The organism is Vibrio sp. Vb0888 (genome assembly GCF_033338835.1).
GTDB classification, from domain to species: Bacteria; Pseudomonadota; Gammaproteobacteria; order Enterobacterales; family Vibrionaceae; genus Vibrio; species Vibrio alginolyticus.
The window spans coordinates 1-54,109 of record NZ_JAWOTL010000023.1 but is presented as its reverse complement, the minus strand read 5'-3'; the positions used below and the strand labels follow the sequence as shown (position 1 = coordinate 54,109).

The following is a 54,109-nucleotide window of genomic DNA, read 5'->3' as shown; positions in this document are numbered from 1 at the left end:
GGTTGAAAGCACCGGTCTTGAAAACCGGCATACGTTAATAGCGTATCTAGGGTTCAAATCCCTATCTCTCCGCCACTATTAAGAAGCCTTGCTAGAAATAGCGAGGCTTTTTTCATTTCCGTACATCTTTATTACTCTATCTGTGCTTGCCAAAAATCAATTCCATATGCGATCTACTTTTCGACAAAGTAATATTGGTATCGGTATTGGTTGTGACATTTTGATTTTTGCTAAGAAGTGCAGTTGCTTCTAAAGCTGTTCATCCTCATCACTGCATGCTGTCCCGATAAGGTTGTTGGAGATGCTTTGTTAAGGTGTTGAACCATCTATTGTCTTATCGTTCTCTTAAAGCACTACCATTGCTTCTCTAGCCCCTTTTACCGGATAGACCGAACAAATAAGCATACTCAAATAGCCACTGTTTCACTGATGTATCTTTTTGTTTTACTCAGTCTAGCGACGCGTGTGCTCTATTGCCTAAATCTAGCTACGTCTTAAAACCATACATCAACAGGCTAAAGTTACGTATTCCTGCATCTTTTAAAATTGTTTTGGATTCTGCTGGAATGACAGGATCAGAGTAGTCAAAAGAGAAGAGGAAAGTGAAACGATAGTGAGTTGCTAGGAAGTTGAGAACTACTTGGGAGCCAATGAATTGGATAAACATATTGATGACTAAGGACTGAAGGGTTAATAGCAGGCAATAAAAAAGCCGACAGGTAAGCTGTCGGCTTGGTTAGGTCATCTTAAGTTAGTCATTCTGTACGAGCGTGAGAGCTTTACGAGAGACTTCGTGAGCAGCTTTGGTTAGATTTTGCTTCTCTAGTGTGTCTGCTAGGAATGCATAGTCAGAGACGTCAGAGCGAAGCTTTAAGGCGATCTCAAAGTGATCCTGGGCTTCTTGCCACCTCTCTTGACGGAAATAGAAGTGCGCTAATGCGCTATGGGCAGCGGCGTTATCCGGTTCTTTCTTCACTACTCCCTCTAAGAAGACCACGACAGGGTGGGTATCTGGCAGGTTTAGATCTGGCAGAAGTTGATAAAGCTCTGGGGCAGGTTGTTTTTTTAATGCTTCTTTTAGCACGGTAAAGGCTTCTGCATCAGCTTTTCGTGTGATGAGTTCTCGAGCAAAACAGGCAACGAGGTTTGTGTCTTGTTTCACTTTACGTGAGAGACTATTCCAATGGGAGATTAGCCCTTCGCTACCTTGTTGTTGCGCTACTTCATGGAGTAAGCCGCACTGCGCCTTTTGAATCAGCTCTGCATGTTCTTCTTCCGTGATGAGTTTTGCTTTGGTTAGTTGTGGCAAGAGGTCAATAAGAGGTTGCCACAACTTTAGCTGCATGTACGTTGTTTTCAGCAAGTTCAATACAATAGAGTTACTCGCATACTGACTTTTTAACGATTGCAAGGTATCGAAAGCGGACTCGAACTCGTTGTCGCGGATAAATTGTTTCGCTCGAGTCAGTTCTACTGCGAGATGGGCGTTCTCTTGTTGGCTCGCTAGCTCTAGATAGTGATCTCGTTTTGCTTTATCACCTTGGCCTTGTGCGGCTTCAGACGCAACCAAGTAGCAAAGCAGCGGCATATCGTGATGATTTGCCCAGCGAGTTACTTTCTTCTCAGCACCTTTCCAGTCACCTTCTAGAAGTTTAATAATGCCTTCATTGGTGTATCGGCGGGAATGGCGCATTTTGCGAACACTGAAGTAGTTCCATGTTGTAGAACTAGCATAAACTAACTTCTTAATCAGGTACTCAAGCAGAAAAAGACCTGCGAGTGCAGCGATAACGAAAACCACTAATGTCGTTACGCTCATCTCGATCGTTTTCTCGGCAATGGAGATGAGTACATAGCCTTGCTGACCAGAAAACTGGGTGCCAACAAATAGTCCTGCGCCTAGTACAACAAATAGGAAAATAAGACGAAACATTACTTATCCTCCATGCCTGTCATCGTTGTGACTTCACGACGTAGGCGTTCACGGATGACATCTGATAGTTGAGACTGACTTTGCAGTTTTGTTGGGTATTCCACTTGAATATTTTGCTGACTTAGTAGGTTAACCGTTTTGTTGAACTCTTTAACAGAATTATCGTCTTGGTTGAAGAAAGCTAATGCCCATTTGTCGGCTGTTTTTAGAGATGTGGTGTAAATTTCACCTTGTTCTTGGTACACCGCTTTTATTGCCGTTTCCAATTTGGCTTTGATGTTTTCTTTCAGGTAAAAGTGTTGCTCAGGAGAAAGCAGTGGAATGACGTTACCATCGCGCGTGCGGAAGGTAATGAAGTTTTCTGAAAAGTCCTTCAAAGAGGTCATTAAGTTATCTTGCCAGTTTGCGATATCTTCAGACACTTCAGTGTTTTCTACGGCTTCAGCTTCAGGTAGCAGTGCATTGGCGAGAGGGAGCTTGTCTACTTGCTGTTGTAGGGCAGTTAAGCGTAGTACCAATCCATCACGGTCAATTAGCGGGATAGTGCGAAGTTTGGTGATATCGTTCGCCATTGCTTTACGTAGTTTGACGAGGCTAGGGTCATTCAGTGCTGCAATGCGTTGGTCTGCACTTTCCATCAGTTGAGTCGCGCTTTCTACATCGTGCTCTAAGAACAATTTACGACCAGCTAATTTGACAAGGTAATCGGCTTCCGCTAATAGCCAGTCGTTTGGTCGACGACCTTTCACATCGGCAACGGCGAGCTGTAAGCTTTCAATGCTCTTCTGTTGCTGTCCAAGTACCACTTCCGCTTTGTGTGTCACGGTTGTTGCTTTCTCGATGGTTTCTTCTTGTACCCGGCTGAGTTCTTGCTTCATGGAAGCTTGAGTGCTTTCTAGCTGACTTTTTAGTTGGGCGATCTGCGCTTGGTAATCGGCTTGCTGTTGATGCAGCTTGTACGCGAGGCCACCGCCAAAAATAATCGATAAGATGATAGCGACCGTGCCTAGTTTGACACCGCGTTTACCTTGTTTTTCTTCAAACTCGACTTTGGTTGGCTCTGCTGTTTTTGGGGGCTCGGCCGCTTGTGGTTGCTCTTTTTTAAGGTCCGCATCCTGCTGCGATGTGGTTTTTTCGACTAGCGGTGCCGATGAGGTTTCTTCGGAAAGGTTTTTATCGTTATTTTTTTGGTCGTTATTTTTACTTGTCATGCCTATATCCTGTGTAGCTAGGGCTGGAGAGCCGCCAGTAATTCTTGGTTGGATGCGCTTCCCGTGCATCTCACGCGAGTGAACCCCCTTTGAATTGCGATGTCAGCGATACGCTGACTGGGGATATACAACTCTTGTTGATTAAGCCAAGTCAATTGCTCCGACGTCAATTGGCTGCACAAATAATCCAGTTGTTCACCACTGGTGACAATAATCTGGTTAATTTGTAGGTTTTTCCATAGTGAGATACAGCTTACTGGATCGAATGGGATGAATTCTCTCTTGTAAGTCTCACTATAGTGAACTTTTGCGCCATGCCTCACCAATGCATCTTTGATCAGCTCTCTTCCGCCGTTACCACGAAGGATAAGAACTTGTTGTTGTGCCACATTGTTGAGCTCTGGCAGTCGCAATAAGTGTTCACTATCACTGACTTGGGGATAGTGTACTTTCTGTTGGGTACATTTGCTTAAATAGTGTGCTGTTTTTTGACCAACGGCAAGGTAAATAGCTTGTTTCGGCCATGACATCCCGTTGCTGGCTAAGATTTGCTGTGCGCATTGCACTGCATGTCGACTAACAGCGATAACAATTTGAGCTTGATGTAGATGTTTAGAGAGGTGCGTGTCCGTGAGATCGGCGACAATGTCGATCAGGGGATGGTGATATGCGGAAATGCCATGCCTTTCGAGCAGAGAGCAAAGCGCGTTGCCTTGCTCTCCCGGCCGAGTGACCAACACTGCCATGGTTATTCGTGATCTGCGTACAGCTTAGTTAGGATTTCACGAGCGCCGTTATCTAGCAGCTCATTGGCTAGCTGCACTCCTAATGCTTCGCCATCTTTACGATGGCCACGAATTTCACCACGAACAATTTCGCTGCCATCTGGTTCGCCAACTAATGCGCGTAACCAAATGTTGTCGCCGTCTAGTAGGGCATAGCTGCCGATCGGTACCTGACAGCCGCCTTCTAGCGTCAGGTTCATTGCGCGCTCACACAAAACGCGGTCTACGGTGTCTTGGTGGTTAAGTGGCTCAAGCAGCTTAAGCAGTCTTTCATCGTCAAGGCGGCACTCAATACCGACAGCACCTTGGCCTACCGCTGGTAGTGATTGCTCTGGTTCGATAAAGCTACGAATGCGCTCTTCAAGCTTCAATCGTTTAAGGCCAGCCGCAGCAAGAATGATTGCATCATACTCACCCGCATCTAACTTACCAAGGCGAGTGCCCACATTACCGCGAAGCTCTTTGATGATGATGTCCGGACGATATTCTTTCAGTTGGCATTGACGACGCAAACTGCAAGTACCAACCACGGCACCTTGAGGGAGCTCATCAATGTGGCTATAGGTATTAGAGACGAAGGCATCACGAGGATCTTCACGCTCACAAATGGTCACGAGGCCAAGGCCTTCTGGGAAATCGACGGGTACGTCTTTCATTGAGTGAACGGCGAGGTCTGCACGTCCTTCTAGCATCGCGATTTCAAGCTCTTTTACGAACAAGCCTTTGCCGCCAACTTTTGCTAGTGGTGTATCTAAAATCACGTCACCTTTGGTCACCATGGTTACTAACTCGACTTCCAAGCTAGGGTGAGCGGCTTGAAGGGCGTCTTTAACAAAGTAAGCTTGCCATAAAGCAAGAGGGCTTTTTCGAGTTGCAATGCGAATCGGTGTGGATTGTGTCATGATCTTCTCAATGCTGTTTGGATTTGGGTTTATCCTACCATTCTCATCAAGAAATGCTTACTGTTAGTTCGTTATCTCTGAAGGCTATGAATGGAATTACATGACGTTATGAAAATAGTGTGACTGGATTCTCAATTAGACTAAGGACTATTATTAGTAATAGGTAATAAGAGCGACACTACCGCGCGATTAATTTTGTGACTAAAGTATGGTTTTGTATCCAGAGTGATACGCGGGCGTGAAGCTTTACCCGCACCAATAAAAGTGTTAAATTGATCACGTTTTTAAGCCATTTTGGTTTAAAACGTCAGCAGATTTTCGTGATTGTTCAACCAAGGAATTCCCCTTGCAGGCTTACACCCAAAAAATCATCCAGCGACTAGATAATTTGAATCAGCAGCGAGTTGATCGCGCGCTGGCGCTTATGGATTCGCAAAGCCAGCAAGTCTTCCATTTGATTCCTGCCTTGTTGAACTACAACCATCCTGTAATTCCTGGCTATTATGATGCCGATGTCCCGTTTGGTGTGCATGGGCTTGAACTAAATAGTATTCAGCAACAATTCATAGATGATATTCAACTTGCCATTGGTCAGCCGCTCAAGACGGTAGAAAAGCCCGCTATATTGGGTTTGTACACCATGGGCAGTACCTCCTCGATTGGTCAAAGTACTTCCAGTGATTTGGATATTTGGGTGTGTATCTCTCCTGAGATGGATTGTGACGAACGCGAGTTATTGACCAATAAATGCCTACTCATCACGGATTGGGCACAAAGCAAAGGCGTGGAAGCGAACTTTTTCTTAATGGATAAAGAGCGCTTTAGAAGCAATCATTCTGAGGAGATGACAGGTGATAACTGTGGTTCATCTCAGCACTTACTTTTGCTAGATGAATTCTATCGTAGTGCGGTGCGTATTGCCGGACAGCGTTTGTTATGGCAAATCGTGCCGCCAGAAATGGAAGAGTGTTACGACGAGTACGTTTCTCAACTGTGCAGTGATGGTTACATCGACTGTAGTGAATGGATCGACTTTGGTAAATTGAACTGCATTCCTGCTGAAGAATACTTCGGCTCGAACTTGTGGCAGTTATACAAAAGCATCGACTCTCCCTACAAATCGGTATTAAAAGCCATCTTGCTAGAAGCTTACTCGTGGGAATACCCGCATACTCAATTGTTAAGTATCGACACTAAGCGTCGTTTCTTTGCCCATGAGCCTGACCTCTATGGCATGGATGCGTACTACTTAATGTTGGAAAAAGTAACCCGTTACCTAGAGCGAATTCAAGACGATACACGTTTGGATTTGGTGCGTCGCTGTTTCTATCTCAAAACCCATGAAAAACTATCTCGTGAGCCGAATATTGGCTCAGTAGCTTGGCGTCGTGAAGCACTGAGCGATATGATTGCAAAATGGAATTGGGATGCCAGTGTCGTTGCAGAGCTCGATGACCGCCGTAATTGGAAGGTTGAACAAGTAAAGGTGGTACATCATGCATTGCTGGATGCGTTGATGCAAAGCTACCGTAACTTGATTCAATTTGCGCGTCGTAACGACATCACTTCTGCTATCAGTCCGCAAGACATCAGTATTTTGGCCCGTAAACTCTACGCGGCTTTTGAAGTATTGCCGGGCAAAGTAACGTTACTAAACCCACAGATTTCACCTGATCTGCACGAGCCTGACTTGAGCTTTATCGAAGTGAAAAAAGGGGGGGTAAACAAGTCTGGTTGGTACCTCTATAAACAACCGCTTATTGCGCACCGCATTTTGGGGCAACCATATCTAGAGCATCATGAATACTTGAGTAAGTTGGTTGCTTGGGCATTCTTCAATGGCTTGATCACTGAATCGACTCGTTTACATGCCGTGGTACGTGAAGCGCAGCTAGATATTGATAAGTTTTACCAAATGGTGAGTGACTTACGAAATACTTTTGCGTTGCGTAAGCGTCGTCCATCTATGCAGGCGCTAGCGAGTCCTTGTGAAATAAGCCAGCTTGCGATGTTCATCAACTTCGAAAATGATCCGACGTCTGAACTTTCTGGTCGTTCGTTGAAAGTGGATGTTAAGAACACCGATATTTTTAGCTTTGGTCCAGAACATAAAAATTTAGTCGGCAGTGTTGACCTTGTTTACCGTAACTCTTGGCATGAAGTGCGTACGCTGCATTTCAAAGGGGAAACGGCGATGCTGGATGCACTGAAAACCATTTTGGGCAAAATGCACCAAGATGCGTTGCCACCAGAATCAGTGGATGTGTTCTGCTATGCGAAGAACATGCGTGGTGTGATGCGTAATATGGTTTACCAGCTTTTAGCTGAATGTATCGACTTACGCTTGAAACCAGTAGAGCAAGAGAAACGCCGCCGCTTTAAAGCGATGCGTCTTGGTAACCAGACTTATGGGTTGTTCTTTGAACGTCGTGGTGTGTCGGTGCAGAAGCTAGAAAATTCCATCGATTTCTACCGCAGCATTTCTACTAACAAACTCAAAGGCTCGCCGCTGTTAATGCTCGATCGTGAGCAAGAATATCAAATGCCGGAGGCGGTGGATGGGTTTGCCAGTGAAGGTCTGGTGCAGTTCTTCTTTGAAGATAACGAAGATGGCTTCAATATTTATGTTTTGGATGAGTCAAATCAAGTGGAAGTGTATCACCAATTTAGTGGCTCCAAAGATGAAATGATTTCGTCTGTAAACAGCTTCTACACGTCGGTAAAAGACGATAGTCGCGTCGCGTCGAAGTTTATTAACTTTAACCTGCCTCAGTACTATCAAATTATTCACCCTGAAGAGGGGAATGCGTATATCATTCCTTACCGTAATGACGGTTGTTCACCGAGTCGCCCGACCAAAACTGTGAACGCGTAATTAAACCCGTATCAATAAACAAAAAGAGCACTTCGGTGCTCTTTTTGTTTTGGTGACGATTGACCAGAATTATGCCCAATCAATGGCTTCGCCTGCGTGCTTTTCACACTCTTTCTTCACCATTTCAAATAGCTCCATACCCGTTTTTGAGCAGGTCCATTTACCTTCAATAAGCTTGAAGTGGAAACCACCAGATTTGGACGCTAGCCAGATCTCATGCATCGGCTCTTGGCGATTAATGATGATTTGGCTGCGGTCTTCAAATTCCAATGTCATTACGTTGCCAGTGACTTCGTAATCAATGTCTGCGCCTGAATCATCGATGGATTCTTCGATGATTTGCATCTGCGCATCCACCAGTTGATGAAATTCAGTATCGTTCATCCGTCTATCCTATTGCTTTTCCTGAGTGTGGTGCGATTATAGGGGGCATTGATTCAATAATCACGATATGCGAAATGAAAAAATTAGTTACTGTGTTGTTTGTGATGGTTGCCGCGACCTTAGCGGGGTGTGGTCAGTCTGGCTCACTATACATTCCAGATGACACTCAACAGAATGAGCAATCACAATAAATAACCGCACCTTAGGGTGAAATTAGGGTTCAGCAGTCGAATAAAATAAGGGAAGCGAATTTTGGATTACTTCAACTATCAGGATGATGGCCAGCTTTGGGCCGAAGACGTCCCACTTCAAGCTCTTGCAGAGCAATATGGCACTCCTCTTTATGTATATTCTCGAGCCACGCTAGAGCGCCATTGGAAGGCGTTTGATAGTGCTGTGGGTCAGCATCCTCACCTGGTTTGCTACGCGGTGAAAGCCAACTCAAACTTAGGCGTATTGAACACGCTAGCGCGTTTGGGATCGGGTTTTGACATCGTGTCGGGTGGTGAACTTGAGCGTGTGATTGCCGCAGGCGGTGATCCGAAAAAAGTCGTTTTCTCTGGTGTTGGTAAAACACCGGCAGAGATGAAGCGCGCTCTTGAGCTAGGTATCAAATGTTTCAACGTTGAATCTGAGCCAGAGCTAGAACGTTTGAACAAGGTTGCGGGTGAGCTTGGTGTGATTGCGCCAATTTCTCTGCGTATCAATCCAGATGTCGACGCGAAAACACACCCTTACATTTCGACTGGTCTTCGCGACAATAAATTCGGCATTGCGTTTGATCGTGCGCCAGATGTTTATAAATTCGCGCAAAGCCTGCCGAACTTGAATGTGCAAGGTATCGACTGCCACATTGGTTCTCAGCTGACCAATATAGACCCATTTATCGACGCGACAGACCGTTTATTAGCCCTGATTGATGATTTAAAAGCGCAAGGCATTAACATTCGTCACCTTGACGTCGGCGGTGGTTTGGGTGTGGTCTATCGTGATGAATTACCACCTCAGCCTTCTGATTACGCCAAAGCGTTACTAGGCCGTCTTGAAAATCACCAAGACTTGGAGCTGATCTTTGAGCCAGGCCGTGCAATTGCTGCGAACGCAGGTATATTGCTAACGCGTGTTGAGTTTTTAAAACATACTGAGCATAAAAACTTTGCGATTATCGACGCTGCAATGAACGACTTGATGCGTCCTGCGCTATACCAAGCATGGCAAGATATTGTGCCAGTTTCACCGCGAAAGGGTGAAGCTCAGACTTACGACTTGGTTGGTCCTATTTGTGAAACCGGCGACTTCTTGGGTAAAGATCGCGCACTCGTTTTGCAAGAAGGTGATCTACTCGCGGTTCGTTCAGCAGGTGCCTATGGTTTTGTGATGTCTTCGAACTACAATACTCGTACCCGAGCAGCAGAAGTGATGGTGGACGGTAAACAAAGCCACTTAGTTCGCCAGCGTGAGGAGCTGACCAGTTTGTGGCAGCTGGAACAGATTCTACCGGAGTAACACACAACAAATGCATTTCCACTTTTCCAAAATGCACGGTTTGGGCAACGACTTCATGGTCGTCGACTGTATTACCCAGAACGTGTTTTTCTCGCAAGACCTGATCCGCCGCTTGGCGGATCGTCATACTGGCGTTGGTTTTGACCAATTGCTTGTGGTAGAGGCCCCTTACGACCCTGAAACCGACTTCCATTATCGGATTTTTAATGCCGATGGTAGTGAAGTTGAACAGTGTGGTAACGGTGCACGCTGTTTTGCCCGCTTTGTTCGCTTGAAGGGGCTGACCAATAAATACAGCATCAGCGTGAGCACCAAGAAAGGAAAGATGATTCTCAACATCGAAGATGATGGGGAAGTGACGGTCAACATGGGCGTGCCAGAGTTTGAACCGAACAAAATTCCTTTCAAAGCGAAGCAAAAAGAGAAAACTTACATCATGCGAGCAGGCGACAATACCTTGTTTTGTGGTGCTGTGAGCATGGGTAACCCGCACGTAGTGACCGTGGTCGACGATGTGGATACGGCAGAAGTGGAAACTCTCGGTCCGCTGCTTGAGTCGCATGAGCGTTTCCCAGAGCGCGTCAACGCTGGCTTTATGCAGGTGATGAGTCGTGACCATATTCGTCTTCGAGTTTACGAGCGAGGCGCAGGAGAGACACAAGCTTGTGGTAGTGGTGCATGCGCGGCAGTCGCGGTTGGGATTCTGCAGGGCTTGTTGGATGAAAACGTTAAGGTTTCTCTACCTGGTGGTGAATTGCGAATTGCATGGCAAGGTCCTGGCAAGCCGTTGTTTATGACCGGACCTACAACGCATGTATTTGATGGTCAATTATCTTGCTAGTTGAAGAAAAAGGAAACGGTTTGTCTCAAGTAGAAGCAGATGCCTTAACGGCTGAAGTAGTGGCCGAGTACCTCAAAGATCATCCAGACTTTTTTGTGCAACGTCCGGAGCTTGTGGATCGCTTATCTTTCCCACACTCAGACTTAGGCGCGGTATCTTTGGTGCACATCCAAATGAATCGCCAACGTCAGCGCATTGAAGAGTTAGAGGAAGAGATCACTACACTAATGTCGCTTGCGGCGAACAATGATCGGACCTTTTACGAATTTATGGATTTGCAGGGGCAGATTCTAAAGTGTGGTGACTTTAAACAAGTCATTCATTCTATCGAAGCGAAAGCCAAGGCGCTGGGCTTACGTGCGTTTGTTCGATTGTTTAGTCAATGCGACGCATCGATTCAATTGAGTAAGGAAAGTTATCAACGCTTTGCGACCACTCACTTAAATGGCAAAGATGCGTACTTAGGACGTCTTCGCAAAGTAGATCGTGAAGCTTTGTTTGGCAACATGGAAGTGCCGGAAATGGGGTCCTATGTGGTACTGCCGCTCGTGAAACAGCAAACACTGGGCGTGCTTGCTTTTTCTAGTGAAGATGGCGGCCATTTTCAGCCAGATATGGATACCTTGTTTTTGCGTCACCTATCATTAGTAGTGGCACATCTCGCTCAAACACTGGTATGGCAAAGTTACGATGACGACAACTCCCAACACTCCTCTGCCAAATAGTCTGCAAAAGCCTCTTGAGCGCTTCTATGAATTCTTACGAAGCGAAAAGGGGCTTAGCCTACATACTCAGCGCAATTACAAACAGCAGCTAGAAACAATGGCGCAGCACTTAGCTGAAATGGGACTCAAAGATTGGTCTCAAGTGGATGCTGGTTGGGTGCGCCAATTAGCAGGTAAGGGCATGCGAGAAGGCATGAAAGCCAGCAGTTTGGCAACGCGACTCTCATCGCTGCGTAGCTTTTTCGATTTCCTTATTCTGCGTGGCGAGATGTCGGCTAACCCAGCCAAAGGGGTTTCAGCACCTCGCAAAAAACGCCCGTTGCCCAAAAACCTCGATGTTGACGAAGTGAGCCAATTACTTGAAGTCAACGAGGACGACCCGTTGGCTGTGCGCGATCGTGCCATGATGGAGCTGATGTACGGCGCCGGTTTACGTTTGGCTGAGTTGGTGGGTGTGGATGTACGTGATGTACAACTGCGTAGTGGTGAGCTTCGTGTTATTGGTAAAGGCGATAAAGAACGTAAAGTGCCGTTCTCTGGGATGGCAACCGAGTGGGTCGGGAAGTGGTTACGCGTTCGTGGTGATTTAGCCGCTCCAGGTGAGCCCGCCTTGTTTGTATCTAAGCTCGGAACGCGTATTTCGCATCGTAGCGTGCAAAAGCGCATGGCTGAATGGGGGCAGAAACAGTCTGTCGCAAGCCATATTAGTCCGCATAAACTGCGTCACTCATTTGCGACACATATGCTCGAATCAAGCAATAACTTACGTGCGGTACAGGAGCTTTTAGGGCACGAGAACATTTCGACGACCCAAATCTACACGCACTTGGATTTCCAACATTTGGCGCAAGCCTACGACCAAGCCCACCCACGCGCACGTAAAAAGAACGGGGAGTGAGCCGAAGTATGAAATTTTATCGCCGTATCGAGCCTATTAAGGCAATGACCTTTGACCTAGATGATACCCTCTATGACAACTATCCTGTGATCGTTCGCATGGAGCGTGAGTTGCTATCTTGGCTCAAGCACCATCATCCAGCGGTTGCTCATATGAACAAAGCGGATTGGTTTGCTCTCAAACAGCGAGTTGTGCAGCAACAACCCGAGCTGAAGAGCGATGTCACTTTATGGCGTTTAGTGCAACTTCAGCAAGCCTTCTCCCAAGTAGGCTACGACGAAGACGCAGCACATGCCGCTGCGAAAGCCGCAGTAGACGTTGCGTTGGACTGGCGTAACCGTTTTGAAGTGCCGCAGCAAAGCCTCGATGTACTGGAGGAACTCACGCAGCACATCCCGTTGGTGGCAATCACCAACGGTAATGTGGATTTAGACCGCATCGGTCTTACGCCTTATTTCCAACAGGTACTTAAAGCAGGACCAGATGGATTGGCGAAACCCGCAACCGATATGTTTACTAAAGCGAAGCGATTCTTGGATATCCCTGCGGAGAATATTCTGCATGTCGGTGATCACCTAACCACGGATGTGCATGGTGCAAAGTTGGCTGGTTTTGCAGCCTGTTGGTTTAATGATATGAATAAAAATGTCATTAACCATTCAAAAACACGTACTTTACCTGATATTGAAATCAATAGTTTGCAGCCGTTACTCACACTTTTTTAATTGCTTTCGCATTAATCCATTCTAATCTCATTTTGTGTCTAGAAAAGCAGCGCAAAGCCACGTAAATTATTCTCTATTAAATAAAAATAGTAACGCCACACGTCGTGGTGAAGATAGTGTTACGGCAGTGGTAGGTCCATGCGAGCTTTTTCAAAACTGGTTCACGATGTCAGTCAACTGAATGACTTTTTAGTCACTTTTCCAATTTCCTCAGATAAACAATATTTAGTACAAATATTGTCGACGCAATCGCGCGAATTTACGACCACACTTGCAGACGCCGTTTTGTCGTCGCTGCCGAATGCTCATGTTATGGGGCATAGTACGCGTAATGTAATTCTGGAAGGGGAGATATTTACCTCTGGTTGCCTAGTGAGTGTGATTGAATTTGAGCAAACCACGCTGACTTCTGCGGTACAAACATACTCTTACTCCCCTGACATTGATGGCGGGGAACTCAAGCGCTCTCTTCTAATGCAGCATAATTCACAGGTGATCCTCAGCTTTGCTGTGCAAATTGAACGACGTGACTATCCCTTGTTTCAAACCTTCGCCAGTGAAGAAGTCGTGATTTCTGGAGGGTTGGCGCAGAGTATTGACGATGGCTGCTGGGTGCTATATCAAAACCGAGTTTACGATAACGCTGTGGTTGCCGTAGCTTTGCACAGTGATACTTTGAAGCTATGGACTGATGCGTATTCGGAATGGAACCCGATTGGCATGCCACACAAAGTCACTCATGCAAAAGGAACGCGCTTGTATTGTTTAGGTGAGAAGAAAGCGCTGGACGTATACAAGCGTTACTTGGCGGATGGCCATGACGTGACGCTGAGTCAACTGCTCAGCTTTCCTTTGTATCGAGAAAGCTTAGGGCGAAAGGAAGTTTGTACGGTAACGGAGCTACACGCTGATGGCAGTATGAGCTTCGACAGGCCCTGGTGTCTTGGTGACGAAGTGCAATTTTGCTATAACCATCCCTCGTTAACGCTCGAGCAAGTGCGGCATGGTGTGGTTGAGTTAGCCATGCACCAACCTGAAGTCGTGATGATTTTTAACTGCGCGTCACGGTTAGACTTTATTGACAGCAGCGACGAAGTCCAAGCCTTTAAAGATATTGCGACGACGTTTGGTAGTTACTGTATGGGGGAACTGCATGGTGGTATTGGTCAGCCCGAAATTCTTCATCACAGCCTGACGTATTTAGCGATGCGAGAGGGAGACGAAGTGCAAACATTGAACTTGCCTAAGTCGCCCGTTAGCTCCTCTATTTCACCGTTGTTTAGCTTGATTCGAAATGCGATCGGCGATCTCAACCATATGAACGCGCATATGGGATATCAACTCGATCGCCAAACGCGCAAGTTACAAGAAAGCTATCGACGCGACAGTCGCACGGGGTTACAAAACCGGGTCGCATTGCAAGAGCGGCTGAGTAACATCGATTTGGATGAGCATTTGTTGACTCTAAAGCTACTTAACTTTAGTCATATTAACGAAAAATACGGCTACCGAGTGGGAGATCAATTACTCAAAGATCTCTCAATGCACTTTACGAATCGACTACGAAAGCGTTTCGGCATGCCAACGGCTTTGCAGCTTTATAGTATTGGGGTTGGTGAATGGGCGTTCATATTTAAAGCTGATCAAAGCAGCGAGACCATCAAACAGCACTTTACGCGTTTTGCTGACGCGGTAGAACAAACTAATTTTGAGCCAATTGGCCTACGTGAAATAGATTATCTTTCTATCTCGCTATGCGGCGGCTTAGTGAGTCGTCGAGACTTTCCATCCGCTTCAGTGGATGAGCTCTTACTCAAAGGCATCGAAGCGAGGCGCTCTGGTGTACGCAGTAATACCCATATCTGTAATGCGAAAGATATTGAAGTCAGTGAGGATGTGCGTAAAGAGCAACTTGGATGGCTAAGTTGCGTCAGTAGAGCCATTCTCAAACAGAATATCATCACTTATAGCCAACCTATTGTGCATGCGGGTAGCCACAAATTGGCAAGCCAAGAATGTTTGGTTCGTATTCTGGAAGCCGATGGAACGGTGATTGCGCCAGGGCGTTTTCTGCCAATTATCTCTGATACGCATCTTTACACTCGACTAAGTCGGCACATGATTCATTCTACGTTGCATTATATGCGAGATAAGCAAGGTGACTTTTCTATAAACTTATCGCCGCAAGATTTGCTCAGTGATAAAACTTTAATGCTTTTAGAGCATGAAATTAGCCAGCTAAATGACCCAAGGCGAATTGGTTTAGAAGTGCTGGAATCTGAGCAGATCAAAGACTACGGCCGAATGATAGAAGTGTGCAGTCATTTTAGAAGCTTAGGGGCGCGTATCATTGTTGATGACTTTGGGTCCGGCTATTCGAATATCGATGAAATCCTGAAGTTGGAGCCAGAAGTCATAAAGCTCGATGGCAGCTTGATTCGTGATATTGATAAAGACTTAAAACAGCGCAAGATCGCTTCCCAGTTGGTGCGTTTGTGCCAGGTGTTTAACGCGGAGACGGTGGCGGAGTTCGTCCACAATCAGGAGGTGTGTACCATCGCACAAGACATGGGGGTGGATTATTTGCAGGGTTACTATCTTGGCGAGCCGACTCGACTGTTTTAATAATGTTTCACGTGAAACTTCTTGTCGTAAAAAACGCAGCGTAGGCTGCGTTTTTTGTTTGATTCTTCTACTGAGCTTAATGGTTAACGCTTAAGAGCGTGTCCACTCTTTTCAGCTTGGAACAAAGCGAGGTAATGGGCAAAAAAGCGCTGCATTTGTTGTTGGTTGTTTTGTTCTCCAAGTTGCCCAAGCAAATGTGCAGCGACTTCAAACGTGCACAAGTTACCTTGTTGTTGGTTGCGTCGCAGCTGATATTGTGAGTCCGCCGACGCAGACAATCCCATAGTAGGGATACCTTCTAACCAAAGGCTCTTATTGATCATCTTGCGCGCCTCTTGCCAGGTGGCATCCAAAATAATAAACAGCGGAGTTTTGGTTTGTTGCTGGCTTTGGAGTACCACATCTTCGAGTGTGATACTTTCTTCACAGGGGAAGAGCAACACCGGATACCGCGACGGATCAGCTAATAGAGAGAGTAATTCTGCTGGTGGCTGTTTGCGATCCCAGATTACTCGCTCAATGTTGAGTTGGCACTGCTCTAGTAGCTGGCCGGTATTAGTATCACGCTTCAGTTCATTCGGATGCATTAACAGCAGGATGTTGTGCTCACTGGTAAGTTTCGGCATCAGCGAGCACATACAATTGAATTGAAAACCGCAGGTTGGACACGGTTGAGACATTAAAGACGAACTCCTTCTCGCACCGGGCTTATCCCATCAGAGAACAGACGCACACCACTGACTTGGTTTGGCGTTGCCGTTGGCGCCATGCTTGGGTTGAGTGGGTAGCTAACCCCAGTGTATTGCATAACATGTTGAGCCGCTTTAGCTCCGCCACCGCTGACATTAAAAATCAGATCTCGCCAACCATGAGAGGTTTGTTGGCCGAGCATAATCGGGCTTTGCACTAGTGTAATGCGGCTATTAAAGCGCCATTCCTTTTCGTGATGTTCAAATATTAGCAATGTACAGCCACCGGAACCACACCAATCCAACTGTACCAATAGCTCTTCGTTACCATCGCTGTTGAGGTCGTAAGTTAGCCAACGGTATTGGTTATTGTTGGGGTTGGTTTGATGGATAAAGAAGTAGTTGCGCACCGCGGCATCTACTTTTGAATCAAACTCTGCACTAGAAGGTACGTCAGCACTACCGATGGGGTTGTTGGTGCGTTTTTCGGCTGGTTGCATGATGCCTTCATCACGAACGGTGGCAGGATAAAGGACTAAACCACCATCGGCGATTGGGTAGACCAAGTTACCGACTTTTTCTTTGGTCGCTTTGAGCTGATTGCCTTCTCGAGTAAACAGTCGCTCTGACATTAGCCTTTGCTGTTGATGATGCGTCATAACAACTTGAACCTGAGACGGACTTAACTGTTGCCAGTAACCACGCTCGATTAATGGTGCTTGTCCATTGGCGTAACGGTATTTTGTTGTGGCGCTGTGGTCTGGGTTTAAGGTCATTTGTACTTCAAAGCCTTGTGATTGGGTTGAGGTCGCGACATAGGTATTAGCCCAGCCAAGCGTTGCATCGACGTTTGCAGCCATACCACAACCTTGATACGTCTCGCCATCATGTTTTAGTGTTGCTTTCCAGCCATACAAAGAATCGCTCATTGTGTCTGAGCAGAGGTTTTCTGTTAAGCGAAGCTCACCATCTTGTAGTTGATAAGTGCGCTGGCGAGGTTGAAGCTGACTGCTTTTAATCGCTAATTTTGTGGTTTGTTTGCCGATTTGCTGGAATGTTAGTCCATTAGCCTCAAAGCTTGCCGACCAAGAAGGCTCATTACCAAACACGCGAGTTGGTTTGTTTGGTTGCTGACAACGGTTTGGGTTTTCCGTTGTGAGGAAGTTCACTTGTTCCACGACAAAGTTAGCATCGAAATCAGCAGAAAACCCATCGATGCCCGGTGGGTTGAGGTGGCCGATAACCTCGCCATACATAGTCTGGTAAGGCTCGTTATTTAACTGAATTGCTCGTTGCATTTGCTGTGGTGATAATTGCAACCAATATTGCTTGTCGCTGCCACAAGGCATGATGTATTGGCTCTCGTGACCGACGATCACTTTTCCGCGTAGCATAAAAGTTTGAGGTTGAATGGTTTCAGGCTTATCTAAGGTTGCTGGTGGAGAGGTTGGGTCAGCAGCACCAGATTGTGGCGGCTGTGAACTACATGCTTGCAGAACCAGCAGGGTGGCAAGCGCCACTGGGTTTTTCAAAGCCTTCATGTTATATCTTCCTCATTATTGTTACTCAATCGGCATCGGATGGCATTATGGCATATTGGTTATTTAAAACTGAACCAGATACCTTTTCTATTGACACGCTTCGAACCCAAAAGGTTTCATGTTGGGAGGGAGTTCGTAATTATCAGGCGCGCAATATGATGCGTGACCAAGTGAAGGTGGACGATTTAGTCCTGATTTACCACTCTTCTTGTAAACATGTTGGCGTGGCAGGTATTGCTAAAGTTGTGAGAGAAGCCTATCCCGATCATTTCCAATTCGATCCCGAAAGCGATTATTACGATCCAAAGTCAGACCCAGACAACCCGCGTTGGATTATGGTGGATGTAGAGTTTGTACGTAAAACGGCGCGAGTGATTCCGTTGTCGGTGATGAAAGCGATGCCAGAACTTGAGAACATGCCGTTGGTGAAACGTGGAAATCGCTTGTCGATTATGCCCGTGACAGAAGAAGAATGGGACGCGATTCTTGGCAAAGAGAAGCTGCCAAGTCAGCGATAAAAGAGAAGGGCTGCGAATGTGCAGCCCTTCATTATTTGGAGTATTGAAGCTTACAGCAAGTGTTCTTGTAGGTAGTGTGCAACCGCATCTTCTGCATTGCTGCCAATTACTTCATTATTTGGTAGAGCTTTCATCACTTTTTCGTGTGATGTACCCATAACTAGCCCTTTACCTGCCATCGACAGCATTTCTACGTCATTCATGCCATCACCAAATGCTACGCAGTTTTCTAACGTGAGGTCGAGCTTTTTCGCTACCGCTTCAAGAGCATGACCTTTAGACACGCCAGCGCTCATTACTTCCAAACACCAAGGCGTTGAAAATGCGATGTTCAGCTTATCACCAAACTGCTCACGTAGTTTGTTTTCAAATACGACCAAACGTTCGTGGTCTTCTCCAGGATGCGTGAAGAAAACTTTCGCAATACCGTCAGTTGGGGCGTGGTCTTCATCAAATAAGACGTAAGTGAATTCATCGTGGAAGTCACGTAACGTTTCATCATCCTTGTTCATCAACCAGCTATCATTTTGATACATGTGAATAAGTATTTCTTGATCATGTTTGATCGTGTCGATCACGCCTTGTACCAGTTCCGCAGGGACATTCTCGCTGTACATTAGCTGATCTTCCTGGTCATGCACTCGGGCACCATTCGACGTGATCATATAAGCTGGAATGCCAACTTGGCGACGGATGCTCGCAACGTCTACGTGGTGACGGCCGGTTGCAAAGACAAAGGTATAACCCTTTTCATGCAGCGCTTTTAGCGTCTCTTTTGAGTAAGCACTGAGCTGATGGTTTGGTGCGAGTAACGTGCCATCCAGATCAGAGGCAACGATTTTGGTGATCTCTTTGCAAGGTAGCGATGTGCTCATGAAGTCCTCGTAAACGGTTTGGATAGTGTGGAACAGGTGAATTGCAAACGGAGTACAGCAGACTGACTAGATCGTACTGCTCCGAATGCGGGGGAACTTGGGCCCGTAGCACTATGCGGTTAAACACTGTGTCAAAGTAGCCAAGTTCAAGCAGTGTACGCCAAAATGAGGATGAAAAAGAGGGTAAATCGATGTGTAGACATTTCCTCTTTAATCTTAGTCGTGAAATGGTCGCCTAGAGTTCTTATTGTGCTTGTTCGTTTGATGGCGATTTAGGGTCATTCATAAAGCGGAAAATCGCATCGAGAGCTTGATTACGATACTTGTCGGTCTCGAACAAGATTTCATGCTGTGCGCCTTCGATAGAAAGCAGCTCCGCGTGCGGGTTGGTTTTCCGCAATTTATCAATAAAACGCTTTTGCGCGAGATTGCTAACAATCCGATCGTTTCCGGCTTGGATTAGGATGACTGGTATTTTGACTTGGCGAGTTAATAAAAAGCACTGCTTAGCGGCCATGAGCCCTTGCCAAACCCAGCGAGTGCTTGGCCCACCGACTTGCAGTTCCGGTTTTTCCGTATATAGGTTTCGGAACCATTGGTAGCGGCCGTAACTTTGGCTAAGTGGGTTATCTTCAAAGGGCTTAGGGAAGTAGGCCTGATGTCCTGGTGCATAGCGTGGCAAAGTCGATACCGCTGACATAATTTGTGTGACCGGAATCGCTATTGGTGATAGGTACCATGGCAGGTTAATGCCAAACATGGGCGCACTTAGAATCAAACCAGTAAAAGGGTGTTCTGGGTGAGTTTGCAGGTAACGTGTGGCGATCGCGCCGCCCATAGAGTGCGCGATGATGAAGCATTGTTGATATTCGCTAAGGTCGTGTTTTTTTACGACGATGTCCATATCATCAATATAATCAGTAAAGTCATAGACGTGACCCATATCTGAGTCAGATAATAAACGATCTGATAAACCTTGTCCGCGGTGGTCAAAGGAATAGACATCGAAACCTTGGCGGTAGAGATCGTAAAACAGCTCTTGGTATTTCCAGGAAGACTCAATGCGTCCATTTACGATGAGCACGGCTTTTTTATGCTCTGGGTTGGTTAGCTTGCACCAGTAAATGTTCTTTTTCTCAGTCCCTTTAACAAAGCCCTCTTGGCGAGTTTGCCAAAGTGCTGCGATCGGACCACCAATTGCTTGCTCAAATAATGTCTCTTGAGTATAAGTCAAAGGTGAATGGTTAGTCGCCATTAGTTGATTACCTGAAGATACGTTGTTTACGCGATGTATCATCGAAGAATTAGTGAGGAAATGCAATGGATACCCATGTCTGGTTAGCTTATGTAGTAACAGCAATCGTTTTTAGTTTGGCTCCGGGCTCTGGCACGGTGAACTCAATCAGTAATGGTTTGAGTTACGGTACCCGTAAATCACTGGGTGCCATTATTGGCTTACAAATTGGTTTAGTTATCCACATCGCGCTGGTGGGGGCGGGTATTGGTGCGCTTGTCGCGCAGTCAGCAACCGCATTTTCTGTCATTAAATGGGTTGGTGCCGCTTATCTGGTTTGGTTGGGGATTCAGAAATGGCGCGATACATCAAGCTTAGTCGCAGCTGAAAACCACAACGAGATGTCAGGCACGGCGCTGTTGTACAAGGCAGTGTTAATTAACCTCACCAACCCTAAATCGATTGTTTTTCTGGTGGCGTTGTTCCCGCAGTTTATTGACCCGGCAAAAGACCAAATCACGCAACTGTTGGTGCTTGGCGTCACTACGGTCGTGATTGATGCGTGTGTAATGTTGGGTTACACGAGCTTGGCAGCACAAATGGGACGCTTTATTCGCTCCGATAAAATCATGGGAAAAATAAACAAAGTATTCGGTTCAATGTTCATGGGTTGTGGTGCATTATTAGCAGCTGCAAAGTCATAAGCCATTTATAGGTCCTTCTTTAGCATGAATACAACGTATGTCGCTCGCCAGCCGATCTTTAACCGAAAAAGACAGACGCTGGGTTATGAATTGTTGTTTCGAGACGGGGAGAGTAACGCATACCCTTCACATATTGATTCAAATCGAGCGACATACCGACTGATTGTCGAAAACTTCCTATCGCTGGGTACTAACCCAGTGATTGCCTCTTCTAGATGCTTTATTAACTTTCCTCATCAAAGCTTGGTGCGACGTTTGCCGCGCAGTTTGCCGAAAAACAAAATTGTCATCGAAGTGTTGGAAACGTGCCAACCTACGGATGAGCTTCTTGATGCGATTCGTGAGTTTTATCGAGAAGGTTACTTGATCGCTTTGGATGACTTCACCCTAACACCAGAATGGCGCCGTTTTTTGCCATATGTGCATATTGTGAAGCTCGACATTATGGCGATGGGGCTTGAAAAGGCCTGTGAACTGGTCAAAACACACCTTGCCAAACGCGTCAAATACCACTTTTTAGCAGAACGTGTTGAAACCGCAGAAGAGTTTGAGCAAGCGAAAGCGGCTGGCTTTAAATTTTTCCAAGGTTATTTTTTTAGCAAGCCACTCGTCTCGCAGACTAAATACGTCAGTCCTGAGCAAGTGTTGGCATTGCAACTGTTTCGTGAAGTTTGTGCTCCTGAGCCTGACTTTACTCGTATCGAGTCCATCATTACGCAAGATGTCGCGCTTTCGTATAAATTATTGCGTTTTGTAAATACGCAAGCGCCGAATTTGGCTGTCGAAATCAGCTCTTTTCGTCAGGCATTGATTTATCTTGGCCAGGATAACCTTAAGCAGTTTGTCTCTTTGGTTGTGGCATCGTATATCTCCAGTAACAAGCCTCGAGAGCTGTATCACCTTTCATTGCAACGAGCTCAATTTTGCCAATTGATGTCGCGCTATCAGCCATTCTCTCATCTCAACGAACAAGGTTTCATGGTTGGTTTGCTGTCGATTCTAGATGCGTTGCTGGATCTTTCGGTGGAATCTTTAGTTAGGCAGTTACCGCTTAGTCATTCAGTACAACAAGCGCTATTACATCGCAAAGGGGTTTATGGCGCACTTATTTCCCTTGAAGAGTGCTACGAGCGTGCCGATTGGTCAGGGGTTGAAAAAATCACGATGCAATTGGGGTTGCCTTTAGAGGAAGTGAAGCTCTCCTTAGGTGAAGCGGTTCGCTGGAGTCAAAGCATCGCGACTGCATAATTTCTTGTCTTATCTTTTATCTCTTTGAATCTCTCTCTTTACAATCAAGCTGTTCGTTAGATGTGAAACTTTTATGACGATGGACGGTTTCCTCTTGACGATATATCTTAATTAAATAAACATATACGCATATCCATATATAGGTATGTTTATTATGCTTCCACATCAGTTTTTTAAGCTGTTATCCGATGAAACACGCGTACGTTGTTTAATGCTCGTGGCCCGTGAAGGTGAAACTTGCGTTGGCGATTTGGCGTTTGCTCTACAAGAGAGCCAGCCGAAAGTTTCTCGTCATCTTGCTCAGTTACGATCCAGTGGCATCTTGGTGGATAAACGCCAAGGGCAATGGGTGTATTACGAGTTATCACAGCAATTACCAGGTTGGATGCGAAAGTTAATTGAAGACTTAGTGGCATCAAACTGTTTGAAGCAGGAATACCAAGACGACATCACACGCTTACACGATAAAAGTCGTGAGGCTTGCTGTTAACAGCGAATAGAGATTCAAGGTAGAAGGTTAGAGGGTAAAACTATGACAATTAAAGTAGGAATTAATGGCTTTGGCCGAATTGGTCGCTTAGCGCTGCGAGCGGCATTTGATTGGCCAGAATTGGAGTTTGTGTTAATCAACGATGTCGCAGGTGACGCCGCTACGCTTGGTCACTTATTAGAATTCGATTCAGTGCAAGGTCGTTGGCATCATGGAGTTCAGGTCGAAGGCAGTGAGCTCGTCATCAACGGCAAGCGTGTCGCCACGACTCAACAACGCGATATCGATGCGGTGAACTGGTCTGATTGTGATGTTGTGATTGAAGCGACAGGCGTACATCGCAAAACATCATTCCTGAATAAATACCTAGAGCAAGGCGTGAAACGTGTCGTGGTAAGCGCACCTGTGAAAGAAGAAGGTATCGCGAACATTGTGGTGGGCGTGAACGACCATATTTTCGACCCTGAAAAACATCGTATCGTGACAGCGGCTTCGTGTACGACTAACTGTATCGCACCTGTGGTTAAAGTCATTCATGAGAAATTGGGTATCGAACAATCTTCTTTTACGACCATTCACGACCTGACGAATACGCAAACTATTTTGGATGCGCCACACAAAGATCTACGCCGTGCAAGAGCATGCGGCATGAGCCTTATCCCAACCACGACGGGTAGCGCGAAGGCGATTGTCGAAATTTTCCCAGAATTAAAAGACAAAATTAATGGTCATGCGGTTCGCGTACCTCTAGCAAACGCATCGTTAACAGACATCATTTTTGATGTGAAGCGTGATACCACAGCAGAAGAAGTGAATGCACTGTTAAAAGAAGCATCTGAAGGTGATTTGAAAGGCATCCTTGGCTTCGAAGAGCGTCCTTTAGTTTCTATCGATTATAAAGGCGACCAACGTTCAACCATCGTTGATGCGCAATCAACCATGGTTGTGGGTTCTCGTATGGTTAAGATTTACGCTTGGTACGATAACGAAATGGGTTATGCAACGCGCACAGCAGAGCTGGTTCGTAACGTTGGTTTGGCTTAAAAGGGGGTCACAATGTCTCATCCTACATGGCAATTAGATTTGGACTCCGGTGCTTTAATCTTAACACCGTGCCCAGGAACGAAAGGTGTCGATTTGCATGCGTCGTTAGAACAGTTGAAAGAGCAGGGTGTTCAAGCGGTCGTTACTGCATTAGATGATAGTGAATTAGCAGCGAAGAATGTCTCTGCATTGGGTGAAGCCACTCAGCAACTGGGTATGAAATGGTTCCAGATCGAGATTGAAGACGACTGCGCACCAAATGAAGAATTTGCGACGAAGTGGCAACAAGCCAGTCCGGAACTGCACGCGATTCTTGCTCAAGGTGGCAAAGTTGCGATGCATTGCATGGGTGGTTCGGGGCGCACAGGTTTGTTCGCTGCTCACCTACTCCTAGAAAAGGAATGGCAGTTAGAAGATATCGTGCGAGAAGTGCAGGCATTGCGCCCTGGTGCATTTACAAAACCTGTGCAAGTTGAGTACATCGAACGTGTGGCTCAAGACGCTTGATCAGCTTAAATAGCTTTTGGTTCATCATGATCCAAAAGCTAAATTCGAGCTTCTTCAGGATACGACTGTTTACAAAAAATGCCATTAATATTAACTAATCAATTGTTTTTAAAGTGTATTTTTCTTTTTGTTGATGTTGGGGCATTTTTTGAAAATCACAGTAACATTGTATTGGTCAATGTTGCTGTACAGGTTAGGAAGTATTTAGAACATGATGATCTAAATGCTTCTATCGCTGTACATATGAGGTCAATATGATTTCTCAATTAAGCAAAAGTATTCGTCAGTACATGTTAGTGACGTTTAACTATTGGAACTTTACGGTGACCGATGGCGCACTGCGTATGCTGGTGGTGCTCTATTTTCATGACTTAGGTTATTCCACGTTAGCTATTGCCTCACTGTTTCTTTTCTATGAATTTTTTGGTGTGGTGACAAACCTGGTTGGTGGTTGGTTGGGCGCAAGGTTAGGCCTAAATAAAACCATGAACATTGGTTTAGCGATGCAAGTGTTTGCGTTGCTGATGCTCGCAGTACCAAATGCATGGCTGACCATTCCTTGGGTGATGGCAGCGCAAGCTCTGTCGGGGATTGCCAAAGATCTGAACAAAATGAGTGCTAAGAGCGCGATTAAAACGCTAGTACCAGACGAGCAGCAAGGTGCGCTCTACAAATGGGTAGCGATTTTAACTGGCTCGAAGAATGCACTCAAAGGAGCGGGCTTTTTTGTTGGCGGCTTGCTGCTGTCTTGGGTGGGTTTTCAAAACTCGATGTTTATTATGGCGGGTGTACTTACATTAGTGTTTGTTTGCAGCATGATCTGGCTAGAAGCGGACATGGGTAAAGCAAAGAGTAAACCTAAGTTTCGCCAAATATTCTCCAAGTCTGAATCGATAAACATTTTATCCGCAGCTCGCATGTTCTTATTCGGTGCTCGTGATGTGTGGTTTGTCGTTGCTCTGCCTATTTATCTTGGTAGCGTGTTTGGCTGGGATCACTTGTGGGTTGGTAGCTTTCTCGCTGCGTGGGTCATTGCTTATGGGTTTGTGCAAGGCATTGCGCCGCGTATTACTGGCAAAGCGCAAGGTCGTGTGCCTGATGGTAGTGCAGCATTGGTGTGGGCAGGAGTCCTAGCGTTAATTACGGCTGGTATTGCTTATGGTGTGCAAATCGGTTGGCAGCCTGAATTGGTGATTGTGGTAGGTTTGATGATTTTTGGCGCTGTGTTTGCCATTAACTCTTCGCTGCACTCGTACTTGATAGTGAGCTACGCTAAAGGCGATGGCGTCTCGTTGGATGTCGGTTTTTATTACATGGCCAATGCGATGGGACGTTTGATTGGCACGGTATTATCGGGTTGGATCTACCAAGAGGCTGGTCTTGCAGCGTGCTTATGGGTTTCTTTTGCTTTCTTGGCACTGACGACGCTGATTTCAATTAAGTTGCCAAAAGCTGATGTTGCTACTGCGTAACTATCCCCAGTATCGCTATCTGTAGATGGTATAAATGGCTCCAAATCGGAGCCATTTTTGTTTCTTATGCGCCGTTTGCTGTAATCAGATTGTGTCGGTTTGGCATCGAGAGTGAATACTGATGCTTGGTTTTTGGTTCTCGTTAAGTGATTAGAGTGGTGATGAAATCCCCGTTGTAGGTCATTGTTGAGTTAAAAATAAGCAAAAACAGATTGTTAACCATTTCACTGGTTGAGATTTACCCTATGCTATAAACGATAAGCGACTCAAAGTAGGGAAAGGTATGAGAGAAAGGGTTCTGTTTTTTGATTTATTGCGCTGCTTCGCAGCGGTAGCAGTGATCGCCATTCACGTCTTGGCACCGTATCGAAATGAGTTAGGAGTGATTCCATTTGACCAATGGCTGACAGCGGTAGGCGTGAATAGCGTAACCCGCTGGGCAGTGCCAGTTTTTATTTTGATCACCGGAGCGCTAATGCTCAGTGACACTCGACCATTTGACGGTAAGTATTATATCAAAAGGCGTTTGGGCAAAGTTTTAGTTCCATTTCTTATTTGGTCGATGTTTTATGCATACCTTTCAGGTTGGACTTCTCAAGGCTTTGATTTTGAAACCGTAAAAGAGGTATTAAGCAATAGCCCATTCCACGCAACGTATTACCATCTCGGCTTTTTCTATTACTTTATACCACTGTATTTTGTGATTCCGCTGTTTCAATGGATGGTACGCAACGTGGATGACAATGTCTTGTATACCTATCTCGCATTTTGGCTTTTCACCAGCACACTGTTCTTGTTCAAGATTGATGGCCCTTGGAGTAATCAGATGTGGCTTTATATGGGTTACCTTCCACTGGGGTATGTTTTATTTCAAAAGGTACCTTTGAATCGCTCTATGGTGACCTTATTTGTTGGGCTAGGGCTCGTGGCGTTGGCAGTGACCTTTACGATGGTTGTGACAAATAGCTTAGAGGCGGAGAAGTATACGGTTGGGCGCTGGCTCTCTTATAAAACACTGAATGTGATTCTAGCGGCTTCGATGATTTTTATGATCGGGCGTTACTTTGGTGAAGGCTTATCACCAAAAGTACAAAAAGTGGTTAGTGTGATCAGTCAGCACAGCTTAGGGATTTACTTACTTCACCCTATTTTCTTATGGCCGATGAAAGAGTTCGGTTGGTACACAGGACATCCTGCGTGGGTGATTCCAGTCTGGATCGTTCTAAGTGGAGCTGGAGCCTTGGCGATGAGCTATCTCTTTTCTCGTTCTGCCAAGACTCGTTGGTTACTGCCTTAACGTTTGATAGCGAAGTGAAGGAACTTGTTGCCGCGATAGGTCAGTGTTCCCTTATCTCCAGGGTTGAGTGCATGGTAGTAATGCACTCCAATTTGGAATTCACGCTTTGGACCGATAGAACCACGTTGAACGTAAATCCAATACTCTTGATCGTCTTGACCTGGTGGTGCGTTTGGTATGTCTATCGCTTGTTTATCTAAAACCGTTACCTGCGCGCTTTGCTCTGGAGCGTCTTCGCCCACATAGTGCTTACTATAAAAACGGAAAAACACCCACGCGCCCAAGGCAATAAGGGCGAATAGGGCGACAATAAGTGAGATTGGCATATTAACCTCCAATGTTTTATCGGGTCCCATTCTACAGAACTCGCTGACGAAACGATGAGTTGAGGTAGCTTATTCATAATCTAATGAAAGGGATATGGAGATTATTCGGCGCACTTCACGATTTATCTTAATGATGCACGATGAAATCGTCGCTTCATCTGCAAGCGAAGTCACTAAAGCTGAACGAAGCGGCTTTCACTTGTTAGGCTATATGAGCTCAAGGGCACAAATTGAAAGTAAAATTGCACTTAACGGCTCGAAAAAGCTCTAAATTTATAGAAGAATAAAAATAATGAACATAGGAAGGGTCTGGTAAGGAGGGTTACGATGTCAGATATTGAAAAAGTAGTCATGCGTACCCGAACGATCGAAAAACTTTTGCGTACTCAGTACCATGCAGAAGGGAAAGGGTTGCACCAACTTATTAATAGTTGTGAAGAACGTTTACCGCATGACGTGATAGCAAAGCTTCGATTCATCGCAACCGTGCGTAACAAAGTGGTGCACGAAGACGATTACAAGCTGGATGATCGTAAAGGCTTTATGGCGGCATGTGATGCTTGTGAAAAAGAGCTGACACCAAGAAGCTCTCGCTTTATTTGGCGTACAGCAATTTTGCTAATGACGTTGATTACGCTGGCCGCTCTTGGTTTCTACTATATGCACTGGGATATTTTGTCTAAGCACATTCAGTAGAGCTATACAGATAAATAAAAAAGGACGCATTTGCGTCCTTTTTTATTTTAAATCATTGGGTTAGTACATCATTGGCAGTGTCATTAAACCCACAACCACTGCAATCATAACCAGCCCTTGTTTTTGAGAAGATGAAATCATAACACTACCCCTTAATCTTTGATGAACTCGATGAATTTAATATAGCACTGTTTTTGGGGTTTGATCAACATATGCTCGTTAATCTTTTCAAAAACCACACTTAACTTGTCTGGTTTTACGTGATTCTGACTAATGAAACTATGTTTTTTGTGCTGTATTTAAAGTGTTCACATTGTTTTATTTCTATACTTTTTTGTTTTAAGTATATGATTTTATAATGTTAAATGGTTTGTGATGTTGGCTTTGTAATTGTTTTTTGTTTCGAATGGTATGTTGGGTGTTTATTTTGTCTGTATTTCTCAAAAATTGAGAAAATTAAAAAATGTGCTATGAGGTTGCATCGTCAAATCGAAAGCATGGAGTGAGATTTTCTTACCTTATGAGAAAATATGGGCTTCAAAAGTGTTTAGTGATTCTATGGTTTATGAAGTCCGCACTTTTATCTGTTATTGAAATTATGGTTTTATTTATCATTGACTTACTTTTCTTGTCTGATGTTTTTTTTACTGAATTAAGGTCGGTTTTCTTAGTTTTTACCCCTAGTCATCAGTGGTTTCTCCTCTCTTAGAGCGCTACTAAGACTATTTTCTATTTTGTGTCTGTTATTTATTCTTGTTGCCTGCATTACATACATCCTGGTGGTTTAATCGTCAGTTTGTGAAATGGCGGCTTACCTGGAGCACTTATCTGTTTTTCAGTTAAATAGTTTTAGAAAGCGTTGGTTATTGTGTCGTGTGATTTGATGGGTTCGGCTGATGAGCAAAGCTTGGCCCCAATGTTTAGTGGCATCATTCAGGCTCATCGGCTTTATTATTACGTAGGCTGAGGGTTACAAAATGTTTCGAATCGCTAGCGAGATCCAACTTTCGTAGATTGTGTCTTTACATCAAAACTGGTCTACCTAGACTAGCGGCGAGTTTAAGTAAAAGGTGTATACTGCATGTGGAGTTGGCTGGCGATAGGGCTATCAGGTGTGTATTCCGTGTTGGGAGCAAAGCAAGCTAACCCGACACAATCCCTCGTGTTTAAAATCTTTACTCTGCTACTTCTTCTTGTGTTGGTGTTAACTCAAGGTGCATCCGCAACATATACCTACTGGATTGCGGGTGGGCTGATTGTGTCTATGGTGGCAGATACGCTGCACTCGTTTAAAACTCGTAAGCTAATCTATTTTACGGCTTATCTGGTTGCCCAGGTATGCTACAGCAAGTCATTTTGGGTGCAGCTTAATGGTGAGATTGTCTGGTGGCTGTTGGCCCTGCTGCTTGCAGCGAGTATCGTGGCGTTCTTTTTGTTGCTGCCTCAACTCGACTCTCTGGTATTCCCTGTTGTGATCATGGGGATGATGCTGGTTCAACTTGCTTGGGCAGCCGGTGAAGTTTGGTTACAAGTGCCGAGTTACGCCAATGCTATCGGCTTTAGCGGAACCTTAGTTTTGATCTATTCGGCGCTGGCATACGCGATACACGGTTATCGAAAACCGATGAAACACGCCTATTTGTGGGTGAGTGGCAGTTACTTTTTTGCTCATGCCCTCATTGTTGCCTCAATCATTTACTAATTTAAGTCAAAGCAGCTCTTGAGGATTTCAGTAGACTGAACGCATTGTTCTTAATAACTGGAGTCAATAATGAGTGAAATCCATGCTCACGAGCTGCTAAACCTACTTAGAGAAACACCAATGGATCGCGAAGCCCTCACACAGCACTTTGGTGCTAGCGTTCGCTTTCACACCTGTAAACTGAATGATCTAGACTTAGATGCATTACTAGCATTTTTGCTCAAGCGCGACAAAATTCGTGAGCTTGAAGGTAAGTTTGTGGTCAATATGGCGCGAGTTTGCAATCACTAAACGGCGGCTAAGATCGAGGGTGACTATGGTGTTTTCGCCCTCAGTCATATACTCATGTTGTCAGTTTGCTATACACTGGCCGCCATTTTTTAGGTGAGGCCAGAATATGGACATTCTTTCTGCAGCGACCATGCTGTTTCTAATCATGGACCCTCTCGGTAACTTGCCGATTGTGTTGTCTATTCTCAAACATATCGATCCCAAGCGTCGTCGTAAGGTATTGATTCGTGAACTACTGTTTGCCTTACTGATCTTGATGCTATTTCTGTTTGCAGGACAAAGCATCTTAAGTTTTTTGCATGTCCAGCCAGAAACGCTCAGCATTTCTGGTGGCATTATTCTCTTCATTATTGCGATTAAGATGATTTTCCCGAGTGCTGGCAGCATCACTGGACTGGCAGCAGGCGAGGAGCCCTTTATTGTTCCGATGGCCATTCCTATGATCGCGGGCCCTTCAGTGATTGCAGCCTTGCTTTTACTGTCTTCGCAACATCCAGAGAAAATGTTGGAAATGTCAGCATCAGTCGTAATTGCGTGGGGCGCAACATTTTTTATACTGATGTTTTATGGCTTCTTTAATCGCTTGTTGGGTGAACGTGGCTTGAAGGCGGTAGAACGCTTAATGGGCTTGTTACTGGTGATGATCTCCACTCAAATGTTCTTGGATGGTGTAAAAAGTTACATTGGGTGACGAACGAAACGCAGAAAAAAAGCCGCTCACAAGAGCGGCTTTTTCGTATCTGAGCGATTACATCATGTGTTTACGACGAATATCGAGTAGGGCAAAAATACCAAAAATCAGGATTGAATATTTTTCCCAACTGCTCATTTTTATTTTGTCGCCAAATGCACCAATGAAGATGGCCATTTGTAAACCGTGCATGATGAACAAAAAAGCGGTCATGATGTATAGCGCAATCGCGGCATTGCCGGGAAAGGGCATAAAAATATTTAGGATTAATACTAACCAAACAAAGGCGATAGCCGCTTTGGCCAGCATAATTAGTGCTTTCATTTAAGTATCCTTTTAAATCGAGGCGTTATGCGGAGGTACGTTCGTACAGACGATAGCTCACTTGGCCTGCTGTTTTTTCTCGATGTAATTGCCAGTTTTCTGGTAAGTCGGCAATATTGAGTTCTTTTTCTGTTTCAATATAAATCATCGCATCTTCCGCGAGCCAGCCATTTTGTTCTAGCAGAGCCACGGTCTCATCCAATAGACCTTTGCGAAACGGTGGGTCAATAAACACCACATGGTGAGCAGAACCCGGTTGCTTCAAAAAACTCAGTGCGTCGGTATTTACCACTTGGATGTTGTTCGCGTTAAGAGAGGCAACATTCTTTTGTAACTGTTGGAAAGCTTGTGGGTTTAGCTCAACCATGGTCACTTGCTCTGCTTGGCGCGAAGCTGACTCAAATCCCAAGCCGCCAGAGCCAGCAAACAAGTCGAGACATTTTGCCTGTGGTACATCTTGAGCTAACCAGTTAAACAGCGTTTCTTTGACGCGATCTGTCGTGGGGCGTAAGCCTTCAGCATCGTGTACAGGAAGTTTTCTGCCTCTCCATAAGCCACTAATAATGCGAACAAAGCCCGTTGTTGGCTTTTTTTGTGATGAGTTTTGCTGGCGACGTCTTACCATAGATTTTTTGACCGCTAATAAAGTGATACTATATCTAATCGCCCAAGCAATGAGCTTGGAGCTTGGATACAGCCCAGAATATTCAAGATGACAGAGTGTAACACTAATAAGATTAGAATTACCTAATCGGAAAGTTTTCAGAACTTTGTCATTAGCCTTTTTTAGACAGATAATAATCTTGTCAAAAAAGAGTCATTAATAGATAAAAGAACAATCTAGGATAGCCCCAGATGACGGAAAAAAAGAAGCGCGGATTACTTTCGTGGCTAGGTTTTGGTGACGAAGAACAAAGCCCAAAACCAAAAACTGAAGAAACAGTAAAAGAAGAAGCAGTGGAAGCGCCTTCTGAAGAGCAGCAAACCGAAGCGGTTGCTGAGCAAGCGGAAGCAACGCCAGAACTTGAAGAAGAAGCGAAACAATCAGAGGCTGCCCCAGCAGAAGCAGAAGCAGAAGCAGAAGCAGAAGCAGAAGAGCCAGAAGTCGTATCGGCCGCGCCTCGTGTTCAAGAACAAGAAAAGCCAACAGAAAGCTTTTTTGCTCGTCTTAAACGCAGCCTAAGCCGAACAAAAGCAAATATTGGTGCTGGCTTCTTCGGTCTGTTCAGCGGTAAGAAAATCGATGAGGACTTATTTGAAGAGCTAGAAGAGCAACTGCTTATTGCTGATGTGGGCATGAATACCACAACAAAAATTATCAACAACCTGACAGAAAAAGCCACACGTGGCGATCTGAAAGACGGCGAAGCCCTTTATGGTTTGTTGAAAGAAGAAATGGCTGAGATTCTTTCTAAAGTCGAACAGCCACTAGAAATCGATAGCAACAAAACGCCTTACGTCATCTTGATGGTGGGTGTAAATGGCGTGGGTAAAACCACGACCATCGGTAAGCTAGCGAAGCAGTTCCAAACTCAAGGCAAAAAAGTGATGCTTGCAGCGGGCGATACTTTCCGTGCCGCAGCGGTTGAGCAGTTACAAGTGTGGGGTGAACGTAATAATGTTCCTGTGATTGCTCAACATACTGGCGCAGACAGTGCCTCTGTTATCTATGATGCGATTGAAGCGGCAAAAGCACGTGGTGTGGATGTGGTGATTGCTGATACAGCAGGTCGTCTACAGAACAAAGCGAACCTAATGGAAGAGCTGCGTAAGATTGTACGTGTGATGAAGAAAATTGATGACTCTGCACCACATGAGATCATGCTAACGCTTGATGCAGGTACAGGACAAAATGCCATTAGCCAAGCGAAACTTTTCAGTGATGTTGCCCCTCTAACCGGGATTACTTTGACTAAGCTGGATGGTACAGCCAAGGGCGGCGTAATTTTCGCTATCGCTGATCAGTTCGGTATTCCAATTCGTTACATTGGTGTGGGTGAAGGTATCGAAGACTTGCGTCCATTTGAAACTCAAGAGTTTATTGACGCACTGTTTAGTCGTGAAGAATAAAAAGAGTTAGAGGAAATCAACGGTGATCAAATTTCAGCAAGTAAGCAAAGCTTACCGAGGTGGTCGACAAGCACTGCAAAAAGTCGATTTTCACCTGAGGCGCGGTGAAATGGCGTTTTTAGGCGGACATTCCGGGGCTGGTAAAAGTACCTTGCTGAAATTGATCTGCGCGATAGAGCGACCAACCGATGGCAAAATCCATTTTAATGGTCACGACATCACGCGTATTCCAAGCAAAGACATCCCTTTTTTGCGCCGCAATATTGGGATTGTTTTTCAAGATCATCGCCTATTGATGGATCGCAGTGTGTACGACAATGTCGCTCTGCCAATGCGTATCGAATCGATTTCTGAAAACGAAATCAAACGCCGTGTTTCTGCGGCGTTAGATAAAACGGGCTTACTCGATAAAGCTCGTTGTCTACCTAGTCAACTTTCTGGTGGTGAGCAACAGCGCGTCGGTATTGCCCGTGCTGTGGTTAATCGACCAACGTTGCTGGTGGCTGATGAGCCTACGGGTAACCTTGACCCAGAATTATCCAACCGTGTGTTGCGTCTATTCGAAGAATTTAACCGTGCGGGCGTGACTATCCTACTTGCCACACACGATGTGGGGTTAGTAAACACTCGCCCACAGTATCGTCATTTTGAATTGAACCAAGGCTTCCTAAGTGAGGTAGAAGACTATGGCAGGTAACAAGCACTCCCAAAAGAAGGGGAAAGGCCGTAGTGCCAAGCGTGCGAATACCGATGGTTTTTTCTCTGTCCACGCAAAACAAGCTAAATCCTCTTTTAGCGCCTTATGGCAACGACCACTAGGCAACATTCTGACCCTAGCGGTCATCTCCATGGCACTTGCCATGCCAGCTTGTTTGTATCTATTGGGGAAAAACGTTGCGGGGGCAGCGGAAGATGTCGCTTCTCCTTCACAAGTTAGTGCTTACTTAGTTGAAGGCATGCCGGATGCGCGAGTGATGGTTCTCAAAGATCAAATTGAAACTTGGCCTTTGGTAAAAGAGGTAGAGTATATTTCACCGCAACAAGGTCTATCTGATTTAAGCCAATATGCAGGGTTCGACCAAGCTATCAGCCTCTTAAGTGGCTATGCGCTACCTGGTGTGTTGGTGATTACGCCAGATTCGGAGCTAAAAAGTGATATTCAGTCATTAGCCAAAGACGTTCGAGAGCAACAAGATGTGACCGACGTGAGACTTGACGAAGACTGGCTAGCGCGTCTTGATGCCATCAAAACTCTCGCGAGTATTATTGTCATTACCCTGACAGTGCTGATGCTCGGTGCGGTATTTTTAATCGTTGGCAATACATTGCGATTTAATGTGCTGGCGAATAAAGAAGAGATTCAAACCATGAAACTGATCGGTGCGACGGACAGTTTCATTCTGCGCCCTTACTTGTACACAGGTATGTGGTTTGGCGTGTTAGGTGCCACTATTGCGTGGTTGGTAACGGCTTTAGTGACCATTGTCATGAATAGTGCGGTGGAAGACCTTGCTGCGTTGTACGATAGCCAGTTCCGCCTGATTGGTCTAAGTTGGGATGAATCTTTGTTACTAATCATCATTGGGAGTCTTTTGGGATGTATTGCGGCGCGCTTTTCTGCGCAACGACATTTAAAAGAAATTGAACCAGTTTAAGTGATGGCGGTCTTATTACTTGGATTTCATTAGCACTAGCTAATTTTGAACCCTTGCTTAGACCAAATGTTTATGGATAATTGCTTCCCCTTCTTGAAACTTGTTCATTTTGAGTTCAAGATATCGAAGCTAAATTGCAATGTAATGCTCCAGATCAGAGATTGATGAGGAATTGAATGACAAAAGAAGCGTATCCGATGGCTCTAGTCACGCAAGATAGCCTTGATAGCTATATTCGCTCAGTAAACAGCTACCCAATGCTGACTGCAGACGAAGAGCGTGAGCTGGCAGAACGATTACACTATAAAGGTGAGATTGAGGCTGCAAAAGGTCTAATTCTTTCGCACCTACGATTCGTTGTTCACGTTGCTCGTGGTTACTCTGGCTACGGTTTGCCAATGGCGGATCTTGTGCAAGAGGGTAACATCGGTCTAATGAAAGCCGTTAAGCGTTTTAACCCAGAAGTAGGGGTTCGCTTGGTTTCTTTTGCTGTCCACTGGATCAAAGCAGAGATCCACGAATACGTGCTACGTAACTGGCGTATCGTGAAAATTGCGACCACTAAAGCGCAACGTAAATTGTTCTTCAACCTGCGTAAGTCGAAAAAGCGCTTGGGTTGGTTTAACAACGGTGAAGTGGAAACCGTTGCGCGCGAGTTAGGTGTTGAGCCTTCTGAAGTTCGCGAGATGGAATCACGCTTAGCGGCGGTGGATTCAACCTTTGATATGCCAACTGATGAAGACGACAGTTCAAACGCTTACACAGCGCCGATGCTATACCTAGAAGACAAATCGTCTGATGTGGCCGACAACATTGAAGCCGCCAACTGGGAAATGCACACCAACAATCGCTTGGGTCATGCATTAGCGAGTTTGGATGAGCGTAGTCAGCGCATCGTGCGTTCTCGTTGGTTAGATGATGAGAAAGCAACATTGCAAGACTTAGCTGATGAGTTCGGTGTTTCTGCCGAGCGTATTCGCCAGCTAGAAAAAAATGCAATGAAGAAACTAAAATTGGCCGTGGGTGAATTTTAATTTCCACTGCTAATTGAAAGTAAGATTTTCATAGAAAGCCGAGATCATGTGATCTCGGCTTTTTTATTGTCGATCGAAAATCGATAGCGTTTGCGATCTGGATTTTATGTGCTACCTGTGTATAACTCTGTGAAGTAATTATTTATCAACTGTTCGAAACCCGGACAAAATAAGGGATTCAAGCACTTTTCCATCTGGGGATAGTTATAGATATACACACAGTTAGATCAGGATCATCACTACATATTGTGGATCAAAAGATCCAAATACACTTTATCAACGCAATTCACAGCTTTATCCACAAATGGTTGGAATGTGTACACTTTTGAAAACCCTGATTATCCATGTGTCTAAGTTTGCCGTTGGATAGGTTACAATAGCGGCAGTATACCCAAGCAGCTTCAAATATGGATTTTATGCTGTACCACGGGCGCTGATTAGTACGTTAGGTTCGAGGTTGCTTGGGTATATTAATAAGACAATGAGAAAGTAAATGGATCAGTTTAAGCATATCGATGTACAAGGTGCGCAAGCGCTGCTCGAGCAGGGTGATGCGAAGCTTGTAGATATCCGTGACCCTCAATCGTTTGCCGTTGCGCATGCGGAGTCCGCGTATCATTTAACTAACGATACGATCGTTGCGTTTATGGATGAAGTGGAGTTCGAACAACCTATTCTAGTGATGTGTTACCACGGTATTAGTAGCCAAGGTGCGGCGCAATATTTGGTTAACCAAGGCTTTGAACAGGTGTACAGTGTAGATGGTGGCTTTGAAGCCTGGCATCGAGCAGAACTACCGATAGTGAGAAATTAATGAAGAGATTGGTAACGTTAAATAATCCACGTATGGCGCAAGCCTTTATTGATTATATGGCCTCTCGCCAAATTGACATCGAAATGATGCCAGAAGGGGATGGGCAATTTGCGCTGTGGTTGACTGATAGCCAGCATGAAATAGAAGCGGAAGCCGAACTTAAGCTGTTCCTTGCTAACCCGTCTGATTCAAAATACAGCGCCGCCTCGTGGGACGTTGCCGATACTCGTAAGAGTACATTTCATTATTCCAGCCCGAGTATCATAAGCATGGTCAAAGCGAAAGCTGGCCCCATGACTTTGCTGATCATGACAGTCTGTATCATCATCTACTTGTTACAAATGTTTGGCTTTGGCAATGGCGTGTTTAAGTTGTTGCACTTCCCGGCTTTTGAGGGGCAACAATGGCAAGTGTGGCGATGGCTAAGTCATGCGTTACTGCACTTTTCAGTAACTCACATCGTGTTTAACTTACTATGGTGGTGGCAGTTGGGGGGCGACATCGAACGTCGTCTCGGTTCCGGTAAGCTATTGCAACTCTTTGTGGTGTCGGCAGCGCTTTCAGGGGCAGGCCAGTTCTATGTTGAAGGGGCTAACTTCGGCGGCTTGTCTGGCGTGGTCTATGCACTGCTTGGTTATTTGTGGATACTGGGTTACCGCTTGCCACATTTAGGCCTTACGTTACCCAAGCCAATTATCGTCTTTATGTTGGTATGGTTAGTTCTTGGTTTTGTGCAGCCATTTATGGCGATTGCAAACACCGCTCACTTAGTTGGGCTACTGTCGGGGATGGCGATTGCGCTGTTTGATTCAGGCAAGATGAAATACCAACAGCAAGCCTAAAGCAGATGAAATGAAAAGACCGCTCAAGAGCGGTCTTTTTTTATGTTCAAAACGGATTTGGGTTTATTGATAAAGGTATTTTGTAAACAACAAATCGGCAATGATGGTTTTACCTGTTTCAGGCAAAAGCGTTTCGTTGAGGGTCGTCACTAAGGTTTTGCGCAGATCTTCTCGGCCAGACAGGGACTTAATCGTATCTTCTGTTTGCTTACCCAATAATTCAATCACTGCATCGCGAATCAAAGGTTGGTGATGCTCAACAACTGATAAATCTTGTTGACTCATTACCATGATGTCGATGCGCACTTGCACATAACCTAACTTTTTGCCTTTGGTGTAAAAGTTAGTAGTGAGGTCAGGCTCTAGGGTAAAGTATGCCAACTTAGGTCCAGCTTCTTCCGTTTCAGCCCAACTTGGTGCGGCGAATAGTATGGTTAACGCAAAAATAATTTGGGCTATATAACGTTTGTACATATTTCTAACTTTTCTTTCTCTGGATCGCGATATTCGAATCGCTTCAGTCTTGATACAATGGGCCGTCTATAACAAATAACGGAACTTACGGTTACATACATTACTATGGACGGTAAGTTGTTGCTTTATTGTACGCATAAAGCCTCCAATTGAATACTAGTATGAATCAGCCAACATCACTCTATCTTGCTTCTTTATTGGAAGTAGAGTGGCAAAACCCCGAAGAATTCGAATTTCCAAATGAATTTGCCAAGCATTGGCTTGAAGAGCAAGGGTCTTTGTCACGTCGTTTAAAACAGCACTGCCAAGCGTTAACGGTAGAATTGCTACAAAATCAGATCGTCACTGCAGCGACATTAAAACAGGACGAAAGCCAGTTATTGTCCGAACAAGATTGCTTACTGAGAGAGGTAATTTTGTGCGGTGACAATAATAACTGGGTTATTGGGCGGACATTGATTCCTCGTTCAACCTTAGTTGATCAGCAGTATGATTTGGCTCAACAAGGGGATATCCCATTAGGACTAACTGTGTTTAGCGCAGATAACGTTGAGCGGGACTCTTTGCAAATGGGATGGGTAGCCGTACCAGAAGGACGTTTGTTAGCGCGACGCTCAAGGTTGTGGATGAATCACAAACCGATGCTAGTCGCCGAGTTATTCTTATCTAATTCACCAGTTTACGCTAAGGAGACAGTGTAAATGTCCGCAGAAAAAGCCAAAGCATATTGGCAACTGATGCGCATGGATCGCCCGATCGGTTCACTGTTACTGATGTGGCCAACTATTTGGGCGCTAATTATCTCAGCCCAAGGGATGCCGAGTTGGGATGTATTTATCGTGTTTGTATTGGGTGTATTCCTAATGCGTAGTGCGGGGTGCGTGATTAATGATTTTGCAGATCGCAAAGTCGACGGCCATGTAAAGCGTACTAAGCAACGTCCACTGCCATCAGGGAAAGTGACAGCAAAAGAAGCGATTGGATTATTTTTGGTTTTGGGTATCAGCTCGTTTTTGTTAGTGCTGACCATGAACCCGCTGACGATTCAGCTATCCTTCGCTGGTATTGTGTTGGCGTTCATCTATCCATTTATGAAGCGTTACACTCATATTCCACAGCTATTTTTAGGCTTGGCTTTTAGCTGGGCGATTCCAATGGCTTGGGCTGCACAAACTGGGGAATTACCATTGATTGTTTGGTTTTTGTTCCTCATTAACGCTTTGTGGACCATTGCGTACGACACTCAATATGCGATGGTAGACCGAGATGATGATCTAAAGATTGGCATTAAATCGACGGCAATTCTGTTTGGTCGTCATGACAAGCTTATTATTGGTGTGTTGCAACTGATTACACTCGCGATGCTGGTTTGGTTAGGGCAGTTCTACCAATTGGGACAAAGTTACTACTGGACCCTTTTGATTGCAGCGTCGTTGTTTGTTTATCAGCAGCACTTAATTCGTCACCGTGAGCGTGAGTTGTGCTTTAAGGCTTTCCTTAACAACAATTATGTTGGCATGGTGATAGCGATAGGGTTACTGGTCGCATTTTGGTAAGCGAAGAAATAGAAAAAGGCATCCGATTGGATGCCTTTTTTCTTATTGGACGAAGGTAAAACGGTTACGACCGAAGTTGGTGAATACTCTCTTCTATCGTCAGTTTCACTTCTGGATAAAGCAGAGTGAACAGTAGCCGTGCAAATTGCTGCGTTTTCTTCGTGTCACAGTTACCATCGTTATCGAGGTATTTTTGCTGTTTGAGCGTATTGAACATCGCGGTAAACACACCTTTATCGAAGAATTCTGGCGCATTAATACCGTGCAAACGCCCTAGGCGTTGAGCAATATCTTGGCTCTTCTGCTCTAGGTCCGATTTACCCAGCTCAGGGTAAGCAACAAGCAAGTTCATCGCGATAGAGTAGCGTTGCAGCGTTTCAGTTATCGTACGACCTAGCAGAACCAAAGGCTGGTTGTTCGATTGATTGATCTCTAGCTTATCACCATCAAGACTAATCATTTTCTGATCGGCAAATTCATGCAGTGTTTTAACGACCAATTCATCTAACTCGTCTTCTTGGTAACTTAAGAACAGCTCTTTCTTCAAGAATGGGTAGATTTGCGCGACATTCGCTTGAATCTTGGCTACCGAAAGGTTGCGCTGACGAATGAGCATTTGGGCAATTAATGACGGCAGAGCGAACAAGTGAATGATGTTGTTGCGATAGTAAGTCATCAGGATCGATTGGCTACGGTCCAGCGAAATGATGTCACCCATGCTATCGGTTTCAATCACGAACTTATCAAGCGAAATTGCATGATCGACCAACTCCTCAGAACTTTCGGTAGGGATAGTGGAGGTGCTTGAGTACGGATTATTTTTGAGTAGCTTTAAGTAACACTCGATCTGATTGATCAGCGAGTCACGAGAAAGTGCACGTTGACGAGAAGCAAGCAGTGCGGTTGCACACAAGGTCAACGCGTTTGCTGCCGCCGCATCGTTGATGTGCGTCATCATCTTATTAGCAAGGTCGTTGACCACAGGATTCATCCATTGTGGTTTGTTACCACCCATGCTGTCGATGTCTTTCGTCCACTCAGGAGCATGCTCGTTCAAGTATTGGTTGAGCTGAATTGGCTCACCGAAGTTCACATAGCCCAAACCAAAGTTACGCAGTTTACGCAGAGTACGCAGTACAAGCCCTGCGTTTTCTTTCTCTTTGCGTTTGCCACGCAGCTCTTTCGCGTAAGTGCCCACTTCCATTACGTGCTCGTAGCCGATGTAGACCGGCACTAGCGTTACTGGGCGGTTTAAACCACGTAGCATTGCTTGGATGGTCATAGCCAGCATACCCGTTTTCGCTTGCAGTAAGCGACCTGTACGTGAACGACCACCCTCACTGAAGTACTCGACTGAATAGCCTTTGGCAAACAGCTCTGCTAGATACTCACGGAAAATGGTTGAATATAGTTTGTTGCCTTTAAAACTACGACGAATAAAGAACGCCCCACCACGACGGAAAAGAGGACCGGCCGGGAAGAAGTTCAAGTTAATGCCTGCCGCAATGTGCGGAGGCACCATGCCTTCATGGTATAAAACATAAGACAACAGCAGGTAGTCCATGTGACTACGGTGACACGGAACGTACACAATTTCGTGGCCGTCTTGCGCTAAACGACGCACAGTCGAGGCGTTATTGATGTGCAAACCTTGGTATAGTTTTGTCCATAACCAACTCAGGATGCGGTCGCCGTTTTTCACCAGACTATAGGAGAAGTCGGCAGCAATTTCATCCATGATGTCGTGGGCTTCTTTACGTGCCTTATCAATCGAGATGTTTTTGCTCTTGGCTTCGTCAGCAATCGCCAGTTCAATAGCTGGAGATTTTAGTAAACGAGCAAACAACACTTGGCGTTGTGGCAAGTTTGGGCCTGAAGCAGCCAGTTTCTGGCGTGAGAAGTGGATACGCGCCACGCGAGCCAGTTTGTGCGCAATTGCGCTGTCGGTACCGTGAGAGTCTGCCATATAACGCAGAGATACCACGGGACTAAAGCGAACTAAGCAGTCGCGTCCCGCCGCCATTACTGCTTTGGCTTTTTGCGGACCATTCATCGGTTGAAGGTAAGGCTTTTGGTTCTCTTCTTTACCTGGCTTACGACCCCAAAGCACGGTTGCAGGGATCATTTGAACATCCAACTCACTATTCAGCTTGTGCAGTTCCAGTAAGTCAGTGAACAGAGAGACAGAATCGGTTGGGACATCATTATCGTTGTTCATCACAGTTGGACGCGCAGCGATAAAGACGAAACGGTTCAGCGTTTTGCCATTGATTTCCAGCGGGCTGAGCGGGTCGGGTAGACCAAGGCTCATGGCTTGTTTTTGCAGTGTCAGCAAATCCACGTTCGAGCGGAACGGCAGGGCATATACAATCGGTTTAGTTAGGTCGATGTTCAGATCTTCAATCGGGTTCGACGGGATTGCGGTGCCCTTTACCAGTACCGATAAAGGTAGTTTTAGTAATGAACGTGAAAATGATTGTCCAGAAGACATAAAGTTCACAGCCTCAATAGGTATTCAAACAGGCCTAACCTTATTTCAGTTTCCGCTTTGCATGTCTTCTCTATAAAAAGAGATGAGTACGGCAATAGAAATAAGCCTAGGCGATAAAATTTAAGCGCTGCAAGGATACCAGAAACTGGTCAAACCTTTTAATTTTATTGGCTGTAAATTAGTCGAACCCCTAAGTTATTGCTTTGACTTGATTAACTGAAAAGTCGGTGTTTTAAACGAATAAAGAATGAACTTAATCGGTAAGCTGAAAGCTCCCCACAAATAAATTAAAAAACAACCAATTGGGTTTTCATTTGAGCATTTACTGGATATACTCACAGTTAACTGTATAAAAAGACAGGTGAGACATGAAGCCGTTAACGCCACGCCAACAACAAGTCTTCGATTTGATCAAAAGTAAAATCGATGACACCGGAATGCCACCAACTCGTGCAGAGATTGCGCGTGAGCTTGGCTTCCGCTCTGCGAATGCCGCAGAGGAACACCTAAAAGCGCTTGCTCGTAAGCAAGCAATTGAAATTATTCCAGGCGCTTCTCGTGGGATTCGTATCCTGCTTGAAGACGCAGCCAATGATGAGCAGGGTTTGCCTTTGATTGGTCAAGTCGCAGCGGGTGAGCCAATTCTGGCTCAAGAGCACGTAGAGGCGCACTACCAAGTCGATCCTGCGATGTTCAAACCGCAAGCGGATTTCTTACTTCGTGTAAATGGCGAGAGTATGAAAGACATCGGGATTATGGATGGCGATTTGCTCGCGGTGCATAAAACCCAAGACGTGAGAGACGGTCAAGTTGTCGTTGCGCGTGTTGATGATGATGTGACTGTGAAGCGTTTGGAGCGCAAAGGTTCAACCATATTACTGCATGCTGAGAATGAAGAGTTTGCCCCAATCCAAGTGGACTTAACGTCTCAGCACCTTACGATTGAAGGCTTAGCCGTTGGTATTATTCGTAATACCGATTGGATGTAAGTGTATTTAAGCAGCCCAGTTGATCTGGGCTGTTTTGTCTTTTCTCTTTTTCTACTTCCTCCAAAAGCTTGCTCATCATCTTGACCTTGTTTGTTTTGACCAATTTATAAGCTTGATAATGTAATTGATATTCATTATCATCTTTATTAATGTCTATGTTTTCTCTCTGGCGCAGGAAATGCCCATGTCTCAGTCTAAACATCAAGTTCCTAACCATTTATTAAAGCCACTGTTATTGCGTAGCCGTGAAAGCATGGTCGACAATGGCTTGGTGTACGATCCGATAGCTGCTAAAGCGTGTTTGAGCTGTAAGATGGCGCCGGATTGTTTGAGTGGTGATATTGCGCAGAAGCAATTGCTGCACGTGACGCTGACTCAGCTTTGTGACCAGCAGGTTAGTCACTTCTTACAGCAGTATCCCGATGCTTGGATAATCAATGTTGGAGCGGGGTTGGATACCCGCTTTTATCGTTTGGATAATGGACGCTGCCATTGGATAGAGCTGGATGTGACGGAAAATTTGGTATGGCGTCAGCGTTTGTTCCACAAAAATGAACGTTATGAACATCGCTGTGGCAGTGTGGATGAAATGTCGTGGCTAGAGACGTTAGCCATTCCAGAGCAAGCACCGGTACTCATTTTATGTGAAATGGCACTGCTCGATTGCACAGAGCGTCAAGTCGCGAAATTTATTCAAACCTTAGGTCGACATTTTGTTTCTGCTGAACTGTGTATGGTGCTGGCAGGAGATTTAACGGAAACCAAGTGGGGACAAAAGCTTGGCTCTGATCGTTATGCTCATGGCTTTGAAGCGCCTGCAGCACAGATATTGCAATGGTTACCATGGGCACAGTGGGTGAAAGCTTTCTCGCCATTCGATAGATTCTGTTCTCGTTGGAAAGCTTGGCAGCGTTGGCTTAATAAGATTCCAATGTTGAAGCATCGCCTCACGCCAGTACTCGTTCATATCAAGTGGTAATTGGCTAGTCGTTAAGCGCTCAGGTACACTCGTCGATCTTACTGATGAGGTGCCTGTGACAAATTCAATCTTCTCTCCTTTATCTAACCCAAAAGTTCATCGCCAAGTCTTAGCTTTAGCGATACCTATGGTGCTGTCGAATATTACTGTTCCATTGCTCGGTTTGGTCGATGCTGCGGTGATTGGTCATCTAGACCACGCTTGGTATTTGGGCGGTGTTGCGTTGGGCAGTACCATGATCAGCGTGACATTTTGGCTGCTTGGTTTTTTGCGTATGTCGACTACTGGGTTGGCGGCGCAGTCCTATGGCGGTGAAGACCGAAAGCAACTTGCCTTAGTGTTCATGCAAGGCTCACTTATGGCGCTGCTGTTTGCGTTAGTCTTCCTTATTGCCCATAACCCGATTGCTGATTTGATCTTTGGCTGGAGTGACGCCAGTGCTGAAGTGAAGCACTACGGCATGCAATATTTCTCTATCCGAGTGTGGAGTGCCCCCGCTGCGCTAATGAACTTTGTGTTGTTGGGATGGTTGCTCGGAACGCAAAATTCCAAAGCACCAATGTGGATGGTGATCATCACTAACGTGACGAATATTGTCCTCGATTTGTTGTTTGTGATTGGTTTGGGGTGGAAAGTAGAAGGCGCTGCACTGGCATCGGTGATTGCTGACTACTCAGGCATGGGTTTTGGTCTCATGTGTGTCTGGAAAACCTGGCGAGAGAGGCAATTACCATCACCTCAAAAGTTGCTAACCAGCACTCAACACGGTTTAGGGCGATTCGTGAAATTGAATCGTGATATTTTCTTACGCTCTTTGTGTCTGCAAGCGGCTTTTAGCTTTATGACGTTCCAAGGTGCGAGCTTTGGTGATGAGGTTGTCGCTGCAAATGCGGTTCTGATGAGCTTCCTGATGATTATCTCGTATGGCATGGATGGCTTTGCTTATGCAATGGAGGCCATGGTCGGGAAGGCGATTGGTGCCAAAGATAGGCAACAATTGAGTGCATCGCTTGTCGGCACTTTCTTTTGGAGTTTGGTTATTTGCTTAGGACTGACCGCGCTCTTTGGTTTGGCGGGATCGCAGTTGATCGCCATGATCACTTCAATTGAGACGGTACAACAGCAAGCAGCGGTGTATCTACCTTGGCTGGTGGTGATGCCACTTGTGTCGATGTGGTGCTTTCTATTGGATGGCATTTTTGTCGGTGCAACCAAAGGCAAAGACATGCGCAATAGTATGTTTGTCGCGACCAGCAGTTTCTTCGTTGTCTTTTACTTGTTCGCCGAGTGGGAAAATCACGCGCTGTGGTTTGCAATGACGAGCTTTATGTTGATGCGGGGTATTGGTTTAGGGGTTATCTTTCTCTACCAATGGCACAAGGATACCTTCCTAGCACAATGTTGATATAAAAACAGCAGGTCCAAGCCTGCTGTTTTTCTTTCTGCTATCAAGAAGCATAGATTAGAACAAGCGGTTCAAACCATTCAACGCAGCGACACGATACGCTTCGGCCATTGTTGGATAGTTGAAGGTGGTATTGACGAAATACTCGATGTTATTCGCTGAGCCTTTTTGCTCCATAATGGCTTGACCGATGTGGATAATTTCCGCGGCACGTTCGCCAAAACAGTGAATCCCTAAAATTTCTTTGGTTTCACGATGGAACAATATCTTCAAGCTACCGATGTCTTTTCCTGCGATCTGTGCACGAGCTAGATGCTTGAACGAAGAGCGTCCTACTTCATACGGTACTTTCGCAGCTGTTAGCTCTTGCTCGGTTTTACCCACAGAGCTAATCTCTGGGATGGTGTAGATACCCGTTGGAATATCATCAATCAGATAGTTTTCTGCCTGACCTTTCGTAATGGCTTGTGCGACAAATCGCCCTTGGTCATAAGCGGCGCTTGCAAGGCTAGGGTAACCGATGACATCGCCTACAGCGTAAATGTGTTCGATATCGGTTTGGTAGTTACGGTTTACTTTTAGTTGTCCGCGAGAGTCCGCTTCCAGACCCACTGCACCCAAATTCAACTTATCGGTGTTACCTGTTCGACCATTCGCATACAACAAGCAGTCTGCCTTCATCTTCTTGCCAGATTGTAGGTGAATAATCACGCCATCTTCTGTGCCTTCGATTTTTTCATAGGTCTCATCATTACGAATTACCACACCGCTGTTCCAGAAGTGGTAAGACAGCGCATCTGACACTTCGTTATCCAAAAACTCCAACAAGCGGTCTCGGGTATTGATAAGGTCGGTTTTCACTCCAAGGCCGCGGAAGATAGAAGCGTATTCACAACCTATAACGCCCGCACCGTAAATGATGATATGGCGAGGGTCGTGTTTCAGGCTCAAAATGGAATCACTGTCGTAGATGCGCTCATGCAAGAAATCTACGTCGTTAGGCTGATACGGACGAGAACCCGTCGCGATGACAAACTTATCCGCTGAATAGATTTCTTCTGTGCCGTCGCTTTGCATTACTGCAATTGAGTAGTTATCGATAAATCGCGCGGTTCCGAACAAAAGTGTGCATGAGTTACGGTCATAAAAGCCCTGACGAAGTCGAGTTTGCTTATCAATGACCGATTTAGCATGACCTAAAATGTCAGAAAATGTTGCATGAACGCTGGTGTTGTTTCGACAAAATAGCGGGTTGCTATTAAATTCGATGATGCGGCTAACGGCATGACGCAGTGCTTTTGATGGAATAGTACCCCAGTGAGTACAACCGCCGCCGACACTGCTTTCTTTCTCGACAATGGCAACATTCAGTCCCGCTTTGGTTAATCCCATTGCAGCCCCTTCTCCGCCAGGGCCACTACCGATTACGATCACGTCATAGTGATTAACATGCGCCATGATGCCTTCCTTGTTATATTTGCTTAACATTGCTTTAGCGCGATTTTAACTCATTTACTCTATTGGTACACGTCATGCCTGTTAGAGAGTGGAAGTGATCACGCAGAATCGACCAAAAGGGTGATTTGGTATGTTGTATGTCTATAAATTGCATCGAGAACATTGCAATTAGATGCACGCCAATAGTAACGTTCTCGGCGCTCAGAGCGAGCGAAGCAACATATCTTTCTCCGTAGGAGCAAATTGCGTTATATTGAGGCTCTTGTACCCTACAGAAAAAGAGCAAGTTAAGAATGAAATCGATGGGAATCCGCGCACAGCAAAAAGAGAAGACACGTCGATCATTGATCGATGCGGCATTTAGTCAATTAAGTGCGGATCGCAGCTTTTCCAGCCTTAGCTTGCGAGAAGTCGCCCGAGAGGCAGGGATTGCACCGACTTCTTTTTACCGTCATTTCAAAGATATGGATGAGCTAGGCTTAACCATGGTCGATGAAGGCGGTTTGTTACTACGCCAACTGATGCGTCAGGCGCGTCAACGTATTGTGAAAGAAGGTAGCGTAATTCGTACCTCGGTCGAAACCTTTATGGAATTCATTGAAAGTAGTCCGAACGTTTTTCGTTTGTTGTTGCGTGAGCGCTCCGGCACTTCTGCTGAATTTCGTACCGCTGTTGCTCGAGAAATCCAGCATTTTGCGGCAGAATTAACCGAGTATTTAATGAGCACCGGCGTGACCAGAGAAGAGGCGTATACTCAAGCAGAAGCGTCTGTGACTTTGGTTTTCAGTTCGGGAGCTGAAGCTTTAGATTTAGATCGACGTGAGCGCGATGAACTCGCCGAGCGATTGATCATGCAATTGCGAATGATAGCCAAAGGGGCCTATTGGTATCGCAAAGAACGTGAACGTAACCGATTAAAAGGCGGGATAGAATAATGTCGAATGGAAATAAATCTGAAAAGAAAACGCTGATTTTGGCACTGGTTGCAGGTATGTGTGGTGATGCTTTGTTGTCATGGTTGACCATGAGTGAAGTGTCTTTTTCAATCTTCCCATTGATTGCACTCGTACTGGCTGTACAAGCTCTTTACCAAGAGTACCTAAATAATCCGGTATCAGAAGATATCCCATTAGTTGGCTTGGCGTGTTTCTTCGTAGGTGCGTTTGGCCACTCTGCGTTTATTAAGGCGCAATACCCAGAAGCAGGCTCAAACTTCTTTGCGATCATGGTTTCAATGATCTTACTCGCATGGATTGGTAAGAAGTTAGGTTTTGTCAGCAAGAAGACTTCTGCGGAATAAGCAAAACGAATCAAATACAAAAAAGCGAGCCATTGAGCTCGCTTTTTTTGTATTTGACGCAGTGGGTTACGCTTTGCGTTCCAATAGCACGCCCGCTTCCATATGGTGGGTATAAGGGAATTGGTCAAACAGAGCAAAACGCGTCACGTTGTGTGTTTCGCATAGAATGTCCAAGTTCTCTTTTAGAGTCTCAGGGTTACAAGAGATGTACATGATGCGCTCGTAACCTTGCACCATCTTACAAGTATCGACATCCATCCCAGCACGTGGTGGATCGACAAAAATCGTGTTGCAGTTGTAGCTCTCCAGATCTACACCTGCATCTTGTAGACGACGGAATTCACGCTTACCTTCGATCGCTTGAGTAAATTCCTCTGCTGATAGACGTAAGATTTGTACGTTATCAATCTTATTGGCGGCGATGTTGTACTGTGCAGATACCACAGATGGCTTCGCTAGCTCAGTTGCCAGTACGCGGTCGAAATTCTGTGCCAACGCCAGCGAGAAGTTACCGTTACCACAGTAAAGCTCTAGTAGGTCGCCAGTGCTTTCTTGGGTACAGTCGACCGCCCATTCCAGCATCTTCTCTGCGACTTTGCCGTTTGGCTGAGTGAAGCTGTTCTCAACTTGTTGGTAGATGTAGCTCTGACCATTTACATCGAGCTTCTCGATAACGTAGTCGCGGTCTAGGACAATCTTCATCTTACGAGCACGACCAATGATGTTTAGATTGAAGCCTTCATCATTTAAACGCTGTTTAAGGGCTTTCGCGTTTTCAATCCACTCTTCATCAAGTTGGCGATGGTAAAGGAGTGAAACCAGAATCTCACCACTTAGTGTCGATAGGAAATCCACCTGGAACAGTTTACGACGTAGTGAGTCGTTGTCTTTCATCGCTTCAACCAATAGCGGCATCAGGTCGTTGATCAGACGGCTTGCAGCAGGAAATTGGTCAACACGGTATTTCTCACGAGTTTCTTGGTTGAACATGATGTAGTAAAGATCTTCGCCTTCATGCCAAACACGGAACTCAGCACGCATGCGGTAGTGCTGCTCTGGTGATTCAAACACTTCCAGTTCTGGCATGTTGTATGGCGCGAACATATCCGTGAGACGTTCGACTTTTTCTGCCAGTTGTTCTTGGTAGCGTTGTGGGTTTACATCAAGAGTAGCCATGATCTTACCTTTTATGGTGCATTCAATTTAAGAGCGCAGATTTTATTCAATCTCAATAGGATGTCCAGTTTTGTACTGGAATTGATTTAAAGATAGTGCGTACAGGCAGAGTAGAAAGCAAAATCAATCAAAACGTTACAACTTCTAAGGGCAATATTGGCTGGACAAATAATCAATAGCTGAATAATATTTGCCTCAAGTTGGTGCTATCTAGCAATCTAGATGGCTGAAATGGGAATCTGGTGTAAATCCAGAACTGACGCGCAGCGGTAAAAGAGAACGAACGCTCATCAGACACTGCATTAGTTTATGTGGGAAGTCGAGCAAGTAGGCGGTACACCCGTGCTCTTGAGTCCGAATACCTGCCAACAACTGAGCCACAGCACTGGACTGTCATGACGACAGGGCTCGGAAGGAATTACGCGATTTAGGACAATACAATGAGAAAATCCGCACTGGCGATCACTTTGGCATCGCTGCTTTCACCTGTCTCTTATCTACAGGCCCAGGAAACCTCCACTGACGAAACCATCGTTGTTACGGCAAACCGTTTTGAGCAAGCCGAAAGCCGTACGTTGGCAGATGTCGAAGTAGTTACTCGACAAGACATCGATCGCATTCAAGCGAAAACCCTACCAGATGTATTGCGTCGCCTTACCGGAATTCAAGTTTCACAAAATGGTGGTCGTGGTCAGTTAGCGTCTTTATTTGTTCGTGGAACCAGTTCCGACCAAGTTTTAGTACTGGTTGATGGCGTACGTTTTGCACGAGCAGCGAAGGGCGCTGTGGACTTTAACCAAATCCCACTTACTTACGTTCAACGTATTGAGTACGTGCGTGGTGCGCGTGCGTCACTTTACGGCTCAGAAGCGATTGGTGGCGTGATCAATATCATCACCATTGCGCGTGCTGACGAAGAAGGAACGAAGTTAAGTGCGGGTTTAGGTAGTTTAGATTATCAAGAATTGAGTGTGGCATCTGGTATTAAAGTCACAGAGAGCGGCCAGCTAAATATCGCGCTTGGTAGTGAAAGTGATGATGGTTATAACGTTCGTCCTGTACCGGGAGTTAATGACGGTGATCGCCATGGCTTTGATACAAAGAATGGTCTGCTAGGTTACGTGCATAACTTCAATGACCAGTGGTCTGCATTTGGTAACCTACGTGCTTACGAAAATGTTTATCAATATGACAGCAGCTACGGTAGTCGCGGTTACTACGAAGCAGAAAAAGACGATCTTTCTGTCACTCTGGGCGGTAAGTATCAGTCTGATAATGTGATGTCAGAACTACAAGTAACAGCACAGAAACAGAAGTCTTGGAACTATGAGCAAGCAAAAGGCAAACACTCAGGTACTGAAGATGAACTTGAGCAGCAAAATGTCCAGTGGACCAACAGTTACTTGCTAAACAACAATACGACGTTGGCTGGTGGTATTGATTGGCGCAACGAGTCTTATAAAGACAAGAGTGCGAATAAAACGTTTGATCGTACCAATGGCGCTCTGTTTGGTATGGCAACCACTAGTATTGATAAAGCAATGCTCGAGGGCAGTGCTCGCCTTGATGATAATGAAGAATACGGTAGTGAGTTCACTTACAGTTTAGCGGCTGGTTACCAGTTTGTACCAGAGTTTGGGGTTAAAGCCTCTTTTGGTACTGCGTTTAAGGCTCCAAACCTATATCAGCAGTATGACCCGACATACGGTGAGAAAGATCTGAAGCCGGAAGAGTCAGATGCTTGGGAGCTAGCATTCAGCGGTGATGTCCAAGGCGTTTTTTGGTCCGTCACGGGTTATGACTATAAAATCACGAATCTTATCGATTACCATCCAACCACGTACAAATATTTGAATGTCGATGGTGAAACACATATCCAAGGTGTGGAGCTTGTTGCTGAGTTTGATACAGGGATTGTGCAGCACCAGTTGAGTGCAGATTACAAAGATGCTGAAGACGATAAAGGGCATCAGTTGCAGCGTCGCGCTAAAGAAATGTATAAGTGGAATGCTTTAGTGAGCTTCGATAAAGTGGACTGGTCGGTTAGCTATCAGTACGTCGGTAAGCGTCCAGATGTGGATTACAGCACTTGGCCTTCACAAGATATCACGCTTTCTTCTTACTCGTTGGTTGATACGGCAGTGACTTACTATCCGAATGAGTCGACCTCTATTAGCGCTCGTATCGATAATCTACTTGATGAAGAGTATGAGATGGCAAAAGGTTACCCCGCTGCAGAGCGAGCGTACTATATCAACGTTGGCTACGAATTCTAATCGTGAATGAGCACAAACCGCCTTCGGGCGGTTTTTAATATTTTGTGGTGGAAAATCGAATGAAGAAACCCAAGCGAGTGGTGATCAGTTGGTCCAGTGGTAAAGATTCGACATTAACGCTTGAGCGCCTTAACGAGAATCCAAATTATCAAGTTGTCGGTTTGTACACGACTTACGTAGGGAAAGAAGTCCCTTTCCAAGCAACTCCGCTTGAAGTCGTACAAATGCAAGCAGACTTACTTGCGCTTCCGCTCATTACTATCGAGCTACCTGAAATCTTTCCAAGTAACGACATTTATCAATCGACCATCGTTAATGCATTACAAAGTAGTGGTCTGAACATAGAAGCTGTCGCATTTGGTGATATGTTTTGTAATGGCATTGCCGATTACCGACGCAGCTATATTGAACCTGTTGGCTGGGAATGCGTCTTTCCTCTATTAGGGGAGAGCAGCGAAAAACTAGCGATGGAAATCATAGAGCGTGGTATTCAAACTATGTTAATCACCATCGACGGAAGAGTTCTCCCTCCAGAATGGTGTGGTCGCTGGTATGACAAAGCCCTAATAGAGTCATTACCAAGTCAAATTGATCCCTGTGGGGAAAATGGTGAATTTCACACATTGGTCACGTCTTCGCCATCTTTTCAAGGACATATCGAGTTGACGAAGCGAGATGTAGAATCTGGAGATAGATTCAGCCATCAAAGATACCATGCTAAAGCATTGCCAAAACAAATCTACGCAGTATGATCGCAACGTTTCTGTTCTTTAGGTAAGACTCGTGCGAGTAGCAAGTAAGAAAAAAGTCCTAGTTTTTGACTCTGGTGTTGGTGGTCTTTCTGTATTCCAAGAGATACATCGCCTATTGCCCCAGCTAGACTACTTATACTTATTCGATAATCAGGCTTACCCTTATGGTGAACTCGATCAGGCTGTACTCGTTTCACGAGTTAACCAACTGGTCTCTTCTTTAGTCGAAGAACACCAAGTCGACATTGTCGTCATTGCTTGCAACACGGCGAGCACCATAGTGCTTCCTTCCTTACGCGAAAATTTATCGATTCCCGTTGTTGGTGTTGTCCCTGCGATTAAACCCGCATCGCTTTTAGCATCAAAAGGGGTAGGGCTGATCGCCACTCCGGCGACAGTAACACGCCAATATACTCACGAGTTAATACGAGACTTTGCGCAAGGCAAACCAGTTGAGCTGTTGGGATCAACTCGCTTGGTGGATATGGCCGAAGAGAAGTTGCGAGGCAACAGCGTTTCTCTAGACGAACTGACAAAAATCCTGCTTCCGCTTCGCGATAAAGTAGACGTTGCGGTGCTCGGTTGTACTCACTTCCCTTTAATCAAAGAGGAAATTCATCAAGCTTTGGGTGGGGACGTTACTTTAATTGATTCGGGTGCAGCCATTGCACGTCGAGTAAAAGCATTACTATTAAGTGATGAAATTGAGGATACGGAAGAGGGAAGTAAGTCGATTTATGCCAGTGCAACTCCTTGGCAGGAAGATGCACTGAACATTTGTTTAAAGAAGCTAGGTTTTAATCCTGTTCTGGTTTACCACCATCCGGGTGTTTAGGATCGTTCGCAATTCTAACTTTTAGCGTTCTTTCCATATATTCCTTTTCATTAAGTTTAGCGATAGCTGGCTTGGCATCTGCCGCAGCCATCACGACAAAACCAAACCCTCTTCTTTTTCCAGTACGCTTATCTTTCATTAAGCGTACCGCATAGACCTGTCCATATTCAGCAAACAAATCGCGAACGTGACTCTCATTGGCCTTATAAGGAAGGTTGCCGACATACAGAGTTTTAGTCGATGGATCCGAGTCCGTTGATTGAATAGAAGGTGTCTGGCTAGAAAATGAAAATAAAAAAGCAGTAGCGATAACACCAATGAGAAAACTCAAGGCTGGTGGGATGGTGACTTGAGAGAAGACGATTCCCCCAACGACGGCCAGCCCAACACATAAAATCAGATTTTTTTTAGACGTCATTTTAATTACTACACATAGTGATAAAGAGATCGATTGTCCATTAACAGAATAGACACATGAATCTTACGTATATGGTTGGTGTTTTTCCAACCAATTGCTGTGATATGTCTCAAATGTGACGAAGAAATATGCAAATATCACGCTTTTGGCTAACTAATGACCTGTTGAAAGTTTTTTTGCAAAAAACGCTTGTACTAATTTCTCAACTCCCTATACTGCGCATCCACCGACACGGAGTGAGACGAAAGTCACACAGCGAGTCGGAATTGAGAGAAAAGAAATTTGAAAAAAATGCTTGACTCTCTCACGGTGTGAAGTAAGATACGCACCCCTAACGACGAGCAACTAAGTTGCTGAAAATGTTAGAAAAGCTCTTTAAAAATAAGAACCTATCAATCTGTGTGGGCACTCGTTGATGATAATCCAATTAGATACCTCGGTATCAAATAAGGTTTCAATGAAACGAAGTGACCATTGAATCTTCGGATTCAGCACAGTCAATTCAAACATTACTTTATGTAATGTT

The 54,109-nt window shown here is 45.3% G+C and carries 53 protein-coding genes and 1 riboswitch; of the genes, 36 read left to right on the top strand and 17 right to left on the bottom strand.

The features are described 5' to 3' along the window. Nucleotides 1–751: 751 nt before the first annotated feature. The 4 genes from R7P72_RS21165 to hemC are packed head-to-tail and all read right to left on the bottom strand — an operon-like array spanning nt 752 to nt 4,831. Nucleotides 752–1,933: a heme biosynthesis protein HemY gene (locus R7P72_RS21165; RefSeq protein WP_005378752.1), complete on the bottom strand. Its 1,182-nt coding sequence runs from the start codon at nt 1,931–1,933 to the stop codon at nt 752–754. Then, nucleotides 1,933–3,144, bottom strand: coding sequence for a uroporphyrinogen-III C-methyltransferase (locus R7P72_RS21160; RefSeq protein WP_005378751.1), 1,212 nt, complete (start codon nt 3,142–3,144; stop codon nt 1,933–1,935). The genes R7P72_RS21165 and R7P72_RS21160 overlap by 1 nt, the downstream gene beginning before the upstream one ends. A 17-nt stretch (nt 3,145–3,161) precedes the next feature. Beyond that, on the bottom strand, nt 3,162–3,890 hold the full coding sequence (locus R7P72_RS21155; protein ID WP_005378750.1) for a uroporphyrinogen-III synthase: 729 nt from the start codon (nt 3,888–3,890) through the stop codon (nt 3,162–3,164). A gap of 2 nt (nt 3,891–3,892) precedes the next feature. After that, on the bottom strand, nt 3,893–4,831 hold the full coding sequence (gene hemC / locus R7P72_RS21150) for a hydroxymethylbilane synthase (protein ID WP_005378749.1): 939 nt from the start codon (nt 4,829–4,831) through the stop codon (nt 3,893–3,895). Between the two features lie 346 nt (nt 4,832–5,177). Here hemC and R7P72_RS21145 point away from each other — a divergent pair, with 346 nt between their 5' ends. Next, nucleotides 5,178–7,706: a class I adenylate cyclase gene (locus R7P72_RS21145; protein WP_005378748.1), complete on the top strand. Its 2,529-nt coding sequence runs from the start codon at nt 5,178–5,180 to the stop codon at nt 7,704–7,706. Between the two features lie 69 nt (nt 7,707–7,775). Here the strand turns inward: R7P72_RS21145 and cyaY are convergent, their stop codons facing one another. Then, entirely contained in the window at nt 7,776–8,090 is a 315-nt protein-coding gene (cyaY, locus tag R7P72_RS21140; RefSeq protein ID WP_005378747.1) for an iron donor protein CyaY, read from the bottom strand. A 74-nt stretch (nt 8,091–8,164) separates the two neighbouring features. On the opposite strand from cyaY, the gene lptM reads away from it, so the two are divergent. The 7 genes from lptM to R7P72_RS21105 all read left to right on the top strand — a co-directional run bounded on the left by lptM (nt 8,165) and on the right by R7P72_RS21105 (nt 15,410). Then, nucleotides 8,165–8,281 (top strand): LPS translocon maturation chaperone LptM, encoded by a 117-nt coding sequence (gene lptM, locus R7P72_RS26395; protein ID WP_005378746.1) that lies wholly within the window; start codon nt 8,165–8,167, stop codon nt 8,279–8,281. Nucleotides 8,282–8,342: 61 nt separating this feature from the next. Beyond that, a complete protein-coding gene (gene lysA, locus R7P72_RS21130; RefSeq protein ID WP_005378745.1) occupies nt 8,343–9,596 on the top strand; it encodes a diaminopimelate decarboxylase in 1,254 nt (417 codons plus the stop codon). Nucleotides 9,597–9,606: 10 nt separating this feature from the next. Further along, nucleotides 9,607–10,437: a diaminopimelate epimerase gene (gene dapF / locus R7P72_RS21125; RefSeq protein ID WP_005378744.1), complete on the top strand. Its 831-nt coding sequence runs from the start codon at nt 9,607–9,609 to the stop codon at nt 10,435–10,437. Further along, nucleotides 10,431–11,162: a DUF484 family protein gene (locus tag R7P72_RS21120; RefSeq protein ID WP_005378743.1), complete on the top strand. Its 732-nt coding sequence runs from the start codon at nt 10,431–10,433 to the stop codon at nt 11,160–11,162. The genes dapF and R7P72_RS21120 overlap by 7 nt, the downstream gene beginning before the upstream one ends. Beyond that, nucleotides 11,128–12,060: a tyrosine recombinase XerC gene (gene xerC, locus R7P72_RS21115; RefSeq protein ID WP_005378742.1), complete on the top strand. Its 933-nt coding sequence runs from the start codon at nt 11,128–11,130 to the stop codon at nt 12,058–12,060. Before R7P72_RS21120 ends, xerC begins: the two co-directional genes overlap by 35 nt. 8 nt (nt 12,061–12,068) lie before the next feature. Then, nucleotides 12,069–12,785, top strand: a complete 717-nt coding sequence (gene yigB, locus R7P72_RS21110) for a 5-amino-6-(5-phospho-D-ribitylamino)uracil phosphatase YigB (protein ID WP_047104010.1) — start codon at nt 12,069–12,071, stop codon at nt 12,783–12,785. Between the two features lie 138 nt (nt 12,786–12,923). Next, nucleotides 12,924–15,410, top strand: a complete 2,487-nt coding sequence (locus R7P72_RS21105) for an EAL domain-containing protein (protein ID WP_086047098.1) — start codon at nt 12,924–12,926, stop codon at nt 15,408–15,410. An 83-nt stretch (nt 15,411–15,493) separates the two neighbouring features. Here R7P72_RS21105 and R7P72_RS21100 read toward each other — a convergent pair whose 3' ends face one another. Continuing rightward, a complete protein-coding gene (locus R7P72_RS21100) occupies nt 15,494–16,090 on the bottom strand; it encodes a tRNA-uridine aminocarboxypropyltransferase (protein WP_151514313.1) in 597 nt (198 codons plus the stop codon). Continuing rightward, the gene (locus R7P72_RS21095) at nt 16,090–17,640 is read right to left on the bottom strand and encodes a COG3650 family protein (RefSeq protein ID WP_054575536.1); all 1,551 of its coding nucleotides are present in this window, start codon (nt 17,638–17,640) and stop codon (nt 16,090–16,092) included. Before R7P72_RS21095 ends, R7P72_RS21100 begins: the two co-directional genes overlap by 1 nt. Nucleotides 17,641–17,687: 47 nt before the next feature. Here R7P72_RS21095 and R7P72_RS21090 point away from each other — a divergent pair, with 47 nt between their 5' ends. Further along, nucleotides 17,688–18,158 carry an EVE domain-containing protein gene (locus R7P72_RS21090; RefSeq protein ID WP_054575537.1) on the top strand — a complete coding sequence of 157 codons (471 nt, stop codon included), beginning with the start codon at nt 17,688–17,690 and terminating at the stop codon, nt 18,156–18,158. Nucleotides 18,159–18,208: 50 nt separating this feature from the next. Here the strand turns inward: R7P72_RS21090 and R7P72_RS21085 are convergent, their stop codons facing one another. Both R7P72_RS21085 and R7P72_RS21080 read right to left on the bottom strand, forming a co-directional pair. Further along, the gene (locus tag R7P72_RS21085; RefSeq protein ID WP_017636084.1) at nt 18,209–19,033 is read right to left on the bottom strand and encodes a Cof-type HAD-IIB family hydrolase; all 825 of its coding nucleotides are present in this window, start codon (nt 19,031–19,033) and stop codon (nt 18,209–18,211) included. A gap of 244 nt (nt 19,034–19,277) precedes the next feature. Continuing rightward, a complete protein-coding gene (locus R7P72_RS21080) occupies nt 19,278–20,288 on the bottom strand; it encodes an alpha/beta fold hydrolase (RefSeq protein WP_005378733.1) in 1,011 nt (336 codons plus the stop codon). Nucleotides 20,289–20,353: 65 nt separating this feature from the next. On the opposite strand from R7P72_RS21080, the gene rhtB reads away from it, so the two are divergent. The 7 genes from rhtB to R7P72_RS21045 all read left to right on the top strand — a co-directional run bounded on the left by rhtB (nt 20,354) and on the right by R7P72_RS21045 (nt 27,029). Continuing rightward, nucleotides 20,354–20,971: a homoserine/homoserine lactone efflux protein gene (gene rhtB / locus R7P72_RS21075; protein ID WP_005378732.1), complete on the top strand. Its 618-nt coding sequence runs from the start codon at nt 20,354–20,356 to the stop codon at nt 20,969–20,971. Nucleotides 20,972–20,995: 24 nt separating this feature from the next. After that, nucleotides 20,996–22,219 carry an EAL and HDOD domain-containing protein gene (locus tag R7P72_RS21070; RefSeq protein WP_053304474.1) on the top strand — a complete coding sequence of 408 codons (1,224 nt, stop codon included), beginning with the start codon at nt 20,996–20,998 and terminating at the stop codon, nt 22,217–22,219. A 154-nt stretch (nt 22,220–22,373) separates the two neighbouring features. Continuing rightward, nucleotides 22,374–22,709, top strand: a complete 336-nt coding sequence (locus tag R7P72_RS21065; RefSeq protein ID WP_005378730.1) for a metalloregulator ArsR/SmtB family transcription factor — start codon at nt 22,374–22,376, stop codon at nt 22,707–22,709. 42 nt (nt 22,710–22,751) lie between these two features. Beyond that, nucleotides 22,752–23,753: an ArsJ-associated glyceraldehyde-3-phosphate dehydrogenase gene (locus R7P72_RS21060; RefSeq protein WP_005383630.1), complete on the top strand. Its 1,002-nt coding sequence runs from the start codon at nt 22,752–22,754 to the stop codon at nt 23,751–23,753. 12 nt (nt 23,754–23,765) lie between these two features. Continuing rightward, nucleotides 23,766–24,260, top strand: a complete 495-nt coding sequence (locus R7P72_RS21055) for a cyclin-dependent kinase inhibitor 3 family protein (protein WP_005383629.1) — start codon at nt 23,766–23,768, stop codon at nt 24,258–24,260. Nucleotides 24,261–24,514: 254 nt separating this feature from the next. Continuing rightward, a complete protein-coding gene (arsJ, locus tag R7P72_RS21050) occupies nt 24,515–25,732 on the top strand; it encodes an organoarsenical effux MFS transporter ArsJ (protein WP_054575539.1) in 1,218 nt (405 codons plus the stop codon). A gap of 283 nt (nt 25,733–26,015) precedes the next feature. After that, the gene (locus R7P72_RS21045) at nt 26,016–27,029 is read left to right on the top strand and encodes an acyltransferase (protein WP_017636080.1); all 1,014 of its coding nucleotides are present in this window, start codon (nt 26,016–26,018) and stop codon (nt 27,027–27,029) included. Here the strand turns inward: R7P72_RS21045 and R7P72_RS21040 are convergent. Next, complete coding sequence (locus R7P72_RS21040) at nt 27,026–27,355, bottom strand: DUF2500 domain-containing protein (protein WP_005389668.1); 330 nt, start codon at nt 27,353–27,355, stop codon at nt 27,026–27,028. The genes R7P72_RS21045 and R7P72_RS21040 overlap by 4 nt on opposite strands. Before the next feature lie 327 nt (nt 27,356–27,682). Here R7P72_RS21040 and R7P72_RS21035 point away from each other — a divergent pair, with 327 nt between their 5' ends. From R7P72_RS21035 to R7P72_RS21020, 4 genes are all read left to right on the top strand, one after another. Next, nucleotides 27,683–28,051, top strand: a complete 369-nt coding sequence (locus R7P72_RS21035; RefSeq protein WP_005378717.1) for a hypothetical protein — start codon at nt 27,683–27,685, stop codon at nt 28,049–28,051. A gap of 1,081 nt (nt 28,052–29,132) precedes the next feature. Beyond that, nucleotides 29,133–29,753 (top strand): lysoplasmalogenase, encoded by a 621-nt coding sequence (locus R7P72_RS21030; protein WP_005389670.1) that lies wholly within the window; start codon nt 29,133–29,135, stop codon nt 29,751–29,753. A gap of 69 nt (nt 29,754–29,822) precedes the next feature. After that, entirely contained in the window at nt 29,823–30,044 is a 222-nt protein-coding gene (locus R7P72_RS21025; protein ID WP_005378711.1) for a YecH family metal-binding protein, read from the top strand. A 106-nt stretch (nt 30,045–30,150) separates the two neighbouring features. Continuing rightward, complete coding sequence (locus tag R7P72_RS21020; protein ID WP_005389671.1) at nt 30,151–30,735, top strand: YhgN family NAAT transporter; 585 nt, start codon at nt 30,151–30,153, stop codon at nt 30,733–30,735. A 57-nt stretch (nt 30,736–30,792) separates the two neighbouring features. Here the strand turns inward: R7P72_RS21020 and R7P72_RS21015 are convergent, their stop codons facing one another. Both R7P72_RS21015 and rsmD read right to left on the bottom strand, forming a co-directional pair. After that, complete coding sequence (locus tag R7P72_RS21015) at nt 30,793–31,059, bottom strand: DUF1145 domain-containing protein (protein WP_005378704.1); 267 nt, start codon at nt 31,057–31,059, stop codon at nt 30,793–30,795. Between the two features lie 25 nt (nt 31,060–31,084). Beyond that, nucleotides 31,085–31,684, bottom strand: a complete 600-nt coding sequence (rsmD, locus tag R7P72_RS21010) for a 16S rRNA (guanine(966)-N(2))-methyltransferase RsmD (RefSeq protein WP_005378702.1) — start codon at nt 31,682–31,684, stop codon at nt 31,085–31,087. 230 nt (nt 31,685–31,914) lie between these two features. Here rsmD and ftsY point away from each other — a divergent pair, with 230 nt between their 5' ends. From ftsY to glpG, 6 genes are all read left to right on the top strand, one after another. Next, a complete protein-coding gene (ftsY, locus tag R7P72_RS21005; RefSeq protein ID WP_033907268.1) occupies nt 31,915–33,129 on the top strand; it encodes a signal recognition particle-docking protein FtsY in 1,215 nt (404 codons plus the stop codon). 22 nt (nt 33,130–33,151) lie between these two features. Next, complete coding sequence (ftsE, locus tag R7P72_RS21000; protein ID WP_005393800.1) at nt 33,152–33,826, top strand: cell division ATP-binding protein FtsE; 675 nt, start codon at nt 33,152–33,154, stop codon at nt 33,824–33,826. Beyond that, nucleotides 33,816–34,784, top strand: a complete 969-nt coding sequence (gene ftsX, locus R7P72_RS20995) for a permease-like cell division protein FtsX (protein WP_005378695.1) — start codon at nt 33,816–33,818, stop codon at nt 34,782–34,784. The genes ftsE and ftsX overlap by 11 nt, the downstream gene beginning before the upstream one ends. Before the next feature lie 176 nt (nt 34,785–34,960). Continuing rightward, complete coding sequence (rpoH, locus tag R7P72_RS20990; RefSeq protein ID WP_005378693.1) at nt 34,961–35,818, top strand: RNA polymerase sigma factor RpoH; 858 nt, start codon at nt 34,961–34,963, stop codon at nt 35,816–35,818. A gap of 493 nt (nt 35,819–36,311) precedes the next feature. After that, the gene (gene glpE, locus R7P72_RS20985; protein WP_213907451.1) at nt 36,312–36,632 is read left to right on the top strand and encodes a thiosulfate sulfurtransferase GlpE; all 321 of its coding nucleotides are present in this window, start codon (nt 36,312–36,314) and stop codon (nt 36,630–36,632) included. Next, on the top strand, nt 36,632–37,474 hold the full coding sequence (gene glpG / locus R7P72_RS20980) for a rhomboid family intramembrane serine protease GlpG (protein ID WP_031781355.1): 843 nt from the start codon (nt 36,632–36,634) through the stop codon (nt 37,472–37,474). The genes glpE and glpG overlap by 1 nt, the downstream gene beginning before the upstream one ends. 63 nt (nt 37,475–37,537) lie before the next feature. Here glpG and R7P72_RS20975 read toward each other — a convergent pair whose 3' ends face one another. Next, nucleotides 37,538–37,948 (bottom strand): flagellar basal body-associated protein FliL, encoded by a 411-nt coding sequence (locus tag R7P72_RS20975; RefSeq protein ID WP_005378687.1) that lies wholly within the window; start codon nt 37,946–37,948, stop codon nt 37,538–37,540. 161 nt (nt 37,949–38,109) lie between these two features. Between R7P72_RS20975 and R7P72_RS20970 the strand changes: the two genes are divergently transcribed. Then, nucleotides 38,110–38,649 carry a chorismate lyase gene (locus tag R7P72_RS20970; protein WP_005378686.1) on the top strand — a complete coding sequence of 180 codons (540 nt, stop codon included), beginning with the start codon at nt 38,110–38,112 and terminating at the stop codon, nt 38,647–38,649. After that, nucleotides 38,650–39,504, top strand: coding sequence for a 4-hydroxybenzoate octaprenyltransferase (ubiA, locus tag R7P72_RS20965; RefSeq protein ID WP_005378684.1), 855 nt, complete (start codon nt 38,650–38,652; stop codon nt 39,502–39,504). A gap of 64 nt (nt 39,505–39,568) precedes the next feature. Here the strand turns inward: ubiA and plsB are convergent, their stop codons facing one another. Beyond that, a complete protein-coding gene (gene plsB, locus R7P72_RS20960) occupies nt 39,569–41,995 on the bottom strand; it encodes a glycerol-3-phosphate 1-O-acyltransferase PlsB (RefSeq protein WP_213907449.1) in 2,427 nt (808 codons plus the stop codon). Between the two features lie 368 nt (nt 41,996–42,363). On the opposite strand from plsB, the gene lexA reads away from it, so the two are divergent. The 3 genes from lexA to dinF all read left to right on the top strand — a co-directional run bounded on the left by lexA (nt 42,364) and on the right by dinF (nt 45,368). Continuing rightward, nucleotides 42,364–42,984: a transcriptional repressor LexA gene (lexA, locus tag R7P72_RS20955; protein ID WP_005378682.1), complete on the top strand. Its 621-nt coding sequence runs from the start codon at nt 42,364–42,366 to the stop codon at nt 42,982–42,984. Between the two features lie 184 nt (nt 42,985–43,168). Next, nucleotides 43,169–43,963 carry a class I SAM-dependent methyltransferase gene (locus tag R7P72_RS20950; RefSeq protein ID WP_005378679.1) on the top strand — a complete coding sequence of 265 codons (795 nt, stop codon included), beginning with the start codon at nt 43,169–43,171 and terminating at the stop codon, nt 43,961–43,963. Between the two features lie 55 nt (nt 43,964–44,018). Further along, on the top strand, nt 44,019–45,368 hold the full coding sequence (gene dinF, locus R7P72_RS20945; RefSeq protein ID WP_213907448.1) for an MATE family efflux transporter DinF: 1,350 nt from the start codon (nt 44,019–44,021) through the stop codon (nt 45,366–45,368). A 57-nt stretch (nt 45,369–45,425) separates the two neighbouring features. On the opposite strand, the gene sthA is transcribed toward dinF, so the two are convergent. Continuing rightward, nucleotides 45,426–46,856: a Si-specific NAD(P)(+) transhydrogenase gene (gene sthA, locus R7P72_RS20940; RefSeq protein WP_186584596.1), complete on the bottom strand. Its 1,431-nt coding sequence runs from the start codon at nt 46,854–46,856 to the stop codon at nt 45,426–45,428. A 263-nt stretch (nt 46,857–47,119) separates the two neighbouring features. On the opposite strand from sthA, the gene fabR reads away from it, so the two are divergent. Together fabR and R7P72_RS20930 are read left to right on the top strand one after the other, a co-directional pair. After that, nucleotides 47,120–47,761: an HTH-type transcriptional repressor FabR gene (fabR, locus tag R7P72_RS20935; protein ID WP_005378632.1), complete on the top strand. Its 642-nt coding sequence runs from the start codon at nt 47,120–47,122 to the stop codon at nt 47,759–47,761. Next, nucleotides 47,761–48,126 carry a YijD family membrane protein gene (locus R7P72_RS20930; RefSeq protein WP_005378634.1) on the top strand — a complete coding sequence of 122 codons (366 nt, stop codon included), beginning with the start codon at nt 47,761–47,763 and terminating at the stop codon, nt 48,124–48,126. Before fabR ends, R7P72_RS20930 begins: the two co-directional genes overlap by 1 nt. Before the next feature lie 66 nt (nt 48,127–48,192). Here R7P72_RS20930 and trmA read toward each other — a convergent pair whose 3' ends face one another. Continuing rightward, entirely contained in the window at nt 48,193–49,302 is a 1,110-nt protein-coding gene (trmA, locus tag R7P72_RS20925) for a tRNA (uridine(54)-C5)-methyltransferase TrmA (RefSeq protein ID WP_206955044.1), read from the bottom strand. Between the two features lie 184 nt (nt 49,303–49,486). Continuing rightward, nucleotides 49,487–49,687, top strand: a riboswitch (cobalamin riboswitch). Nucleotides 49,688–49,742: 55 nt separating this feature from the next. Between trmA and btuB the strand changes: the two genes are divergently transcribed. Genes btuB through murI form a run of 3 tightly spaced genes read left to right on the top strand, consistent with a single transcriptional unit; the run spans nt 49,743 to nt 53,165 of the window. After that, on the top strand, nt 49,743–51,578 hold the full coding sequence (gene btuB / locus R7P72_RS20920) for a TonB-dependent vitamin B12 receptor (RefSeq protein ID WP_005378674.1): 1,836 nt from the start codon (nt 49,743–49,745) through the stop codon (nt 51,576–51,578). Nucleotides 51,579–51,637: 59 nt separating this feature from the next. Next, nucleotides 51,638–52,330 (top strand): ATPase, encoded by a 693-nt coding sequence (locus R7P72_RS20915; RefSeq protein ID WP_005378675.1) that lies wholly within the window; start codon nt 51,638–51,640, stop codon nt 52,328–52,330. Between the two features lie 31 nt (nt 52,331–52,361). Continuing rightward, nucleotides 52,362–53,165 (top strand): glutamate racemase, encoded by an 804-nt coding sequence (murI, locus tag R7P72_RS20910; RefSeq protein ID WP_064354402.1) that lies wholly within the window; start codon nt 52,362–52,364, stop codon nt 53,163–53,165. On the opposite strand, the gene R7P72_RS20905 is transcribed toward murI, so the two are convergent. Then, nucleotides 53,128–53,583 carry an RNA-binding protein gene (locus tag R7P72_RS20905; protein WP_064354401.1) on the bottom strand — a complete coding sequence of 152 codons (456 nt, stop codon included), beginning with the start codon at nt 53,581–53,583 and terminating at the stop codon, nt 53,128–53,130. The genes murI and R7P72_RS20905 overlap by 38 nt on opposite strands. Nucleotides 53,584–54,109 lie beyond the last annotated feature (526 nt).

Coding starts and splice junctions, on each gene's coding strand:
- R7P72_RS21165 (WP_005378752.1), bottom strand. CDS start 1,933: ATGTTTCGTCTTATTTTCCTATTTGTTGTACTAGGCGCAGGACTATTT.
- R7P72_RS21160 (WP_005378751.1), bottom strand. CDS start 3,144: ATGACAAGTAAAAATAACGACCAAAAAAATAACGATAAAAACCTTTCC.
- R7P72_RS21155 (WP_005378750.1), bottom strand. CDS start 3,890: ATGGCAGTGTTGGTCACTCGGCCGGGAGAGCAAGGCAACGCGCTTTGC.
- hemC (WP_005378749.1), bottom strand. CDS start 4,831: ATGACACAATCCACACCGATTCGCATTGCAACTCGAAAAAGCCCTCTT.
- cyaY (WP_005378747.1), bottom strand. CDS start 8,090: ATGAACGATACTGAATTTCATCAACTGGTGGATGCGCAGATGCAAATC.
- lptM (WP_005378746.1), top strand. CDS start 8,165: ATGAAAAAATTAGTTACTGTGTTGTTTGTGATGGTTGCCGCGACCTTA.
- dapF (WP_005378744.1), top strand. CDS start 9,607: ATGCATTTCCACTTTTCCAAAATGCACGGTTTGGGCAACGACTTCATG.
- xerC (WP_005378742.1), top strand. CDS start 11,128: ATGACGACAACTCCCAACACTCCTCTGCCAAATAGTCTGCAAAAGCCT.
- yigB (WP_047104010.1), top strand. CDS start 12,069: ATGAAATTTTATCGCCGTATCGAGCCTATTAAGGCAATGACCTTTGAC.
- R7P72_RS21105 (WP_086047098.1), top strand. CDS start 12,924: ATGCGAGCTTTTTCAAAACTGGTTCACGATGTCAGTCAACTGAATGAC.
- R7P72_RS21100 (WP_151514313.1), bottom strand. CDS start 16,090: ATGTCTCAACCGTGTCCAACCTGCGGTTTTCAATTCAATTGTATGTGC.
- R7P72_RS21095 (WP_054575536.1), bottom strand. CDS start 17,640: ATGAAGGCTTTGAAAAACCCAGTGGCGCTTGCCACCCTGCTGGTTCTG.
- R7P72_RS21090 (WP_054575537.1), top strand. CDS start 17,688: ATGGCATATTGGTTATTTAAAACTGAACCAGATACCTTTTCTATTGAC.
- R7P72_RS21085 (WP_017636084.1), bottom strand. CDS start 19,033: ATGAGCACATCGCTACCTTGCAAAGAGATCACCAAAATCGTTGCCTCT.
- R7P72_RS21080 (WP_005378733.1), bottom strand. CDS start 20,288: ATGGCGACTAACCATTCACCTTTGACTTATACTCAAGAGACATTATTT.
- rhtB (WP_005378732.1), top strand. CDS start 20,354: ATGGATACCCATGTCTGGTTAGCTTATGTAGTAACAGCAATCGTTTTT.
- R7P72_RS21070 (WP_053304474.1), top strand. CDS start 20,996: ATGAATACAACGTATGTCGCTCGCCAGCCGATCTTTAACCGAAAAAGA.
- R7P72_RS21065 (WP_005378730.1), top strand. CDS start 22,374: ATGCTTCCACATCAGTTTTTTAAGCTGTTATCCGATGAAACACGCGTA.
- R7P72_RS21060 (WP_005383630.1), top strand. CDS start 22,752: ATGACAATTAAAGTAGGAATTAATGGCTTTGGCCGAATTGGTCGCTTA.
- R7P72_RS21055 (WP_005383629.1), top strand. CDS start 23,766: ATGTCTCATCCTACATGGCAATTAGATTTGGACTCCGGTGCTTTAATC.
- arsJ (WP_054575539.1), top strand. CDS start 24,515: ATGATTTCTCAATTAAGCAAAAGTATTCGTCAGTACATGTTAGTGACG.
- R7P72_RS21045 (WP_017636080.1), top strand. CDS start 26,016: ATGAGAGAAAGGGTTCTGTTTTTTGATTTATTGCGCTGCTTCGCAGCG.
- R7P72_RS21040 (WP_005389668.1), bottom strand. CDS start 27,355: ATGCCAATCTCACTTATTGTCGCCCTATTCGCCCTTATTGCCTTGGGC.
- R7P72_RS21035 (WP_005378717.1), top strand. CDS start 27,683: ATGTCAGATATTGAAAAAGTAGTCATGCGTACCCGAACGATCGAAAAA.
- R7P72_RS21030 (WP_005389670.1), top strand. CDS start 29,133: ATGTGGAGTTGGCTGGCGATAGGGCTATCAGGTGTGTATTCCGTGTTG.
- R7P72_RS21025 (WP_005378711.1), top strand. CDS start 29,823: ATGAGTGAAATCCATGCTCACGAGCTGCTAAACCTACTTAGAGAAACA.
- R7P72_RS21020 (WP_005389671.1), top strand. CDS start 30,151: ATGGACATTCTTTCTGCAGCGACCATGCTGTTTCTAATCATGGACCCT.
- R7P72_RS21015 (WP_005378704.1), bottom strand. CDS start 31,059: ATGAAAGCACTAATTATGCTGGCCAAAGCGGCTATCGCCTTTGTTTGG.
- rsmD (WP_005378702.1), bottom strand. CDS start 31,684: ATGGTAAGACGTCGCCAGCAAAACTCATCACAAAAAAAGCCAACAACG.
- ftsY (WP_033907268.1), top strand. CDS start 31,915: ATGACGGAAAAAAAGAAGCGCGGATTACTTTCGTGGCTAGGTTTTGGT.
- ftsX (WP_005378695.1), top strand. CDS start 33,816: ATGGCAGGTAACAAGCACTCCCAAAAGAAGGGGAAAGGCCGTAGTGCC.
- rpoH (WP_005378693.1), top strand. CDS start 34,961: ATGACAAAAGAAGCGTATCCGATGGCTCTAGTCACGCAAGATAGCCTT.
- glpE (WP_213907451.1), top strand. CDS start 36,312: ATGGATCAGTTTAAGCATATCGATGTACAAGGTGCGCAAGCGCTGCTC.
- glpG (WP_031781355.1), top strand. CDS start 36,632: ATGAAGAGATTGGTAACGTTAAATAATCCACGTATGGCGCAAGCCTTT.
- R7P72_RS20975 (WP_005378687.1), bottom strand. CDS start 37,948: ATGTACAAACGTTATATAGCCCAAATTATTTTTGCGTTAACCATACTA.
- R7P72_RS20970 (WP_005378686.1), top strand. CDS start 38,110: ATGAATCAGCCAACATCACTCTATCTTGCTTCTTTATTGGAAGTAGAG.
- ubiA (WP_005378684.1), top strand. CDS start 38,650: ATGTCCGCAGAAAAAGCCAAAGCATATTGGCAACTGATGCGCATGGAT.
- plsB (WP_213907449.1), bottom strand. CDS start 41,995: ATGTCTTCTGGACAATCATTTTCACGTTCATTACTAAAACTACCTTTA.
- lexA (WP_005378682.1), top strand. CDS start 42,364: ATGAAGCCGTTAACGCCACGCCAACAACAAGTCTTCGATTTGATCAAA.
- R7P72_RS20950 (WP_005378679.1), top strand. CDS start 43,169: ATGTCTCAGTCTAAACATCAAGTTCCTAACCATTTATTAAAGCCACTG.
- sthA (WP_186584596.1), bottom strand. CDS start 46,856: ATGTTAAGCAAATATAACAAGGAAGGCATCATGGCGCATGTTAATCAC.
- fabR (WP_005378632.1), top strand. CDS start 47,120: ATGAAATCGATGGGAATCCGCGCACAGCAAAAAGAGAAGACACGTCGA.
- R7P72_RS20930 (WP_005378634.1), top strand. CDS start 47,761: ATGTCGAATGGAAATAAATCTGAAAAGAAAACGCTGATTTTGGCACTG.
- trmA (WP_206955044.1), bottom strand. CDS start 49,302: ATGGCTACTCTTGATGTAAACCCACAACGCTACCAAGAACAACTGGCA.
- btuB (WP_005378674.1), top strand. CDS start 49,743: ATGAGAAAATCCGCACTGGCGATCACTTTGGCATCGCTGCTTTCACCT.
- R7P72_RS20915 (WP_005378675.1), top strand. CDS start 51,638: ATGAAGAAACCCAAGCGAGTGGTGATCAGTTGGTCCAGTGGTAAAGAT.
- R7P72_RS20905 (WP_064354401.1), bottom strand. CDS start 53,583: ATGACGTCTAAAAAAAATCTGATTTTATGTGTTGGGCTGGCCGTCGTT.